This is a genomic window from Pedobacter nyackensis, assembly GCF_032678475.1.
GTDB lineage: Bacteria > Bacteroidota > Bacteroidia > Sphingobacteriales > Sphingobacteriaceae > Pedobacter > Pedobacter nyackensis_A.
In genome coordinates, this window is record NZ_JAVTSF010000001.1 from 403,701 (window position 1) to 461,371 (window position 57,671).

Here is a 57,671-nt window from a genome sequence, read left to right on the forward strand (position 1 = left end):
TTCATACTTCACTTTTGCCAATGGCGGATACATCATCAGAATTAACCCGATTGCTAATGGAATATTAGTTGTACCGCTGGAAAAAGAATTTATAAAACCTGATGACGAGGGGATAAAAAACCCGATAGATACGCCAATGGCCATTGCCAGAAAAATCCATAAGGTTAAGTAACGGTCGAGAAAGCCTAATTTTTTACGTTCTACCGCAGGGGCACAAGTATTTGCAGACATATTTATTTGATTTGTGAAAAGACATAAAACATTTCAGTTGCAATCTGCAAACTTCTTTCCTGATACTTTTCTGCTTGTTCTGGCGTATTGTCAAATGCCTTTGGGTCATCAAAGGTTATTGGAATGCGCTTTTCAGCCCCGGAAATGAATGGACAGCCGCCATCGGCCTGCGAACAGGTCATTATTGCCGCAAATGCGCCTGAAGGGTTAAATTCATTATCATAGGTCTTTGAAAAGCCGATAACAGGATGTTCATTATCACTGTATTTTATGGCATATATTGGATTTTTCCCTTCAGCGATAACCTGAATTTTAAATCCCGATTGTCTCAACGTTTCGGCAACTACAGGAAACAACGCAGTGGCTTCAGTTCCCCCTGAATAACAAAATACATTTTTAATGCCATAATATGCGGCTGCTGTCTGCGCCCAAACTTGTGAAAGATGACTTCTACGTGAATTGTGTGTGCAGATCAGATTGAGACGTACATCGCTTTGAGTATGGTGTTTGTCTTGAATGAAATCAATTAAGGGCTGCAATATCGCTTTGCGATCTGATGTGATGCTATCAAACTTGAAAGTGCTCACCACACTTTCAAGTTCCTGAAAAAGTTTCGTGTTCATGTTATATTTATCGGTCTTAAAATTAGCAGCACCCACCACCCGGAGTACAAGTTGAACCCGAAGCCAGATTTACCATTTCAATTTTTTGCTTTTCGGCTGGGACACCACATTTGTCCATAGCTAAACAAGCGGTTTTCTTAGCAAGTAAAAGAAAGTCCTCCCCGTCATAACCCAAATCATACTTACCAATAGTTTCTGCCTGATATTCCACTTCAATTTCCAAATCTTCCATTCCCAAAACCTTTTCTGAAAGCGAGATGATATGGAGTAATTTTCCCGCCTTTAAACGGTGTTCATAATCATCAGCATCCCATAACTGGAAATTGGCTACTTTTTCATGGCGTACAGTTCCCCCGCAGTCAATAAAGTCTTTTGTAATAATTCCGACCTCGGTTACATGAAAATGTTCCGGTACCGAATTGCCATTTTCCAATTTAAAATTTACTCCTTCAGCCGTAGCAAGGATTTCTTTTATTTCTGATAGTTTCATAATTTATGTATTTATAGTATTATTGCAATTTAACGATTGATATAAGCAAAAAAAGGTTAACAACAGGTTGTTTCGCCTTTGTATTCAGCAAGAAAAGCACCCAATTGCTGCTCTAACAACTTCCATGTTTTCGGATTGATACAGTAGCAGATACTAACTCCCTCTATTGTTCCTTGTATTATTCCTGCATTCTTTAATTCTTTCAAATGCTGCGAAATTGTCGCCTGTGCTAACCCTAATTCCCCAACAAGATCACCGCAAATGCAAGTATTGGAAATCAATATCCTTTGCAGGATAGCAATTCGAGCAGGATGAGCCATCGCCTTTAACAAGGTTGCAAGCTGGTTTTGCTTATTTGTAAATATTTCTGTTTTTGTAAGTCCCATAATTATATATCGCAATATTACGATAACAATATCTTTATTCCAAATTTTTTATGTGTTTTTTATTCCTATCCTTCTAAATCCGGCTTCTTTATAGTAACAAAGGAGCCGGATATTTGCGGAAATTAGTTATTTTAGATAAAAATGAACTATACCTAACGCTTATGTTCTTTCCTCATCTTAAAAATTTCAGTCCCTATTCTGGTCACATTTATAATGAAATGCGGTCGGGTATTATAAGAAAGAATGGTGAACTGATAAGCAAGAATGATAACCGTTTTAAGCTGATTGAACGTATTGGTTATTTCCCATTTAGGGAATTGCGCAGAAACAACCATGTTTATTTTATCAGTGATCTGGAACTATTTGATTTCTTTCAAGCCACAGAACAGACATTAAAAGATTACGATGTTGAATCTTACCCCAATTGGGGTTATCCAGCTAAAGAACAACTGTTAAAAGTATTTCTTGATGGCTATCAAAATGGACTGAATACATTTACTCAAAATATCGGGATATCTTATAACACTCTATCCCATGAGCATAAAATAGAGCATCTACGCAATTTCTGTTTATACTGTCTGGACTTTCTTTATTTTGACGGTGAACTAGATGATGCCCTGTTTTATAATTTGGGCTATATTCAGGCAAGCTTATACCTGGCATTTGTAGAGGTCAATAATTTAATGGATTTGTCTAGTACCGACCATACAAGTGCAAAAACAAACTATTTTCCAGAAAATTTGACTACCCAAGAGCAGAAACAAGTTGTAGAGGTATCACCAGATACCAGTCAGAAAGATGACCTTCAGTGTATTCAAATCTATTGTGAGGCTTCCAATATTAAAAAAATGTGGCAAGTGTTGACTGAACCACTTACCACTCGAAAAGGTATTGAAGCACCGGTTTTTGAAAAAGAAGAACTTGAAAAATACTTAGGGGCAATGTTCTTTTCGGGAGCATTCCCCAATGACTTCAAATCTTCACAAATACTCCCCCAAAAGGTAACCTCTCGGGGCGATATGCGTAATGTACTTATTGCACTAATGTACTGCTGTTATAACCTGAATAGGAACTATTACCGGGGCACAAATCAAATTACCTATGTGGCGATGCTAAAACGCTACTTTTCGGTATTTAGCACTTCTGAAATCGAAAGTACCAAAAGTGTAATGGCTACTTATGCCCCAAAAGGACTAGAAGTTTTAAAAAATAATCGGGACAAAAACCCGCATATTGAAGAAATGTTAAGCATCCTTAAAATTCATAAATTAATACATTAATGTCATTGCTATTCTAAGCAATTTTGTGTTATTCCTTTGTATTCATAACCGAAATATTATGAATACACAAAAAATCTTATTTACTGCTTTATCTACAGAAGAACTTTCCCAGATCATGGAAACCTCTGTAAGAAATGCCATCGGGGATTACGAAATCAATAAGCCCGGTGAAGATCAATTGCTCAATGCAAGGCAGGCCGCAAAGCTGATCAATTACCGAAGGCCAACACTTTACGGACTGGTAAGACAGAACAAAATCCCCTATTCCAAAACTGCTGGAAAGTTGCTCTTCTCTCGGAACAAACTGCTCGAATGGGTTGGTCAGTACAAAGACGAACCAAAGAACGAAAGTCCACCGATCAAATGAGCTGTATATACAACAATGAGAATATATAGCTATGTAAGTATGTACCTGCTTATATATCAGGATATACAGTTACATCAGAGAACAAGAGCCTGTAATACCTAGTTTTTGTTATCCAAAAACTAGGTGTGCAGAACCTCGGGCAGTGATCTTGAACGCCCTTGCAGAGCGATAGAACGGCGCTCCCTGTAGTCTGCCCCCTTTTCGGGGCAGAGCAAGCTGAAGTTGGGCAGTGGCCCTACTTACTTGCCCTAGGCTATCGCCAGCGGGGTTTACTGTATACTCCGGGTATACAGTGAAGCAGGCAAAGCCCTGCCAGTATCGTTTTGCGTATACATCGCTGTATATTACAAAACGGGAATTAACACAACTATTTTTTAACGCATTTTAAACGAGAAAGGAACAACTATGAGATTAGAGATTATCACCAAAGAGGATTTACAACAGTTCAAGAGCGAACTGTTCACAGAACTGAAAGAGATCTTCGGCCATAAAAAAGAAACTGGCGATAGACAATGGCTCAAAAGTGCAGAGGTCAGGAAAATGCTAAACATATCCGCAGGGACTTTGCAGAACCTGCGGATCAATGGAACCCTGCCGTTCCGCAAAATTGGGGGCAGTATGTATTATAATAGATTGGTGATCGAAAAGATAATGAAAGGAGAAGAACATGAGCAATAGCCAGAATTTACAGAGCCATCCGTTAAACAATTATTTTGAACGTTTGGCAACAGACCCACGTCTGTTTTCATCACATATCGCCCTGTTTGCTGCATTGTTCTTCTTTAGCAATGATGAGAATCCCTACTTACCTTTTCAGGTAAGTAGGCCAAAACTCATGCGTTTCTCTCGCATTAAATCTATTGCCACCTATCACAAGAACATCAGCGACCTGACACGTTACGGGTATATTGAATATACCCCGTCATGGCATCCGCTAAATGGAACCCGCGTAAGGCTAATTATAGAAAACAATCAAAATATCTAAGTTATGGAGGACAACGGTATCAAATCTATACGCTATCCTTTAGAAGCGGATGAAAAACTGACGAAACTTGCGCTCGGGCTTGGAAGAAGTAAGAAACTGTTATTCATGCAGATGATTGACTATTTCGATAAGAGTAAAAAAGACCCCAAAGACCTGAATGATGAAGCATTGAAAAAAGAATTGGTGAATGGTGTAAACCGTATTATCCGTTTTATCCGTACACAGGAGAAAGAATTTCTGTTGCCAATAACTACTGATAGTAGCAAATTACACCAGATTGCCGAAAATAGTATTAAATACCTGGACAGTTTAAACCAATATGCTGATCAGGATGTAAAAAAGACCAACGATATACTGAAAGCACTAGGGTCGCTGGATAAGGCTATTGGTAAAACACAGCTGTATCACGAAGAAAAAATACAACTAAAAGCACGGTTTAAAAAGATACTGGACTATTACATTGCCCAGCGGGAGACATTAGGCTGGTCTGCTTCTGCTGCCAAAAAAGATGAACTACAAAAACATACAAGGCAATCACTGGAAAATCTATAAAATCATGTTTATTAATATCACACCATCAGAAACAGGAGGCAATAAAGGAAGCAGCGGGGCACTAGTTAACTATTTAGAAAAGGAAAATCAACTGCAAATAGAAAAAGGACAAGGATTAGGGCAAGAAAATTGGTTCAATGGTTCTGGTGGGGAAATCCCAAGGCAGGAAGTCAGGGTAAGGATTGATAATAACATTTCCAAGCTCGGTCGTAATGAAAGTAAATTCTTTCTTATAAACATCAGCCCCAGCCAAAAGGAACTTGCCCATCTAATCGGCAGATATGGCAAACAGGGCGCAAAGGAAAAATTAAAGGAATTTGCCATAAAGGTCATGGACGAATACGCCCGTAATTTTAAAAGACCAGGGATTGGCAGCCATAAAGACCTGCTATGGTATGGCAAACATGAAAACTATCGTTATTATAAACACAATGATAAGGAGGTAAAAGATGGCACAAAACAAAAAGGCGAACGCAAAGAGGGCGAACAAATGCATATTCAGATCATTGTAAGCCGTAAGGACATTAATAATCGCTTAAAATTGAGCCCTGAAAATAATTCAAGAGGTAAGAATAAGGAACATTCCGCTAAATTGGGACAGTTTAACAGAAATGCATTTAAACAGTCGGGTGAAACGCTATTCGACCGTTACTTTGATTTTAACAGGGGCTTAAAAGATACATTGGTTTATGCCAATACTATGAAAAACGGAACAGCGGAACAAAAGGTACAAATGCAGATTTTGAGCGAACTGCTAAAACAAAATACAGCATTCGGTAATATCATTACAAGTTTAAGCACTAAGGTTGCGGGGGATTTTTTTGGCAGCACCGGGCAGATGTTAGATGCGGTCGGTAAGGCAAGCACTGATCTGCTGGAAATATTACTTAGTCCAGAACCTAACATCGCTCCGGATATTAATCCAATGGAAGAAGCCGAAAAACGAAGGATTAGAAGAATGAACAAACAGCAAAGTCAAGGACTACAGCGTTAAACCTCGCTTACTGCTATTTTTGCGGTAAAAAATCTCTAGGAGATAGTCCGAAATGATCTGCTAACTTAGCAATATGTATTAAATTGTATTTCGCACGATTTTTAGCACTCTCCACATTTGTAATAAATGTTCTCTTCACATTAAGAATTGTAGCTATATCTTCCTGATTAAGATTATTTTGCTTTCTTAACTTAATTACAAAATCAATGACAAATTGTTCAATTGGAGCTATGTTAATGGGTTCGTTCATTGCATCGTAAAGAGATATAAAAAAAATAACACAAAAGACATACAGGTGTGACATATTTATACTATATTTACATAAACGTAATTTAAGTAGATGATGTAAGTAACAATATTTTAATTCTTTAACCCTAACGAGCCTCGTAACCGAAAAACTGGTAATTTATCGTACGAGCGTAAGTGTGGCGCCAAATCCCTACATTCGTAGGTCAAAGCCTCTTTGGTGGGGGTTGGCGCTTGCTTATATTTTTGTACGATAGCCATTTCGAAAGAAATGGTCAAGCTAAAAACTTCAATTAATTTTGAAGTCAAGGCGGGCTTACCAGTGCCTCGGTTGCAATTATAGAATGCAGGTGTCCCAACCCCCACTAAGGAGGTTTGCATTTCATAAGGCTCATTTTAACTTATAATGAGATCAATATGGAAATGCAACCTTTGTCAATCGCCAGCCAGCACTCAAAATCTTTTAAGAGACTGATCAGACTATTAATCTGGAAATTTAAGCCACAGCAACTTTTCTGTTTTGCTCAAAGCACGTCATTTAAAGACCGTAGCGGTGTATTTATGGATAATGAGGCTAATAGCGAGTGTCGTTATTGTTTGTTGATGATCACCGAATCTCAATTACCTACCGAATATCAGGTACAGAGGTTTATCAATTCCCGTTTTAAAACAGGTGAAGTTACCGTCTTATGTCACCAACAAAAAGAAGTTTCAGATGCTATAACTGCCAACAATAGATTTTTCAAAACCATCTATGGCAATTCCATACTACTTCATAGCGACAATAACCTTATACAATCTGAATATCAAACCAGACCTAGCCTGTCAAATATTTTAAGAAAAGCTGAAAAGAAATACCAGCACTATATTCCCTTAATTGACGGTTTCCTTGCTGGTGCAACACATTGTATCAAAAATCAGCAGTACTCCATGTGTACAATGATGCTGTATCATATCGTACAACAATGTACTGAATTACTAATCGGTGTACATCTTTCCTGTCCGTTACAAATACGAAGTTTATATACACTTATAAACTTATGTTACAGTTTCTCGGGCGAACCACATAGGGTTTGGCTGACAAATGAAGAAGATAAAAGGTTATTTGATCTTTTGATTAACATCCATTCTGAAGCCGGATTTGGAATTACTTATCCTATTTCAGAAGATGACCTCACCAAATTATTTATAAAGGCTACAGCCTACATACACCTTACCAAGCAAATGTGCAGGAACAAAATTGAGCAATTAGATAAAGAAGTTCTGCTTGTAATACCTATTCACCAACAATAAAATTCCTAATAAAATATAAACTCAAATCTAATTAATTATGGAAAATGTTATGCAAAAGCTGGACTACCAGCCTTCCAGTTTATCCGAATATGAACTGGAACACCCTTTACAAGTGATTACCGATTTTTTTGATAATTACCCAATACATGAAATCAGGGATAAAATTTGGCAACTCTATAAGGGTTGGGTAAATAACTCGGCCGACTTTGCCGAGGGAGAAGAAAATGCAGGGATGTTGTTTCTCTATACCCAGCTTATAGATTTTTTAAATGCCAGTTACGTATATGCCGAAAAGAAAAAAGTAGAAGCCTAAAACACAAATCCAATGTACAAAGCAAAAGGCCATAAGGTCTGTAAATAGAAGCCACTACAGCAATGCAGTGGCTTTTTAATTATGTGTTTTCTTTTCCCCCGCACATTGCGGCCTGCGAAACCCCACCGCTCAAACCAGCCCGCTGTTCTCGCTTTAGGCATTTACGGAGTAGTTGACATCAGTTCCCTGCACAATGGGTTCAGCCTCTGCAAATCACAAGGTTCTTTTCATATCAAAATGAAAAGCCTGAAACACTGACCGGATTTCAGGCTCACAAACTGCTTTATATCGCCTGTTGGTATTTCTCTCTCAATAACGCCATATCTGCGCTAACCTTAATATCTAATACCTTCGCATAAATTTGAGTAGTCCTGATGCTGGTATGCCCCAGCATTTTCGATACACTCTCTATCGGCACACCGTTTAAAAGTGTTACCGTAGTTGCAAAGGTATGGCGGGCAATATGCGAACTTAGTGGTTTATCAATTTCGCAAAGTGCAGCGATTTCTTTTAGATATTCGTTCATTTTTTGATTACTGGATACTGGCATAGTCCTGTCGTTTTTAATACAATAAGGGTTATCGCTATATCGGTCTAAAATCATAGCCGCAGAAGGTAAAAGCGGAATAGCAGAGCGGGTGCCTGTTTTCTTTCTGTTTGTAAATATCCACCTGTTCCCATCAATGCCTTTGGTGATGTCGGACAATTTTAGTTTTTGAACATCAGCATAAGCCAGTCCGGTAAAACAGCAGAACAGAAATACGTCCCTAACCTGTAAAAGTCTTTCGGTACTGAACTGCTTCTCCGCTATACGCTGTAGTTCATCTTCGGATAGAAAAGGCCGTTCCACTGCTTTTGATTTAAGCTTATAACCAAACATAGGGTCTTTATCAATCCATTTGAGGCTCATGCTAATGCGGATGATCTTGCCTAAGTTTTTAAGATATCGGATAGCGGTATTATTGGCGCAGTTATTTTCTGTTCTTAGATAAAATTCAAAATCACTGATAAAGGCGTTGTCGACTTTTTTGATATTGACATCACTGATATTATATTTTTCCTGTATAAAGGCACTTAAATGCCTTTCCAGTACTTCAAATCTCTTTAACGTTCCACCTGCATATTCTTTACCCACCAATGCTTTCATTTTTTTATTATGATCTTTAACAGCTTCTAGTAGAGTATGTATTTTTTCGTCTTTACCTAAAAACACATGCTTAATGCCATCGGCAGTAATTATACTGCCGGCTTCAGTTAATGTTTGGTGTGCCTGGTAAACCATTGCCTGTAAATTATCCAGATAGGCATTAAAGCTTTTTACCTCTTCTTTAGTTCCGATTAGCCGTCCGGTTTTGGAGTTCCAGCGTTCCGGTTCACATTCCCTGCCAGTAGTGGTTTCGGCTCGTTTTCCTGCTACTGTAATCCTCAAATAGATCGGAGCATTACCACTAGTGTAGTTTTTTTGTTTCTTCATGTAGAAGAGCAGGCTGAAATTAGTTTTCATAATCAACTGATTTAAGGTTAACAAAGTTAGCCTTGCAGTCTAAACGCATCAAGTCGTTCAATGATTGAAGTTTCTGTATAACAACTAGTTACACTTTATTCGGTGAGTATCACAAACCTTCAAATTACTCACCGAATCACTCACTTTTTATATGTGATTTATTGAATATTTTGCGGTTTGTGCTAAAATAAAAAAGCTTGCAATCATTTGATTTGCAAGCTTTTACGCAGTTTTGATACTATTGTTTGTGATCCCGCTGGGATTCGAACCCAGGACCACTACATTAAAAGTGTAATGCTCTACCAGCTGAGCTACGGAATCATCGTTCTATTTGAACTTTTTACCCAAATCGTTTCCTTTTTGAGTGGCACAAATATAGCGCTACCATGTTTATTGTGCAAACAATTCACGAACAAATGATCTACCGTGCTGATTTTAAGCTGATCTTTTTACAACTTAACGTTTTTCCAACCTAATTTTCGTGCTAACGAACAGTCAAAAAACAAACTAAATTAGAGCGACGAGCTCCAGGTACTGACTATTTTCAGAAACTAAGCTCTCGGTTTCTACCAGATTCATGTCACCGGAACAACTCACTAATGCCAACGAGGGGGTAATACAAGCACCAACATCATCAAACACTAACTCCACGAACTATATCCCGATCCATCAGTTTAGAACCAACAACAGCCTCTACATTCCCGGTAAAATATTCCAAAATCCCATTCTTAATAATGGCAATTTAAGTTAAAAAAATAAGCAGTTTTGCCGTCAGTCGATAATTGTCTTTAAGTTACAGTAATTTCACCAGGATTAACCAAGGATTCCACAGGGATTTGCCCCTGTTAAGTCCCTGTTAACCCCCTGTTTTATCCCTGTTGGGTCCCTGTTATAGATACCCAAATACAGTGCTGTAACCGAGCCATAAACACACTTAAACGAAATTAATTAATTTTAAATAAATAACGAATAGACTACGGAGTATAATTAAACTAGTTTATCACTGTGGCCAAGCCTTTTTTCCGGACTAACTATATCACGCACCAATTGCTTCAGTTCTTTAATTTCCGGAAATCTACCTTTTTCTTTTCGATCGAAAATAACGACTCCGTCAATACAAATTACATATGCTCCCCCCACTTCCGCGGGCATCAGTAATACTCCCGTTATTTCATCAGTAAAGGTACTCAATAGCTCCTGGGCCATATAAGCTGCTCTAAGCATCCAGCCGCACTTAGGACAATATTCAATACTAACAGTGGGTTTTAAAGCTTTCATCTACATCAAAACTAAACATTATCATCATAGCATACTAACATATAATTGATTAGTAAACCTTTTATTAGCATAATTTTTATAAATTAAAGCCATGCTATCTAAAAAAGACATTTTCGGTTACGAGCCAGATCCGCAGTATAGTACTGCTGTGGCTTATTTTTCAATGGAGTTTGCGGTACACCAGGCACTAAAAATTTACAGCGGAGGACTGGGCTTTCTGGCCGGTTCACATTTAAGAAGTGCTTACCAAAAAAAACAAAACCTAATCGGTGTTGGTATACTATGGAAATATGGGTATTACGACCAACAACGAGATAAAGACGGCTTAATGAAGCCATCTTATGTAGAAAAACAATACACGTATTTGCAGGATACCGGTATTCTTTTTACCGTTCCCGTTCACAGTTCGCCCGTACACGTACGTGCGTACCTCTTAAAGCCAGAAACTTTTGGTTCAGCACCTTTGTTCCTGCTCAGCACAGATGTGCCTGAAAACGACTATTTATCGCGTACCATTACACATAGATTGTACGATCCGCATGAAACTACCCGTATTGCCCAATCTATTGTATTGGGAATTGGTGGCGCAATGTTGCTTGATATTTTAAAAATGGCCCCTGATGTATATCACATGAATGAAGGTCACTCCGTTTCGCTTAACTTTTACCTGTATGCCCAACACAAGAGCCTGGAGGAAGTTCGGAAACGTGTTGTTTTCACTACGCATACACCAGAAATGGCCGGAAATGAAGAACATAAATATAGTCTGTTAAAGGAAATGTCTTTTTTCTACCACTTACAGGAACATGAAGTAAAATCGTTGTTGGGCATGGATGGCAATAGTTTTAGCTATACACTTGCTGCGCTCAAATTTGCCAGGAAAGCCAATGGCGTATCGGCCTTACATGGAAAAGTAGCGAGAGATATGTGGATTCATTATCCCGGAATATGTGAAATCACATCTATTACAAATGCCCAAAATGAAAGATATTGGAAGGATGAAACCATAGGCAACGCGATAGCCACCGGCAAGGATGCCGAAATAGCTCAGCGTAAAAAGGAAATGAAAGCTGAACTATTTAAAGTTGTTGCCGATCAATGCGGAAAGCTCTTTAATCCTGATGTGCTGACTATAGTATGGGCCAGAAGATTTGCAGGTTACAAAAGAGCCGATCTGGTAATGCAGGATTGGGATAGATTCCTTAACCTGATCAACAACTCCGATTTCCCTGTACAGTTTATCTGGGCCGGAAAGCCCTATCCGGAAGATTTCGGTGCAATTGGCTTATTTAACCAGATCATCAGTCGCACGATGCCTTTAAAAAACTGTGCTGTGTTAACAGGCTATGAGCTTGAGCTTTCTGCTTTGTTAAAAAAAGGATCTGATGTATGGTTAAACAATCCCAGAATGTATAGAGAAGCATCTGGAACAAGCGGTATGAGTGCTGCAATGAATGGTAGTATCAACCTGTCTTTACCCGACGGCTGGGTACCTGAGTTTGCTAAGGACAAGAGCAACTGTTTCCTGATACAACCTGCTCCGGATGGTCTGTCAGATCAGGAACAGGACAAACTCGAAAACATAAACCTGATGAATACTCTGGAACAAACTGTCGTTTCTACTTATTACAACAACAACCAGCAATGGTTAAACATAGTTAAACAAGCTGTAGCGGATGTAGTTCCTGCGTTTGAATCAGGCCGAATGGCAGATGAGTACTACAACAAAATGTACAAATAACTGCCATAAAAAAAGAGCTGCCCTTAAAAAGGGCAGCATCTTCCAAAACACTAAACGGAAAAACTATCTTTATTTTGCTTTTAGCAGCTTGATCTCCTGCTTTAAAAGCTCTATTTCAGCTTGTTGCTCTTTAATCGCCGCAACCAGTACCGGAATCAGGTTTTCTGTCTGCACTTCATTGTATTTGGCAACTTTTGAATTATTCTTACCTGATTCGTAAACTTTTGAAGCTTCATAAACCATTGCCGGAAATTCTGGCTGAACATTACTGGCCAGGAAGCCATATTGTTCGCCCGCAGGCAACTTAAGGTGCTTGTACTTGTTTACATCGTATTTAAAGGTAACCGGCTCCAGATTTTTCAGGTGTTGTGTTGAATTGGAAATCTTACCTACGTTAACTTTTAGTTCCTGCTCATTGATTTTTTGTGCTGAAGCAGTTATAGCACATGCGCTTAATAAAAGGCCCACCATGGCACTTTTAAACAATGGAAAGTTCATAAAATAGAATTATAAATGAAATAATTGAAATCTGTTGTAACCTAAATTACAACTTTACTAAGAAAGGGGCAATCCCCTGCTTACCTGACGTTAGGAGGCGGATATGGTAATGAAATATATGGCGTATTGATACGCGGATCATTAAAAGGAGTAGTCGTTTTTAAAAGCATCAGAAAACCCGGAACAACAACATAATCACCTGTAAAGTCTTCGTCTGTAATTTCCAGCTGCTGACTTCCCTTCTCGGTATCTGGTGTATCATCCGTCCCCTGTTCTGAGCAACAGGCAATTAAATCATACGTATGGTTATCCATAGCAAACAACGGGGTGCTTTTTACAAGTAAAAAGGAAAGTAATATAATTATGCCCGTTAGTTTTTTAAACATTTTGCTGTTAAATCGCTTAATTTAATATTGACGAATTTTACAAATATAAGCCCTCAGCACGTAAATTCAAATTCAACTTCTGCCCAACTTACAAAAAAAATATTATTTTTTTCTTTAAAATAAATTTATATTTTTGATTATTGCTAAATTCTAACCAAACGCTAAATGAAGAAGCTCCGCAAACCATTAATTTACATTTTACTGATATTATTTATTGTCGTTGGCTCATTGAGCTATGTGAAATTTGCTTTGCCGAACGTTGGCGATGCACCCGACATAAAAATTGACGCCACGGCCGAACGTATTGAACGCGGCAGGTACCTGGCCAATAATGTTACGCTTTGTATAGATTGTCACTCGCAAAGAGATTGGACAAAATTTGCAGGCCCACCCCTTGCACATTCTATAGGTAAAGGAGGAGAAAAATTTGACGAAAGCATTGGTTTTCCAGGTGCCGTATACTCTGCAAACATCACTCCTTTTAACTTAAAAAACTGGACAGATGGTGAACTTTTCAGATTAATTACCACGGGGGTTACTAAAGATGGCCGTGCTTTAATGAATATAATGCCTTATCCTGCTTATGGTAGAATGGATAAGGAAGACATTTATGATATTATTGCCTATATCCGCACCTTGCCGGAGCAAGCCTCAGACATCCCGGAAAGAAGATTGAATGTACCACTTAATCTTATCGTAAATACCATACCGGTTCCTGCTGCACTAACAACTAAACCTTCACCTTCCGACACTATAAAATATGGTGGTTATTTGGTTAATGCCGCTGCTTGCGTGGATTGTCACACCAAACAGGACAAAGGCAGTAACGTTAAAGGGATGGAATTTGCCGGTGGCAGAGACTTCTTAATGCCTACGGGAACAGTTTACTCCCTCAACATCACCGCTGATAAAGCTACGGGAATAGGCAACTGGACGCGTGAGCAATTTATCAATAAGTTTAAGATGCATGCACAGCCCGACAGTGGCAGTGAACTGGCTAAAAATCAGTTTCAAACGGTTATGCCATGGACAATGTATGGAAAAATGAAAGAAACTGATTTAGCAGCGATGTACGCCTATCTTCAAACCATCAATCCAATAAAAAATCAGGTTGAACGTTTTGTAGCTAAAAAATAGCAGGCGCTTTTATTTCAGTACGGCAGGTTTCATTGAGCCGGTTTCTCTTAAACAGGTGTGCCAGCTCAATGCTTCTTCTAATATGTGAGGTGTTTGTCCGCCACGTTCACAGGCTCTTTCAAAGTAATCCTGTAACCCGGCCTTGTAATCTGGATGAACACAGTTGTCGATAATTACACGTGCCCGTTGTCTTGGTGCTAATCCTCTCAAATCGGCCAGCCCCTGCTCAGTAACAATGATGTCTACGTCATGCTCAGTATGATCCACATGTGAAACCATAGGTACGATACAAGATATAGCATCCGCTTTTGCGGAAGATGTGGTAACAAAAACGCTTAAATAAGCATTCCTGGCAAAATCTCCGGAACCACCTATTCCATTCATCATGTTTATACCTGCAACGTGTGTTGAATTGACATTTCCATAAAGATCACATTCAAGAGCAGTATTTATGGTGATCACGCCCAGTCGCCTAATCACTTCAGCTGCGTTGCTAATGTCCTGAGGCCTCAACAGCACTTTCCCCTTATATCCATCTAGGTTACTCATGATTTTATCATAGTAAGCTTCTGAAACAGTAATAGACGACCCTGAAGCGAAGGTCATTTTTCCAGAGTCCAGTAAATCAAAGGTACTGTCCTGCAATACTTCCGAGTACATGGTTAGGTTTTCGAATTCACCATCCATAAAACCATGTAATACTGCATTGGCTACTTTACCTATACCAGCCTGTAACGGAAGTAAAGATTTACTTAGATGGCCAATTTTAACCTCATTATCAAAAAATGAGACCAGGTGCCTGGCAATCGCTTTTGTTGCCTCATCTGGTGGAACAATCTCGGCCGGACTATCGGTTTTAGAAGTAATTACGATTCCAACTATTTTCGCTGGGTTCACAGGAATGGCATCGCGGCCAATTCTTGTGTCTGCCGCAACAATAGGCATTACAGGTCTGTTCGGATAAGTTCCGGTTGAAAATATATCGTGCAAACCACGGATGGAAAGTGGTATAGTAGTATTAATCTCAATGATAATTTTATCGGCCAATGCTGCAAAAGAAGCAGTGTTCCCTACTGATGTTGTAGGTATAATGCTTCCATCTTCCAATATACATGCTGCCTCAAGTATCGCTATATCTATCGTTGGAAAATTATTGGCTTTCAAAAGATTGGCCGTCTCGCCCAGGTGCTGATCGATAAAGAGCACTTCGCCATTATTGATAGCTTTGCGCAAAATGGGATCTACCTGAAAGGGTAAACGCAGAGAAAGTGCGTCGGCCGCAGCCAGCGCACCATCTGTACCATGCCCCAATGAGGCACCTGTCATGAGTGTTATTTTTAAGGGATCAGTTTTAGCCCGTTCCGCCAGGGCTATTAAAACCGCTTTGCTATCGCCAGCCTTTGTAAAACCACTGGACGCTACTACCATCTTATCTTTAAATAAGGCCGCAGCTTGTTCGGAAGAGATGATCTTGTTAGTAAGTTCGCTCCTCAATATTCTGTCTTCGTACATATATTCGGTTTAATCTTCAAAACTAACTGCATTAATCATGATAAAGTTATCATAAAATGCCAAATACATATCATTTTAAGCCAGAAAAAGAAGCAAGCCCTGCTATTTAGCAGCCGGGCTTATACCTTTATAAATAAAATTGTGAACAGAATTGGTTGTTACCTTTAAGTCGGTAGTAAGATACCAGATGTTGTTGATTCTTTTACCCACACTTTGCCCATCCAGTGGAAATCGTGCCTGATCAACTACCTTGTTTTTTGAGTTCAAAACACTGCCTGCAAAGGTCATCAATGCCATAGGGGCCATACTTGTTTCCAGGTTCGGCAATACTTGTGAAGCGAAAACAGGAAACACCTCGGGTCCTGAATTTTTCATTTTACTGAACAATGCAACCAGCACCGACCTTTGTCTTTCGGTTCTTTCGTAATCGCCATTACCCACTCCTCTGATACGGGTATACGCTACAGACTGACGACCGCTCAATTTTTGAAGTCCTGCGCTTTTAACATGGATGGCAGGTATTTTTTCATAAACAGCGATTTCATCGAGGTAAGTATTCAGGAATGAAATCTCAGGTTCTTTTACATTTACTTCTACCCCACCCAATGCATCAACAATTTTTGCAGCAGTGTAGAAATCCACGTTGATATAATCTTTAATGTCCATTCCAAAGTTCTGGTTGATAGTTTTTATAGCAAGCTGAGGTCCCCCAAGTGCATAAGCTGCATTAATTTTATCCATACCATGACCATCAATTTTCACATAAGTATCTCTCATAATAGATGACAATTTAACTTTTCCAGTTTGCTGATCAATCGAGACGATCATGATCACATCAGAATTCGCTTTGTCGCCATCTTGCCGTCTGTCGACCGCAAAAAGTGCCATGTTTACCGGAGGATTAGCGATTGCTTTTACCCTGTCTCTTGTTTGTTGTGAAATGCCCAGGGCCTCAGGTGTCTTGTCCAATTGTACAGCTACTGGTTTTTTATTAGCAGAACCTGTAGTGCTTTCCTGGGCATAGCTTTGATAGGTTGCTACAATCGACAAAACCACTATCATCAATTTCTTCATCATTCAATTTTTGTGTTAACAGTTTAAAATATAGTAGTTATTTAGCAATATCCCTGCCGATTTTTTAAAAAATAGCTTAAAATGAATTTGGAAATTTCTCTGAAATTTAATCATCTTTATATAAGCAAAACCTAAATACTATATATAAAAGAATTTCATTTATAGGCACAGATAAAGCTAGATAATTAAGCAACAAAACCATCACTAAACCATATCAATATGAAAATTTTAAAAGGACTATTACTAACTGTTGTCGGAATTGTGGTTCTGGCACTAATTGTTGCATTATTTGTCAAAAAGGATTACGCTGTTGAGCGAAAGGTTACGATTAACAAGCCCGAGTCGGAAGTTTTTGACTTTATTAAACATATTAAGAACCAGGATCAGTATAGCGTTTGGAACAATATTGATCCGGCGATGAAAAAAACATATACCGGTACTGACGGAACTGTTGGTTTTATTTCTGCCTGGGAAAGTACCAATAAAAATGTAGGCAAGGGTGAGCAGGAGATCACAAACATTAAAGAAAGTGATAGGATTGATATGAAACTACGCTTTAAGGAACCTTTTGAGGCTGAAGATGACGCCTATATGGAAACCGAAGGTATGGGCGCAAACCAAACTCATGTAAAATGGGGCTTTAAAGGCAGAATGGCTTATCCAATGAACTTAATGCTGTTGTTTATGGATATGGAGAGTATGCTGGGTAAAGATTTGCAAGGAGGCCTGGACAAGTTAAAAGTAGTAATGGAGAAATAAAACAAGGAAGGCCGGTTAAACCGGCCTTCCTTGTTTTATCATCAACTGTTTATCGACTATTTAATTAATCTTTCCAGTTCTTTTTCTAGTGCCGCACCTCTTAAGTTTGAAGCGATGATTTTTCCTTCAGGATTAATCAGATAGTTCTGCGGAATTGCACTTACACCATAAAGTACAGCTGCTTCGTTTTTCCAGCCTTTAAGATCAGATACCTGCGTCCAGGGCATACCATCTTTCTCTATTGCTTGCAACCATGCATCTTTCTTACCTGCATCATCCAATGAAACACCTAATACGGTGAAGTTTTTATCTTTAAAGGCATTGTAAGCTTTTAATACATGGGGATTCTCTGCTCTACACGGGCCACACCATGAAGCCCAAAAGTCTACCAATACATATTTACCTTTGTAATCAGATAATTTAACAGCTTTTCCGTTCACATCATTCTGTGAGAAATCCGGAGCCTTCATACCAACTGCCGTTTTCTTAGCTTTATTGATAGCAGTAGTAAACTCTTTACCAAGTTCACTGTTCCGTACGTTTGCAGACAATTTTAAAAATAGCGGCTCAATTTTAGCTGCATCAATTGCATAACCTGCAACCTCCTTTAACGCAATTAAGCTGATCTGAGACCCTGGGTTTTCTGCGATAAACTGCATTGTTTTTTCATTTTTCAACTTTGTTAATGCAGTTCTTTCCTCGGCACTGGCAGCTTTGCGTTCTTTGCTTCCATCACCTACCATTGCTATAAATTTCTGATTGTCGCTATTGATCTTTGAGCCTACAATAACAGCTTTTTTGATAGAATCTGCTGAATTTATAATCATTTCCCCGCTTTCAAGGTAAAAATTCAACAAGTCGCCTCTACTTCTCACATCCCTTAGCCCAAGTCCTTTGTGATCTAAAATTAAGCGGGAATAAATCTGCCCTTTCACCGTTCCTTTAAACTCGAACTTTCCATTATTAACTACGGTAGAATCAATATTGGTCCGACCACCACCGAAAGACATTAAGTAAACTTTAGCTGGAGCATTTACATTGGCTACATTACCTTTTAAAGTAAATGCAGAATCTTGTGCAGCTGCAAATAATGGTGCCGCAGCCAGCACAGAAAAGATTATTTTTTTCATCTGTATATAGTTTGTTTTTCAGTTGTGATGAAGCTATCAGATTTATTCATCCCACTGTGTGGTTTGAAAAATCATGATGGTTTCATCTGTTATGTTTAATAAGTTGGTGTAAAGCTAAATTATTAACTTGTAATTGCAGAATTGCATTTGTAACTCCATCGTGACGGAGCTGCATAAAAAAGGCCATTGCTGGCCCTTTTTCTTTTGTTAACTCCAACAGTAAAAGAATTTTACTATTGTCATTTCATAGGTAGATAAAACTTAGAATTTTGTTAAAATTATTTGATCACTTCTGCAAGCTTCTTTTCCAATTCTTCCCCTCTTAAATTCTTAGCAAGGATTTTACCTTGCGGATCGATTAAAAAGTTCGAAGGAATCGCCTTAATGGCATATAAATTACTTGCAGATTTAGGATCGGTATGATCAGGATCTACGAGCTGTGTCCATGGTAATGCATCGTCTTTAACTGCCTTAAGCCATGCCGCTCTCATATCATTACGATCTATAGAAACGCCTACCACGGTAAAGTTCTTGTCTTTAAAAGCATTATAAGCCTTTAAAACCTTAGGGTTCTCGGCCCGACAAGGTCCACACCAGGAAGCCCAAAAATCAAGGAGGACATATTTACCTTTAAAATCAGATAAACGTACCGGTTTATCGTTCACGTCCTTTTGGGTGAAATCGGGAGCCATTTTACCTGGTTCAGTAGCAAGGGCGCCCTCAATGTTTACACCTATCATTTTACCTTCCTTTGAATTGCGTAAGCGGGCAGTAAGCTGCTTGTACAATGGGGCCGCTTTAGCTGCATCGAAATAAGAACCCGCTATTTTATTTATAGCCTCCAGGCTGAAATATGAATCAGGGTTATTTTTAATGTAACTAAGCATGGCTTCGTCCAGTTTTTTATCGGCAATGTCACTTTCCTTATTCAGCTTCTCCTGGTTAGCCTTGTCTTTACGTTGCTCGGGACTTAGCTTATAATAAGCAGATCGCTGCTTTTCTACGTTTCTCTCCGCAACTCCTACAACACCTTGATATACTTCATATTGGCTCATCACATCTGAGCCTGTAATTTTAGCTGTTTTAATGGAATCAACAACATTAATCATCATGGTGCTGTTATCCAAAAAAACAGATCTGCCATCATTTCCTCTTTGTTTGGCATTTCCGCTTTTTACCCCGGTATTGTAAAATGCAAGGTGCGCCTGCTGTATACCTTCTACCTGCCCCTTTAATTCAAAAGCGCCATTGTTAACTACAGCACTGTCTCTAACGTTTTTTTCACCTTTGTAATAATACAAATAGGCTTTTCCTTTCGTATTGGGATCTTTAAATTTTGCTTTAATATGGTAAGTATTTTGCTGCGCCATTGCTACAGCAGGAAATGCCAGACAGGCCGCAACGATTAAGTTTCTAGTGTTCATCACTGATTATTTCTTATGGATTATAATTTTAGAATTTAATTTACTACATGTTTGGATGACGGTAGCTGATTTGAGTGATGTCGCCAAACCCACCAAACTTCTTAGTATAGGTACCATTGGCAATGTCACCTATTGGCAATACATCCAGATAATAAAGTTCTCCTTCAGTGCCATTGTAAGTAGCTACCACCATTCGTTTGTTATACAATGGGTCTGTAGACGGCCCCCAGCCTTGCCACTTAAACATTTTTAAGTCTTTAATGCGGGTATTGGCTGGAAATGTATAAACAACACGTGCTGATTCAGCAAGAATATCATAAAGATAAATCTTATTACCTGCCGCATAATACAGGTGCCTGTTCAATTCGGAGGCAGCAAATGATTTAGCTAGCGCAATATCAGGAGCAGCGATCATTTCATGTGTAACTCCTGCCATCTGACTCTTGTCGGGTAATATGGTATACATGTAGTAGGCTGCATTATCTTTCATGACCAGGAAACATTCATTACTACCTCCTTTATCACCTCCAACCATAGTTTTCCCTACATCATTCATTTGAAATGGAACCTTCGGATCGGTACTGCTGGCAAAAGTAGTAAATACCCTGCTGTTGTATCCCGCCTGTAAAAAACGCTTACCATTGTTATCGTAAAACAATGCCCAGGCATAGCTACCGCTCATAAAATATGGAAATACCGAATAGTCAGCAGGCCCATTAAACCGTTCAGAATATCTGGCAGCTCCCATAGCTGGGGTTACAGAACCATACACACTTCCATTACTTACCACGTACTGATCAAAATCGATTGAATTGACTGCATAATACGGACTTGAAACAGGACTAATTGGAGTTTCAAATAAATCTGCTGATTTATCTTTAAATGCAAAGTCGTTGGCACTGAAGCGGTACATATCCTGATCAGTAAACACGCTTACCTCCTGCAAACTAGTTTGTATTCCGGCAAAAGCAGCCAAAGGTTTACCATTTATAACAAGATCTGGGTTAGAACTCTTAATTACATCAGGAAAAACAGTTTCATCTTTGCGGACAAACGAAAGCAAAGGTTTACCTGCTTTCTCTGACATCACCATCCAGCCTTCATAGTATTTACCATTTACAGTAACAGGAAAACGTACGGATTGCCTTAAATTTGTTTTTGTATCTGTAATGGTATACTGAATAATGTAATTTCCCGGAGCTTGCAAAGCCTCTACTTCCAAATCTTTCTTTGTTGAAAGGGTTGTTGAAGTATTCGCCGGATTAAGTGGTGTAATTTCCCAGCTAGCTAAATCTTCTGGTTTGTAAATCTCCCATTTATAGATATATGGACCACTCCCCGATTTAGATTCACTGATTACAGGAGCAATCCGGAGCATATCCCGTTGCACAACCGTAAGCACTCCTTCCGGGCCTTTTATGTTAAGCTCATTAAGTTCCTTATATTTAAAGTTATTGTTGTCTTTTTTACAGGCAAACAACAGCGTGCAGCAAATTGCTGCAGTTAATGTAATGTGTTTAATTTGCATATCTTTTCATTTAAAATGCCGGAAAAACTACTTCTTCCTCATTCTCGTCAATCAATGGACCATGTTGGCTGATATATTTATCGAGCGCGTTATTGAGTCTTGCCTGAATGTTTAACCATTGAGGGTATCCAATACTCCCACCTTTGCTATCCGGTCTGAAATTGGGAGTACCAAAAACATCAATCATAAACTGATATCTCACATCACTGTATTCACCTATATAACCTGCGATGTAACCCCAGTAGTCCGGCTTAATAAGCTTATTGCTAAAGTTGACCTTAAATTGAATGGTATTGGCACTAGATGGGTCGGCCTGACCAGTTGTACCAGCAACGAGATCTTTGCTGTCGGCAACCCTCATAACCAACCGTACAGACTTATTGTCCAGATCGGGAGTACTGAGTAACACCACAGGGTATTTCACAGTAAAAGAGCCTGCAGGCAATACATAATCAGGAAGTATATAATGTGTACCCGCTATGGCGGTGGAACCTGGTCCTGCAATTACTTTTATTTCCCTGGGTTTATCAGACAACTTCCCCACGAGACGCATTTTTACCCAAACCGTATCTTTTGACTTAGGAATTTTATTAAGCACGAAAGAGTAACTAACACTGTCCTGCTCAGCGCCGGACATATAGTAAAAGGTTATTCCATTTTGTCCTGAATAGCTAGATTCGGGATCTTTCTTGCAAGCTGAAAAAATCATCAGCATCACAAATATGATTGATAGTTGCTTCATGTTTTTTGCTTTAATTATAGTTTGGATTAAATTCAAGTTCATTTTCCGGAACAGGAACAATGTAATTCGCTTCAGTAAGGTTCTTTGTACTAAAAAGCATGCGTGTGCTTAGTTTTCTTTTATAATAATAAAATAACTGCCCTTCCGCATAAAAATCTTTTTGGTACTCTTTCATTATTTCATCTGACAGTCGTTGACTAGCAATGCCTGCAGGAATAATTGGAATTACACGCGCATCACGAACCAGATTTAAAAATATCAGTCCCTGATCTGCAGTAGCCGCTGTCTCAGCTAAAATGTAGTACATTTCCGATAAACGCATTAAAGGCACAGTCTGATCCAGACGGTCGGCTTCAGTCTCAAGTTTACCGTCGACATTAGCTGCGATCCATGTTTGCCAGTATTTGGTACAAAAATAAGTTTGCGCCTCTGCCTCAATTAATTTTGTATAACGCACATCTGTACTTGAATTCTCATACAATCTTAGAAAATCGGCATTTGTCCGGGTAAGATAATTTCTATTGCTATTTGAAAGTTTAAAATAAGGTTCCCGATTATCTATGGCCCAATCTTTTATATCTCTAACGCGGATTGCAAATACCTGTTCGGTTGAGAAAGTCCGGTCACGACGACCTGAAGCCGCATTTAACTGGTCGGATTTTGCGAGTGTGAATACCCCTGAATTCACAACCTCCGTTGCTGCAGCAGCTGCATTTTCTTTGTCCCCTCTAAAAAGGTATACCCTGGCTTGTAAGGCTTTAATGGCATAATAATTCATTTTAAAGCGTCGGCTTTTATTATTTCTGATTGGATCTTTACCTTTCATTAGCGCCTCGGCAATCTTCAGATCAGCCAAAATCATGGCAGACACCTCATCCACGGTTGATGGCACCTTAGATAATGCATTCAGCTCGTCACGATAAGGAATTGATTTTTTGCCAGGGTTGGTTGCAAAATTGGCACCAAATAAACGAAGCAAATCAAAATGCAGATAGGCACGTAGACCTATCGTTTCTCCTTTAACCAGTGCGTAGTTATCACCGGTAAAAACCCCTTGTTTTTGCTCTATTTTTTCAAGAATATTGTTTGCTCCGGCGATAGTGGTATATGCTTGTGTCCATATCCCTGAAATCAATGGGATTGCATCTGTTCCTTTGAAATTCAAGGCAACAGTTTGTTTAAAAGAAAATACACTACTTATTGTTGGGCTATAATTCTGCGCGATCATACTGGTAAAGCCCATAGTCAAGTTGTCGCCATATAATTGCCGACTCGCCATTTGCGAGTACAGGCCGATCAAAGCTTGCTGAAAACCCACTTCAGAGCTGAAAATCTGATCTTCCCCCATAGTTGATTTAGGATCAACTTCCAGGAATTTCTTGCAGCCAACCCCTGAAAACACCAGGAACAAAGCGAGCATTGCAAATATTTTTGTTTTCATTTTCATATAAATGATCATTAATGTTAAAAACCTGCTCTTATGGACAGTGAATAAGTACGTGCAAATGGATTGCTGGTACCTCTTTCCAGTTGAATAGAACTTAGAGTAAACAAATCGTTTGTGATGCCGGTTACTGTTAAACTTTTCAGTCCCAATTTCTTTATAAAGGCATGTTTATAAAAGTTGTAACCAACAGAAGCTGAGTTTAGATTGAATATGTTTTCTTCCTGCACAAAACGGCTGCTCAAAAATGTCGTTACCGGTGTTGTTCCAAATCTGGTAAACATCGATTCATCTCCAGGCTTAGTCCAGCCCAAATCATAAGCTCTGCGATCTACATTGTACTCGGTATCAGCAGCCTGAACTTTATCTACCAACGTTTGATTGTAGATGTGTGCACCTAGCTTATAGCTAAAAATCAGCCCCACCTCTAAACCTTTATAGTTTAAATTTGAACCGAACGTACCGTTCCATTTTGGTGTGGTAACACCAACAGCTACTTTATCAGCAGGATCCCATGTGAAAGTTGTTCTTCCATCTTTTTTCACAAAAACCTCTCTGCCTGTTATCGGATCTACTCCCAAAGATGGTACTACAAACAAAGTATTGATTGCTTGTCCTTCCTGCAATATGATATTCGGGACTTTATTGCCGCTTTTTTTATTTTCACGATCGTTACTTGCCTTGAGTTTATTAGAAAGCTCTTTCAGGATATTTTTATTGGTTACACCAGCTACGTTTACCGACCAGATGATACCTTCTTTTTTATTGTCAATTATCTTATACCTGGCACTCAATTCATATCCGGTATTCTGAATTTTACCTAGATTTTCAGCATAATCAGCAAAACCATTTGATGGCGCCAGTGAAACACTGGTGATTGTATTGTTTGTTGTACTACGATAAAAATCAAATCGCATATCCAGTCTTTCTTTAAACATTGTTACATCGGCACCAAGATTCAATGTCCTAACATCCTGCCAACCCAGCTCCTGGTTACCCAAGCCCATAATAGCGGCACCAAGTTCACCATCATAAATGTTATCTACACCGAAAGCATAGCGTGTCTGCGCGCGATAAGCTGGAATATTCAGGGAGCCTGAAGAACCATAACTCGCCCTTAATTTCAGTCTGTTGATATTAGAATTCTCTCTGAAAAACTGTTCGTTGTGTATGTTCCAGCCTAAACCTGCTGACCAAAATACGCCATAACGCTTATCCGCCCCGAATTGTGATGAACCATCTCTTCTGACCGAGAAATCTGCCAGGTAACGGTTATCATAAGCATAATTGGCATTCGCCAACAAGCCTAATCTTCGTACTGTACTTTCGTCGCCACCTGGACGGGCATCAGGTTTATACTGAGTAGCAAAAAGTAAATTATCTAATCTATCAAACGGAAACCCGACTGTAGATATGTTGTAATAATTGCTGGCAGTACTGGCTATATTGAAACCTAACGTGGAATAAATCAAATGTTTTCCAATTGATTTGTTATAGTTAGCAGTAGTTAAACTTTCATAACCCAATGATGAATTGTTTCCCACATCATACGAACCTTTACGTTTCAGGTCGGACTGACCTTCAAACCTGCTATGTTGAGCCGGATAGAAAGCATCGCTAGAACCAGTTTGTTTATTTAAACTGAAAGCCGTTTCAACAAACAAAGAAGGTACGATGTTCCATCTTACCTGCAGGTTATTTGAAATACCCAGATATTGTGATTTGTTGATGGTATTTAACCTGGCATCATACAAAGGGTTAAAATAGGCACCAAACTCATTGTCTTCCACAATTTTTAACGGGACACCATTTTCATCAAAGGGTTTCCAGTAAGGATTCATCCGAACATAATCAGAAAACGAACCGTAATTCGATTCATTCGCTATATTTTGAAACACCCTTATTGAGTTTCTAAATTGCAGCTTTTTTACGTTATAACTCAAATCAAACTGTCCGGTATAGTTATTACGGTTCTGCCCTTTCATGACCCCACTTTGAAAATCACCAGACATTTGCAAACCATATCTGATGAATTCATCACCACCTTCCATATAAACTGACGTTCTGTTACTTACGCCTGTTTGAACCGGAAAAGACAACCAGTCAGTATTCACGCCGCTGGCTACTGCTCTGGCTCTATTGTTATAAATTTCATCCACTATAAATTGTCGATTGGCCTGATCTGAGGTATAAAAGCCTACCCGCTTTTCAAAGTCTAATTTCTCGGCCGCATTAAGTACACTATATACGGAGAGATCTGGTGTACTTAATCTGAAATCGTTGTTAACGGTTACCTGTATTTTACCAGCCTTAGGTGCTACAGTAGTGATTACCAAAACACCGTTCGCCCCTCTTGACCCATAAATTGAAGTCGCAGAAGCATCTTTTAAGATGGTTACAGACTTGATCATGTTCATATCCAGATCAAAAATTCTCTGTGCACCAACCTGAAAGCCGTCAAGTATAAATAAAGGTGCGTTCGGATTATCTGCAAATTCTCCGGTTAAATTTGGAATTGAATTCGCTCCTCTTAGCTGAATTTCTGGCAACTGGTTAATGTTTCCTCCCATTACATTATTTGGAACAAGACGTAATGCAGGATCCATTGCCGCAATTGCCGCGAATATGCTGTTAGAATTAACTTTTTTGAGGTCTTCGCCTTTAATGGTTTTTGCAGCACCGGTAAAATTCTCTACCGGACGTTCAAATACCCCTGTCACCACCACATTATCAAGCGACTGCTGATCTTCTACCAAGGTAATCTTAAAAACAAGAAAGGTACTGATTGCGATTTCCTGCGTCTTATAGCCTAGGAAACGTACTACAAGGGTCTGAGCACCATCGGGAGCATTTAATACAAAAGCACCTTTAGCATCTGTCTGGGTTACAATTTTAGTTCCTTTCACCATGACGGTGACCCCGGGTATCGGTTGACCACCAGCCTGGTCAACAACTGTCCCCCTAAGCATCTTTGCACTTGCAATGCTTTCCGTACGTTCTTTTATGACAATGGTTTTATTCTGTATTTCATAGGTGAATGGCTGGTTAGCAAAGCACTTCTCCAATACTTCCATCAAAGATGCGTTACGAGCAAATACATCTACTTTTCTGGCGAGCCTGATTTGTGGTGTCGCATACACAAAGTCATATCCACTTTGTTTTCTGACTTCTTTAAATACTTCCGCAAGAGAAACATTAGTCTTGCTTAGGTTGATTTTCTGTGCATAGCCACTTGCAGTTACCTGAAGCAGACAAGTGGTGAGCAGGATTACGGTTAAGTTGATTCGCATAATCAGTTTTCTTTTATCTGTATGACGAACCAGGTTTAACGCCGAATCCATAATACAGAAAATAGTTTGAGCTATACAGGCAAAATACCTGCGTTTAATTAGCGCATAAAATTTCATACATTTGAATTTTAGGCCCCTGATTAGGTTTGGGGGTCTTTGGTTTGGTTTTAGTTAATTAAAATGTGCAACATTGCGATGATCGAAACAAGCCTTTTATAACCAGGGGTGGGTCCAAGCACTCCTGGTTTTTTATAAATTCATTGGCTGCCGGTCAATAGTGTAGAATTTACTGCATAACTGTCACCCTCCTTCCTTCTATCTTAAAATGTACAGCATTGGTGATTTCTAATACTTTTAATACTTCCGATAGCTTTTTACCACGGGAGATCTCTCCTGCAAAACCGGTTTCGGGTATATTGCCCTGGTAAACGACTTCTATATCATACCAACGTTCCAGCTTACGCATAATACTATGGATTCCTTCGTCTGCGAAAATAAAATCCCCGTTTTTCCAGTCTATCGCCTGATTGGCATCAACCTGTTGTACACTGAACTTACCTCTATCCAATACCGACTGCTGGCCTGGCTGCAACACTTTTACTGCTGTCTTAGCCGAAACCTGGACACTCCCCTCAAGTAATGTTGTTTTTATATCACTTTCGTTCTCATAACTATTGATGTTAAAATGAGTACCAAGAACTTTTACTTCCTGTACGTTTTTTGACGAGACGCTGGAAACAATAAACGGTTTACCGATATGTTTAGCTACTTCAAAATAAGCCTCACCTTTAAGTTCAACTTTCCGTTCGTTGCCATTAAAATTGGCAGGAAATGTTAGGGAAGATGCTGCATTCAACCAAACCTTAGTTCCATCAGGAAGATTAAGCTGATATTGTCCACCCACAGGTGTTTTAATGGTGTTATAAGCCATCTGCGTACTTGCTTTACCTTCTGAAAGCTCGTATACCAACTGCCCATCTGCTGTTTTACTTACCTTAATCCCCGCCTGACTGGCCAGTTCACCGTTATCGGCATCGGTTAACGATAATTCAGAACCATCAGCAAGGACAAGAATTGCTTTGTTCCCACCGGGAGCAACATCCTTACCCCGGTTATCTGCAACGTGAGCTGACTTATCAGGGGTATTATTTTGGTTGATATAAAAATACATCCCAACAGACACTGCCAGTAAGACAACCGCAGCTGCAACATAACGCAGATAGCTGCTGAAAATTCGGATTGTATTTTTTTCAACAGGCCTTTCATCAAGCTTTATTTTTAAGCGATCGTAGATATGCAACATATGGGCGTCTAATATTTCATCATCGGCTTCAGCATCCTTTTTGATCTCAGCATTGATGAGCTCCTTTAGTTCCGCTTCATGTGTTGCTTCACTAAAATACAACATCAAATGCTTGATTTCGGCTGTTGTACAACCGTTATTCATGTATTTTAAGAAAAGTACTTTTAATTCATCCATGTTTCGGGGCTTTTATTGTTAAGCCTATATAAACAAATACGTAGCTAAAGCCTGATACATTGAGCTATTTATAAAATTATTTAAAAAAACTTTTCAAAACCCTAACAATCAGTTCATTTAATTTTAATAACACATGTATTTATATGTTGTAATGGAATAATAAAAAATATTAGTTATCATTGACATCAGCAAATTTCTATTCAAGAATTTAGAGGAACCAACAAGCAGATATTTTAATGAAATTTTTAGAGGAGGACGAATTAAAGCTGTTGTTGCTACAATTAAAACAAGGTTACGAACCAGCTTTTAATAATCTGTACCTTGCCTATAGCAAACCTTTATATCGAAAAATTAACGCGATTGTAAAAGATGAGTCTATTGCGGATGAACTATTGCAGGATCTGTTTCTTAAGGTTTGGGAGAAAAGAAATAGCATAAAGTCTGAACACTCTTTTACGGCTTTTCTATATACCATAGCAAATAATCTGGTTTTCGATTACTTCCGTAGGGTTTCTAAGGATAAGCGTTTGCACGCCCGTTTGCTGATTAATGCTGTTGACTATTATATGCAAACGGAAGAAAACCTGATTGGAAAAGAAACTGCCGCTATTATTCAGCAAGCGATAGATAAACTATCTGAACAGCGGCGAAAAGTTTTTACGCTTTGTAAAATTGAAGGCAAATCTTATCAGGAAGTGGCAAATATCCTGGGAATTTCGGTTGCCACTGTAAATACCCATATGGTAAATTCTATACGCTTTATTAAAGAGTACTTATACAAAAATCAGGAAATTGGTATGGCTATTATTATTGTAAGTTTACTTGGACGTAATTAGTCCACGGTTACTAAGCCAAATTATTTTATCTCACAAACAAAACAAACTCCTCAGCGTTCTTCAATTAAAACAATTCGTTAGCATGAACATACAATCTATTAATCCTATTGATGGAAAAATTATTCAATCCTACAAAGAAGATTCGGAAGACACTGTTATATATAAAATAGCCGATACTCATAGAGCCTGGCTAAACTGGCGGGAAAGTGATTTTACTCAAAGAGCTGCCTTGCTCAACAACCTAGCAGATCAGCTATATAAGGAGCGGGACAATCTGGCACAATTGATGGCTTTTGAGATGGGAAAACCTCTTAAGGATGGTGCTGCCGAAATCGATAAGTGTGCATCGGTTTGTAAATATTATGCAGATCAGGGTACCGACTTTCTTAAGGACCAATTAATTGCAACTGAAGCTTCAAAAAGTTATGTCAGCTATCAACCCTTAGGCATTGTACTCGCAATAATGCCCTGGAATTTCCCATTCTGGCAGGTTTTCAGGTTCCTTGCTCCTGCTTTAATGGCGGGAAATGCTGGTTTGCTGAAGCATGCATCAAATGTTCCGGGTTGCGCACTATCTATTGAAAAATTAGTCCTTGAGGCCGGTTTCCCAAAACATCTTTTTCAAACTTTAATGATTGGCAGTAAGGCTGTAAACCACGTAATAGCAGATCCATTAGTTAAAGCCGTTACTTTAACGGGCAGCACAGAGGCTGGGAAAAAGGTTGCGGCACAGGCGGCAGGGCTTTTGAAAAAGACAGTTCTCGAATTGGGCGGTAGTGACGCCTACCTTGTTCTGGAAGATGCTGATCTGGAAACCGCCGCGGATATCTGTGCCAGCAGCAGACTAATTAACAATGGACAAAGCTGTATTTCTGCAAAAAGATTTATCCTGGTAAAAGAGATTGAGAAAGAGTTTACTACTCTTTTTATGGAAAAGATGAAACAACGCGTTACCGGCGATCCTTTTGAAGCGACAACAAACCTGGGGCCAATGGCACGGGCAGATTTAAGAGATGAGCTTCATCAACAGGTACAAAGAAATATAGACATGGGTGCTAAATGCATACTTGGTGGCCAGGTCCCTTCTTTGAATGGCAATCATGCTTTTTATAAACCAACAATATTAACCGGGATAAAAAAAGGGATGCCAGCTTATAGTGAAGAAATGTTTGGCCCAGTGGCAGCTATACTCAGTGCTAAAGATACCAGTGAAGCTATAAATTTAGCCAACGACACTGTATTTGGCCTTGGCGCCGCCGTTTTTACTAAAGATGATGCTCTTGCTGAGGAAATAGCAAAAACGAAATTACAGGCAGGATCGTGTTTTGTAAATTCATTGGTAAAATCTGACCCAAGATTACCTTTCGGTGGAATCAATCAATCGGGATATGGCCGTGAACTGGGATTATTCGGGATTCACGAGTTTGTAAACATCAAAACTGTTTATATTCAGTAATTCGACATCTTAATTAACGCGAATATATAACATAAGAAAAGGGGTTAATAAACCCCTTTTCTTATGTTATATCATTGTATGTCATATTTAATGCGAACCACTTGGGATCAAAATGTTAACGCCAGCTTGTACCGCTGTGCCTGCAAATCTATTTTTTGCTGCAAAATTTTGCGTCACCCTAGCCATCAGCCCGATTTTCTTTGGGGTAACCCAGTAGGAAACAAATCCGCCCAAACCAGCTATACGATCTGAAACAAAACCGCCATTTGTACCTTTATCATCACTGATCTGACTGGTATAGTGACTAAACAACCCAACCATATCTCCCCTGTTGTTTAACAGATAGGTACTTCCTAAATCAAAAGTCAAATGACTCCCTTCTTTAAAATCTGTATCTTTTTGCCAGCTGTTCATTTCCATTGTAGCAGCTAAAGTAATACCTACTTTAGTATCTGTATTAAGTCTTCCTGCAACTCTAATATTATGAGACCAATAGCCATGTCCTCCATTATCAAGACTACCAACTTCATATTTGCCTGTAGGCGCCCAAACACCATAATTCAATGCATAGTTAAATTTACCTTTAGTCCAGGAAAGCCAAACAGGCTGGATATACATATCACCAAAACCTAAACTTTTATTGGTAAAAACATAAGTACCAGAACCCGTCTGACTGGAATAATAGTCAAGTGCGATATTGGCGGTCGGACTATTTAAAGTCGGAATGATCATCATCCCCCAGTCGGCACCTAATACTTTGCCTTTCCCCCCATAAATAGCCATAAGGATAAAGGAATGTGTTTTTACATTTTGTTTGATATTAAGCGAAGTTGGGTTATCTGGAGCCGGATTAATCAATACATCTGATTTATCACCCGCACCATTGTAATAATCCATATTTGCAAATCCGTACCAAACTGGTATAATCCAACCAGGATGTGGTGCAAAATAATCACCGGGATTAAATGACGAGCCCGAGTAATGCCCTTGAGAAAAGGCAGTCATACAAGAGCAGCAAATGAGTAATAGGGTAGCAAATCTTTTCATAGAAACTGATTTTAAGCATTTAATTAAAAACACTTAACCAGGAGTTTAGTTTCTGCTATTTTAAATCCGTCTTATTCAGTGAATTCGAAGGAATTGTCGATGTCTGCAGGAATCATTTCCTGCACCCCTGCGGAGAGAAATATTTTGTTATGTCCATAGCCCTTGTCCTCTCTATACCTAATAGCCCTGTCACTATAAAGAGATGCATAACATTGTTTAATACTGTATAACAATGCATAATTTCCTTTAACATTTAAATAGGATTCGTGAAGACCTGCAAAATCTATTTCAGGATAGTCTTCCGCAATTGCACTGCTGCGAACAACAACCAGTTGGTTGCGATGTTCAAAAACTGATTCGTAAGTAGAGATAATGGCCATACCTATAGCATTGGTTAGCCGTCCGGACATAATTAATGTCCGGGCCTGTTTTCCAATTTCAGACAAATTATTGTAATCACTTCTGTTTAATTCTTTCATCAATTGGGAAAGTGGCCAGGTTAATTCATTGAAATGAAGAAAATGTCGGTATGCGGAAGCCGTAACTGCGAAACCCCTTGGTATGACCATTCCTTCCGGATTGAGTTGTTTAAACATTTCTCCCAGGGAGGCATTTTTTGCTCCAACCTCATTTATATCATTAATGCCCATTTCATTAAGTCTCTTGATATAGTCCATTAAGCAGAATTTGTTTTTAAAGCAAAAATCCTCAATTACAACACCTTAAACAATGATAACGGTCATTATTTGAAATGATACATCACACAAATAGCATCAGCTTAATGATAATAGTGCTAAAGAGGTTTTATTAAGACAGCATATGTGCAAGTATAGGTGCACATTTTTCGCGACATGGTGCATAAAACTCTCCATGTTTCCAATAGGCCGACTTAGGAGATAGTCCCCACCAAAACTCGGCCATTGCCAGAGGCTCCATTTTGTTCAAAAAAGCATATTGAAGCAGTTTTGGAGCGGCACACTCACCGGCACCTGCCGGCGGTTTCTGAGCGGCAGTGTGCCTAAATGCTTCCATCAGATTTTTTGATTGGCCTGCCTTGTTCAAAAAGTTATATTGCTCAAATATTTGATCTTGTAATGCCGTAGAGTGATTTTTCCTTAATGTCTTTAAACATTGAATTTCCTGAAGCAGAACAGGAGTTTCTATCGACTCTTCCAGTTTTCTGATTTTTTCGTTAATACGACTCAGCTCTTCCATTCCAGCATTTACAAAACCTCCGGCTTCCAATCCATCAAAAATTGGCGGAACAAATTTAGCGTGATGATTTCTACCCGCCAGTTTGCCAGAAAATGCGGCGATATATCCGAGTTTTCCTTCTTTATTGCGAACGACCAGTACACCAAACATTTTTCCGATCACAGCTCCCTCCACTCCTGCTAACAAACCAAAATTATGTTCCCAGTCTTGCTGATGCTTCAAATGAAACTGTAGTTGGGTTGCTGCCAGTTGACAAAGTGGATGAAGCTCGGTTTCGAGGGAAAAACTTAGGTTGGCAGCCAGTTCAGTAATTTCGGTTGACTCGCTAAATGGGGAGAATACTGAATTTTCGTGAACCTGACCGTACATTATTGAGTTTCAATTAATAAAAAAGCCCCACATTTCTGTGAGGCTTATATTCTGGTGATCCCGCTGGGATTCGAACCCAGGACCACTACATTAAAAGTGTAATGCTCTACCAGCTGAGCTACGGAATCATCTTCTGTTTGAAGAGGGTGCAAAGATAGAATTATTAATTTATTCTTCTAAATAAATTTTCAAAAAAAACACAACGTAAGTATAAGTTATTTATTACCAGCCTATTTATTTTGTTTTTACATATAAAAAACTAACGCAGCACCTGCTTAAACTGAATTAACAAAATTAGCTGGAAATATTCATGTAAAGAATAATAAACAGGTTGTAAAAAATTGTAAAGGATATGGATCAAACATTGTAAACTTATGTACAACAATGTACTTCATTTAGTGAACTTTTCTGTAAACATTTACAATTTGAGATACAACCTAGTTGAGCTCACATTTCTTGGTGTATAATTTCTATAACTTTATTCTACAAAAAAAAGAATAATCATTTAGTGAAATTTTAGTCTCAATCAAAATGAAAAATCTGTGTCTTTTTTTATCCATCTCAACGATTCTCCTGGCCTGCTCGCCTCAACGGGACCTTGTTTACTTTAGTAATCTCTCTGAAGTTGCAAATAGCCGAGTCAAAAGTGATACTGAGCTAAGACTTCAAAAGAATGATCAGCTAAGTATAGCTGTTAACAGCTTGAATACAGAGTATAATGTATTATTCGCCAATTCGAGTAGTGGCAGTACAAGCAACACCAATGTATCGACTGGAAAGGCCTCTATTAAGATCAACAGTAACGGAGCGATCAACTTACCCTTGCTGGGAGAGATCCCTGTTGAAGGGCTAACAATAGACGAGGCACAACAATTAATCACCAAAGAATTAAAGAAACAAATAAAATCGCCCGTGGTAACTGTTGAATTGGTGAACTTCAAAATTACTGTAATCGGTGAGGTGAACAAACCAGCATCACTTAATGTTCCGGGTAACCAGGTTAACTTACTGGAAGCCTTAGGGATGGCGGGAGACATGACCGTATATGGAAAAAGAAATAATGTTCTGGTAATTCGCGAGACCAATGGTGTTCGCAATATGACCAGGCTCAACCTAAATGATAAAAACGTTTATGACTCTCCTTATTTTCAATTGAAACAGAACGACATCGTTTATGTTGAACCTGACAAATCGAAAGAAAAAGAATTTAGTCCGAACAACCGCGCGCTCCCAATCATCACCGCATGCATATCGGCTGTTGCGGTATTAGCCACCGCTTTAATTAGATAAAGTGTTATTTATAGTATAGAACCATGAAAGCACCTGTTCAAACCACATCTGAAATGATAAAAAACCTAAAGGAAACCGTACAGAAGTATGCCAAATACTGGTATATCTTTATCCTCTCTATTGGTTTATGTTTTTTAGGTGCCTATCTCTATCTGCAAAGCACACCGCCGGTCTATAAAATCAGTAGTACTTTATTGATGGAGGATGATAAAAAAGGCGATGGTGAGGTAAAAGGAACAGCGTTCAGTGATCTGAATATGTTTAAAACTGATAAAAAAGTTGATAATGAAATGGAGGTTCTTCGTTCAAAAGATCTCATTCGACCGATCTTAAAAACATTATCCTTAGAAACTTCATATTTTCAAAAAAATGGTTTAAAAAAAACAGAATTATATGGCAGTAATTTACCGATAAATGTGAAACTATTGGGTATAAATCAGCTGGGGTATAGCAAAAAACTAACTATAAAACCAGCAACAGCAAGCACCTTTCTACTGGAAGACAAAGATGAGCATTGGGAATTACCTTACGGACAAACTATACAAAAACCAGGCTACAAAATAATAGTAAATAAAGGTCCGAATTTTGCTAAAAACACTAATCCTGTCGACATACGATTTAAAGACCTAAACCTGATGGCTGAGTTTTATAGTTTAAAAGGACTAACGATCCAGCCTATCGTAAAAGAAGGAAATACAATCACCGTCAGCCTAAATGACAATGTCCCTCAAAGAGGTTTAGACATTCTAACTTTATTGATTAATACATATAATGAAGAGAATGTAGTTAAGAAAAATATCATTGCAGTAAACACCATACGCTTTATAGACAATAGGTTGAAATATCTAAGCAAAGATTTATCAGTTGTTGAACAGGACGTAGAAAACTATAAACAGAACAACATGATATCTGACGTTGGTGTAGAAGCGGAAATGAATATATTGAAATCAGGCGAATACAGTCAGCTTCTCTCTTCTACTGATGCACAATTACGCGTTTTAGGATCACTGGAAAGGTATATGCAAAAGGGTAATCTTAACCTTGTGCCGAGTTCGTTAAACATCAATAACAATACCCTAAATGACCTAACCAATAAATTCAACGCTGTACAGCAGGAAAGGACACGAATGCTTCGTACTGCTGAAGAGGCCAGTCCGCTTGTACAAAATCTCACAGCTCAACTGGTAAGTTTAAAATCAGACATCCAGGAGAATCTTCAGAATATAAAAAGAGGTTTGCAGATTGAACGTAGTAACCTACAAGCCATGTCATCCAGGTTCAACTCCAAAATCCGTTCGGTTCCGGCAGTAGAGCGTGGGATTCTGGAAAGAAGTAGAGAACAAAGTGTTAAAGCCGGTTTGTACAAATATCTGCTTCAAAAAAGAGAGGAAACAACACTTTCACTTTCAGGCACTATGCCTACTTCCCAGATTGTTGATAAACCGGCTTACAACAGTGTTCCGGTTAGTCCCAAAAAACAGTTGGTCTATTTATTTGCCGGACTTGTAGGTTGCTGTGCTCCTGCCATGTTCTTTTATGGTAAGTCGGTGTTGAACAGCAAGGTAATGGATGTAAAAGATATTGAATTGTACACTGGCGTTCCCGTTTTAGGGGTGGTAAATCATTTGAAAAAGAATGAATCGGCTGTGATTGAACAAAACAGCAGATCAACCATTTCCGAATTGTTCAGGTACATTAGAAGCAACCTTCATTTTATGAATGGCGGTTTACCGGACCAGGTATTACTGATTACTTCCTGCATGAAGTCAGAGGGAAAAACATTTTTCTCGATTAACCTTGGAATGACGCTTGCATCTGTCAATAAAAAAGTTGTAATGCTGGAGTTTGATCTGCGTGCACCACAACTGTTACAGAAAATGCAGCTACAATCCAAAATTGGGATTACCGATTATTTGTTAGATGATGATCTCACTATCGATGATTTGCTTTTGCAATCAAGACAATACAAAGACGTAGTACTGATTGATTGTGGTACCATACCTGATAACCCTGCAGAACTTATGATGCACCCAAAAATTGGTCATTTGATTGAAGAACTGAAATCAAGATTTGATTATGTGATTATTGATACTGCTCCTGTTGGACAAGTTGCTGATGCTTTTAGCTTATCGCCCTATACCGACGTAAGTATATACCTTGTCCGCTATAATTACACAAACAAATTGCAACTGAATGTTTTAAAAGATATAATTTACTATAAAAAACTGACCAATCCTATGGTGGTTTTTAATGATGCAAAATTAGAAAATACGAATACCTATGGATACGGTGGATACGGATATGGACTAGAATTGTCAAAAAAATATTGAGTTATCCCTAAATATCGAGCTTTAAAGAGAAGAGATTACGTGAGTGATGTAGCGAAGCTCTGCGCTTTTAGTATTGGCCATCCCTAATTGCCATTGCACTCTAAATATTCTTGATATGGAAAATTCGTTCGGTAGCCGGACCGCCTGGAACAGACGCTGGCTAGTTGTTTACACTCGTCCCCGTTGGGAAAAAAAAGTAGACAGACTACTAAAATTGCAGGACATAAAATCGTATTGTCCGCTTAAAAGGGTTACAAGTCAATGGTCGGACAGAAAAAAGTCAGTCGACTTTCCCTTGTTTAGCGGATATGTGTTTGTTTGGGTCAGTGAGCGCGAGGAGTATAAAGTAAGACAAACTTTAGGTGTATTAAATTTCATTTACTACATGGCCAAACCAGCTGTAATAAAGGACAGTGTAATTGAAAAAATAGAACACCTGTTAAGGACGGAGGGCGATTTTGAGGTCATCGATTCTCAGGAGCTTAATCCTGGTGATCGGATCCGTATTAAAAGTGGCATCTTCTATAACCAGGAAGGTACGGTCATTAAAGTACAGGGAAAAAATGTACTGATGGTTTTTGACCATTTGAATTGTGCTCTGGTTAGCAGTACACCTATAAACAATGTAATGCTGAGCACGGCAATTTAAAATTGAGTGTAGCCGTCTGACTGCTGGCGGCCTTTACGCTACCTCAAAGAAGCAGTGATCCAACCACCTTATTCTAAAAAAATGATTCCGGTAACCAAACCTTTTCTTCCTAGAGAAGATGAATTTAAAGAATACCTGGACAGTATCTGGGAACGTCAATGGCTGACTAATAATGGTCCATTATTAAACGACTTTGAATTAAAACTTAAAGAGTATTTAGGTATTAGACACTTACTTTATGTATGTAATGGTACTTTTGCGCTACAGCTTGCTATAAAAGCTCTGGAACTTAAGGGAGAAATCATTACTACGCCATTTTCCTATGTAGCTACTACCAGCAGTATTGTATGGGAAGGCTGCGAGCCTGTGTATGTAGACATTGACCCTGAGACGTTTAACATTGATCCAACTAAAATAGAAGCTGCCATAACACCTAAAACGTCTGCAATACTCGCTACGCATGTTTATGGCAACCCCTGCGACATAGATGCCATACAGCAAATTGCAAACAGATATGGCTTAAAAGTTATTTATGACGCTGCACATTGCTTTGGTACAATGTATAAAAACAAATCTGTGTTTGAATACGGAGACATCAGTGCAACCAGTTTTCATTCGACTAAATTGTTCCATACCATTGAAGGTGGTGCTGTTTTTACCCGGGACCCGGATTTACTTAAAAAGATGTTATATCTCAGAAACTTTGGACACAATGGTCCGGAGGAATTCGCCAGCCTGGGTGTAAATGGCAAAAATTGTGAATTCCATGCTGCTATGGGTTTGTGTAACCTAAAACATGTAGATGAAATTCTGGCACAACGAAAACTACTTTCTGAACACTATTTCACAAGGCTAAAAAATATCAATGCCAGATTCCCGAAATTGAATCAGAACAAGGATTATAACTATGCCTACTTCCCGGTGTTGTTTGATACAGAAGAGTTAAGAATTAAATGTATGGAACAACTGGAACTTGCAAAGATATACTGCCGCAGGTACTTTTCGCCGGCCCTTTCCACCCTTCCCTATGTTAAACAGGTAAAAATGCCTGTATGTGACGATGTGGTAAAAAGGATATCGTGCCTCCCACTTTATCATAGTTTAACGTTCCCGGATTTAGATATGATTTGTCGTATCATTGAAAGAACCCAAAATTATAACATTACAATACCTACTGAACAGAAAAACTTTGGTGTAATCATTGCAGATAAAATTGAAACCGAAATCAATGACCTAAAATCACTGAAATAAATTGGTATAGAAAACCATATAGCAAACCCTACATTTCCCTTATTAATTTCAAAAAAAAAGGAAGCTATCTCAAATCGAGATAGCTTCCTTTTTTTTTGAAATTGGCAGGTATTTCTTTTAGTACTCGTGACTACTTGAATGTGAGTTACGGCTCAAGAGCTCATTGTATTTTTCGAGTAATCTGATGTATTTATTCATCCAGTAACTAACTGAATTAGAAAAGGCTTCTTCTCCTTTGGTATCAGCCCCCATAAAAAGACGGTCATTATAAATACTCTCACCGTTTAACCTGGCAAAGTCGTCGGGAAATTCTTTAGAAAAATCGTGTTTAATTGCACTCCCTATCTTACAAATGATGTCAAGACTGAGTGTCTCCTGATGAAACCAATTGTATATGGTTCGTCTACTTACCTGTAATTTTCTAGAAAGCTCACTTACGCCTACATGATCCGCCCTCACAGCGCGCTCAATTACCTGACCTACATTTAAACTCATCGCAATTAATTTAAATTTACTAATAGATTGATAAAAGACTTACCCCAGATGATTACTTATCTAAGATAAGAAAATTTTAGTTACAAAGCAAACCTAAAGAAGCCAACTTTTCCTTAAATTATACTTTCTATCCCCTCCGATTTTCCCTTCTGGAGTTGGTATTTATTTGATATCGGCTATACTCATAGCGTTTGCTACAGACCGATATAATGGGAAAAAATCAACATTTGTATTCCTGTCAATTCCAAGTTTATCAACTAAAGAATCATAGACTGACTGGTTAACTATATATCGCAAACTTTTGTAATCCATATGAAGATCTGAAAAGGATGATTTCCATCTGAATAAAGTATCTTCTTTAAAGCCAACCCCACCTCCGAGATGCAGATATTTCATCCCTTCTTTTCTGCCCAGTAACGAAATCTCATCGACTAAAAACTTAGCAGGTGATTCATTTAAATAAGCACTTTTGGTAGCAATCAAATGACCTTGAATGACACCATGGGTAAAAGTAATAAGTGTCGCACACATGACTTCTTCTTCGAAACAAACCAACAATAAACGACAATCAAATTCATCGGAATTTATCAGATCAACGAAGTATTGCCGATTAAACAAATAATAATCAGTAGAATGAATACGTTGCATATTCTCTGTATATATTTCCATAAAAACCTCGATATCTTCTATCCCCTTACTTTCTTTAATATAAAGCCCCTTTTTCCAACTTCTTTTTATCGCCCGATATGTATCTGAGCTATATTTTTTACGCTGATCATCAATAGGCAGTCCCAAATCAAGTGCCACGGTTTTACCATTTTCATGAGTTCCATTAAAATCATTTATCAACCTATCCTGACTAAAAAATGGATGAAGTCTTGAAAAAACCGAAACAATCTGTTCACGTTTAAGAAAATCTAAAAATGCTTCTTTAAAACTGCTGATCAGCTCACAATTGATATTTTGATTTTCTTTATTGGATATGGGTCCAACATAACCATAAACAGAACTTAAATCAAAAAAATGTGTCTCAGGAATTTCTCTTTTCAAGAATGGAAATGCGATGTAATCATTCCCCTCTTCGTAAACAAAGAGCATTGCAATGCCACTCTGATCTAATGCATGATAATACCAGGTGTGGTAAAAGTCATAAACAAAGGCATTTTTAACATAAAAATTCCATTCGTTTTTTTGGGCCAAGGTGATAACTTTAATCATGATCGCTATGTTTTAATTTAAATGGTATTGTTTTAATAGTTCTTCTTCTCGAGATTCTTTAAACTTACTGGCTGATCTGATGATCACCCTGGTCTTACGCCAACCTATGTTTTTCATCTTATAGACTTCCTGGTATAACCACAATGAAGTAAACAACACCAGGTAATCATCAAAATACTTATGACTGGTTAACATATAAAAGATCAATGCAAATGACACATAAAAAATAGAAGGATTTTGTTCAAAAAAATGGAGACTACTCATGGTAACATATCCATATATCCACAAAAAATAGAACAACGCAAAGATGCCTGCTTCTCCCATAATCATCAAAAATGTATTGTGTACATCAACCTGAATTGTAAAATGAATATCCTCTCCTTCCGCAATCTGACCATATCCATTACCCCATATCGGGTTCTTCAAAATTTTATCATAATAAAGTGTCCATGTTTCAGTTCCTGCTCCTTCATTTAGTTTACCCTCTATCGTTGCACCAGAAACACCCGAAAAAGCATTCATTCGTTGTGTGTTAAGGTGTAATTTATCGCCAAACGAAATAAATGCAGCCAGAAAAACCAGACATACAGCAAGCTTAACTATGTTCCTGGTGTTTGCAAATACGGACAAAAGATTAATTAACAGCCAAACTACCAGGAATGTTATAGAGAAGGTAACCAGGCCTGCAACTGTAAACAAGATCTGTCCGATGATTTTTAGATTTTTGTTGTTAACGGTTAAGCCCATCGAGTAACCTAAAACACAGACATAGGCGGCAAAATTTGCATTTAGATATAATCCGCTACTTATATCTCCAGCTTTTGTTACAAAAATAGCTTCGTAAATTATGCTTAGACACCCAATTAGTAATATGCCATATATTTCCTCATTTTTAACATCTCTGAGTACTGTTGACATCATGATTATAAAAATGAAGTACTTTATAAATGTGCTTAGAAGTGTCTCGGAAAATTGAGCATTGACAATTATAGAGATTAAAAAAAATAAGATTCCGAAGATAATAAAGTGGGCATTGGGCTTTTCCTTTTTAGATAAAAAGTAATAAACAATGATAGAAAGAAAGATGCAGTAGTTTAAAATAGTACCAAGACTGACACTATAATGTACCAATGAATAACCAGGAATATTACATAAGATCAATAGCAGAATGACGAATTTCAAATATTTCATACACCTATTATTTAGACACAAAATGAAGCTGTTTCTATAAACCGAATGATGGGTTTTTGCTGCTAAATGCAGCTTTGGTAATCGTCATTTCTCTAAAACCACTTTTTTCGTTTTTACCAGTATACGTAAAGCCGATCTTCTCATAAAGTTTCCATGCAGGAATATTTAATGAATTAACCTCCAGCAATACTTTTTTTAATTTGAGTTCTGAAAAAGCATAGTACAATACGATCGTTGTTGCCTTCTGTGAGATTCCCCTTCCCCAATACTTTTTTTCTCCAATGAATATATGAAACCAGGCTTTTTCATGATCAATATCTATCAATTGTACATTTCCGATGTATTGTTTGTTGGTCAACAGACAAATCGCAAATCTCTTCTCATTCGTTTTCTTCAACTTACTGCTCAACCATTTTGTTTCTATCTCACGTGAAATATGCCGATCAGGTTTAAACTCAGTGTATTTCCAAATTTCAGGATTATTTCTCCATTTGTATGAGACCCTGGCGTCGGCCAGTTCGAGCGGCCTTAAATAGATCAATACATTCATATTATCTTTTTTAAAACATCGACCATATATGCCATATCATCTAAACCATACCGCTGATCTACAGGCAAATAAACAGTACGTTTGGTTAGCTTATACTCGTACATATCATCTGTTGTCCATTTGAGTACATTTGGCCAAAAGGTAGGAACGAATATCTTTTTTTCTATCAATTTTGCTTTTATACCTTTTTTTGAGACCAATAGCGGGTATACCATTGCAGGTACCTCATCCGGAAAATCTACAGCTAATTCATTAGCCAAAAACAGGTTATCATTTAAAAACTTAAAATTTTCAATTCGTTTATTTTTACTTTCCTTGTAATTGACATTACAAAGCAGCGCCTGCGTTAAGTACGACATAGATTTAATGTCATTGTCTTTTAACTTTGCCTCGTTTTCCAGAAAATCGGCATAACTATGCTCAATGCCATGATCTATACTACTGGTTAAATGCCCCACTCTATTGGCAGAGCTATCTTTTTCGAGCACCAAGCGTTCGTCGGTATCGATTTGGAGATATGCCCCATCTGGAACGCCAAAGAATTTACGACAAGAATAAAAAGTATCTATACCGGGTAAAGGTTTTGAAAAGAACGCCTGCGCATTGTCTATAATCAGGTTATCGACATTTTCTCTAAGCCACTTAACCGTATCTTGTTTCAGTCCGAAATAGTTGGTATATAACAAACATTCTGTAGGCCCAATTTCAAAATCAAATATTGGTTCCAACTCTTTGTTAATACTATAAAACTGGTATTGGATATTTAGCCTAACAATAGGCTCCAGCATTACTTCACAAGTATAATATGGAAGATATACTTTGGTGTAACCTCTGATGATGAGCACATATTCCAATGCATTTCTGGATGTGTTCAGTTTAATCAGATCCGGATAATATTCCTTCCCCTGCTCCAGGGTCAGTTGAAAATACCCGCCGATAGTTTTAGCTGTCTGGCTTTCCATAATCTATTACCCTTGTCCTGGTTGATACATCCTTAAATGCACCGGTTGATAAAATTCAGATAAGTTTGCAGGAATACGCGCATTGTAACCTATCACCTGTCGTAGGTTATCATTTAAAGATTCTCCGAATTCGTACCCTAAAAAACGTGGAAAATCAAACTGTGGCTTAAAATAGGGCTTAGTGAAGCTTAAGGTAAGTACCCTCCTTGGATTGTCTGTATAGTTTTTCCCTGCAGCGTGCCATAAATTAGAGTCAAACAAAATAATACTCCCTTTTTTAGCTATTGCCCTATCTGCGTTTCTATAAAAATATTCATCATCTGGTTTGTTATCTGTTTTATGAGAACCGGACAGCAAATAGGTAGCCCCATTGTCGACGGTAAAATCATCCAAAAGTACGATCATTTGAATCATCATTTTTAGATCACCAGTAAAGGTTCTCAAATCCCTATGTACATTTTGCACGTATGGCCGATCATTTTTCATATTAATAACACCACTTATCCCATTCAAAATGTAATTACCTTCCAGAAAATGTCGCATTTCCTTATTACAGAACATCTGGTTCAGAAAATATAATCCAAAATTCTCCTGCTCTAATATATGATGAAGTGTCCCCTCCATATTGGTCTCTATTCCATTTTCTATCTGAACCTGTCGTCTGACGTGGTATGCGTCTACTAAGTCGTCTTGAATTTTATTTACCAATTCAAGAGTCAGGGCATTTTCATAAACTACCCAACCATATTGGCTAATTGCATTTTGGAAATCAGCCAGTGTAGCTTCTGCGTAATTAAATCTATTATTCATCGCTATATCGTTTTATACTAAACATTTCTGTACAATGGGAAGTATTCTTTATTGTCTTTGACATTTTTTTGAATGATTAGCTGATTATAGGTATGTTCATCAGCTACATAACACCAGATATTATCTTCCAGAATAAGATTGGAAAAAGAGCGTTTAAACCTAAAGAGCGTGTCTTCACGCCCCCCTACTCCTCCTCCGAGATGAAAAAACTTCATCCCAAGTTCTCTTCCTATTAGGCTAATTTCATCAGTTAACAATTTGCTTGGTGAAAAGTGAATATGAGATTCATTGGTGGCTGATAAATGATTTCTGATTACCCCTTCTAACCACATGACTGTGGCTCCACAAATCATTTCACGACCATCATACATCAACAGCAACCTACAATTAAACTCCTCACTTTCAATAAGATTAGTAAAATAATCTTCATCAAAAAAGTAACTCTGATCGGCATGTACCCTGAGCATATTATTGTTATACATCTTGGTAAATAAGCGAACCTCTTCTTGTGTATCGGCATATTTAATTAGAAAATTTCTTTTTCTGAGTTGCCTGATTTGCCTATATAACCTTTTATCGTACTTACCGCGTTGTTCCTCTAGCGTTTGAACGAGATCAATATATACGGTCTTCCCGTTATTGCGAATTTCCCCCATCTTTTTCAACACCAAACGTTGATCAATAAATGGGTTTAGCCTGGAAAATACACTAACCGCCCGATTATGTTGCATAAAATCAGCAAATGAATATCTGAAACGTTCTATAACCTTATCATTAAGAGAATTAAATTGTTTGTTAGAAATTGGACCTGTATATCCATAACTTGAGGTAAAATCGCAGAAATCAGCATCCTCAATTTCTCTTTTTAAAAGTGGTAGTGCAATAAACATATCATCTTCTTCATATACAAAAAGTATTGGCTCGCCTCTTTTATCGAGGTTATGATAATGGAGCGTGTGATAGATGTCGTGATCGGCTGACTTTTTCAGATAGCCAGCCCATTTTTCGGGTTCGGTGATGATCTTGTATTTGGTGTTAACCAAAGCATCTTGCGTATTAGCCATTTTTTTTATGTTTGTTAGCTCAGCTCCATAATTTTAAGCATTGCTGCATTAACTAAATTGACGTCAAACTTCTGTTTGGCAAATCTTCTTCCGTTAAGCCCATAGACAAGAATATCTCTGGAATGATTAATATAATGTTCCATCTTTGCTGCAAGAGCTGAAATATTTTTTATTGGAATTAAAAAGCCATTGGGCTGCTTTGCAGAAGGATTGATGGTTTCCCGGCACCCAACGGAATCGCAGGTAATAACCGCTCTTCCCATCGCCATGCCTTCCAGTATGCATCTCGGAACACCTTCACCGTAATAGGAAGGTAAGACTACAATAGAAGCGTTTCTGATGTAAGGCTTAACGTCATCAACCTGTCCAATGTATTGGATCACTTCTCCTGATCGGATATTGGCATACAATTCAGGATCAATGGCGTCGATATTACCATCGTAAGCGCCTATGAGCTTAAATTTTATCCCAGGAAATTTTTCCCTGACCAGTTTTGCAGCTTCGTAGAACTCTTTAACGCCTTTTGCATTGATTAAACGAGATATCATCAGAAAACTGATAACTTTAGTCTCGGGAACTGAATAGGTATAATCAGTGAGATCTACCCCCGAACCATTTACGACAAAAGCCTGGTGCTTTATACCAATTATCCCTGATGCTACCAATCTAAGATAGTCATCCCTGTTTTGAAAAATGATACGGATTCTTTTGTTTGCACTTAAACTAAACTTTAGCATTACTTTAGTAATTGTGCTTACCCATCGTTTCTTTGTGTTCTTATCTGTAAAATTATAACCCAGACCGGTTAACATGGGGGTAATGCAATCTATTTTGCATAGGTTCGCGACAACGGTTCCATATATTACTGGCTTAAATGTATATGGGAAAAATATATCTGGCTTAATTTCTTTAATGAGATGATACAGCTGAACGATGTACTTAAGATCAGAAAAAATAGAAATATTGTTCCCTTTTAACTCATTTTCATATACCGTAACATTCAGACTTTTTAGCTTTTCCTTAACATGCTCTTGTGAAATCTTGGGTGTAAAAACGTAAACATCGTTTTTAGCCACTAGTTCTTCAATGAGCTTACCCCGGAATTGCAATAAAGTTCTGGATGAATTACAAGCAATTAGTACTTTCTTTCTGTTAGCTGTCATGACATTAAATTTAAAAATTGGGTTAAACCACAAAGCCACCTGACTTACAGTCAGATGGCTTTGATTCTAGCTATTTAAATTAGTTTTTACATATTATAATGTTGCTCCTGATCCTTTGGTTACAACACCTGGAACATTTGCAGCTGAATTGAATCCAGTTTTATAGTCGTAAGTTGGTACCCAACTTGAAGCTGCAGTAGTAATGATATTTTTACCACAGTTATCGAATACATTGGTATTTAAACCACTAATAACACCAGCTTGCGGACTAAGCTCAGTTCTGATTGGAAGCTTTGTATTTTTGAAGTAATTGTTATCTACTCTTACAGTTGCCCCCATTAAAGAACTCACAAATCCAGCATTATCGTAGTAGTTGTTGAATGCGTGAACAGTTCCATATCTTACATTTGGACAACGTTCTGAAACATTATAGAAATAGTTATTGTGTACAGTAACATGAAGTTTACCAACAGATTCTGGTTCGTTGTAACTAAATCCAATTAACATTGCTTTATGATTGTCATGTAGTTTATTCCATGATAAAGTAACATAATCAGCACCAGTACCTACATCCAGTAATCCATCGTAGTAATCCCAGTCACTTACGCGCTCAGACCAAAGCTCATTGTGATCCACCCAAACGTGGTGTGATCCTGCTTTGATGATGATATTTGAATAGGTCTTAACCTTACTGATCTTCATATTTCTGATGATGATATTGTTCTTTCCAAAAATAAACAAACTAGCACCAACCAATTCAGATCCTGGAAGTCCCAATATTGTCTTATTTGATTCTACTCTAAGTAAACCTGAACCTGTAATTTTTCCAGAAACCTGAATGATTGCAGGGCCGGTTGCAGTTACAGCACTTTGTAAAGCTGCAAAAGTTGTTACAGTTACAGTTTTACCACCTTTACCACCAGTTGTTTTACCATTAACAGATGCATAACCAATTGGCTCATCTCCATTAACCGGAGGAACAGTAGGTGAAGTCGGCTCTTCCGGCTTTACCGGCGGCGGAGTTGTTACTCCTTGTCCATTAACTGTATAAGTATATTTTCTACCATTTGTTTTTGGATTTGAATTATCCGAAGCAGAAAGATACAAGAAACCTGATTTGTGACTAAAACGACCTTTACCTTTGGTACGGATATCAACATGAGCACTGTGTGCCGGGCCAATTTCTACACCATTTTCAAATACTTTCAAGGTAGAAGCAGTAGGTTGTGTGTTTGAATCACTGGTAAGTTTAGCATCCATTGGAATCCTAAACGCATAACCTTCATTGGGAACTGCACTTGCAACATTAACATTGAATACGCTTGAATTTACGGGAGCTGCGCTTTGTGTATCTACAGAAGTAGGAACGTCGGTAATTAAATTATCTACACCATCCTTTTTACATTGGCTAAATGTTAAAGCTGTAGATAGTAGTAAACCCAGGATACACACTCTTTTTAATTTTTCTTTAAATCTTTCCATTAATAACTTTGTTTTTTAAAATTAATCTTCTAACGCGACTCGCGAAAAAAGATTGTATCCTAAAAGTTACAAAGCAAATTAAGAAATGGATATCAATTTTTTCAATAAAATAGCTCTACGTGCTCTCAGCACTGTTTATTTTACTTCACAATATTGTAAAGGCGGTTTACAGTTTTCAAAATATAATTTTTTAATGAGATCAATCAGACACAACTTAACCAATGGTTAAAATCAGAGCCGCCACATTGCATGTTGAAACTGTGTTTCCATCATAGCTGGGCTTATAGAATATTCTGGAGCACAATAATGCATTTTATACCAGTTAACAAAATTACGCACACCTTCTTTTACCGATACTTTAGGCTGATAATTTAATTCGGTTTCCAAACCTGAAACATCTGCCCATGTATCTGCAACGTCACCATCCTGCATAGGTAAATATTTCTTATTGGCAACTACACCGATATTATTTTCTATTTCTTGAATAAATTCTAAAAGACTAACAGGAGCCCCCCTGCCAATATTAAATATACTATAAGGTGCTTTTGAACTTGATGGATCAGGACGAAGTGCGTCCCAATTGGAATTTCTTTTTGCAGGTTTATCTATTAAACGCACTATCCCTTCAACAATATCATCTATATAGGTAAAATCTCTGCTCATATTTCCATTGTTAAAAATTTCTATTGGCTTACCTTCTAGTATTGATTTGGTAAAAATAAATAAAGCCATATCTGGTCTGCCCCAGGGGCCATATACTGTGAAAAAGCGTAAAGCAGTTGTAGGCAAATTAAACAGATGGCTATAAGCGTGTGCCATTAACTCATTACTTTTTTTAGATGCTGCATATAAAGACACAGGATGGTCGACGTTATTTTTGACAGAAAAAGGCATTTTTTTATTTAAACCATAAACGCTTGAAGAACTGGCATATAATAAATGGTTAATTTTTGCATATCTACAGCATTCTAAGATATTTAAAAATCCATTAATATTTGATTCTATATAGGCCTCGGGGTTGGTTAGACTATAACGAACCCCTGCCTGAGCGGCCAGATTACAAACCGCATCTAATTTATGTTCGTCGAATATATTTTGCAGTGCAGCTCTATCCGTCAGATCTGCCTTGATAAACTTATAACCAGAATATTTTTCACTTTTTACTTCTTCGCCATAGCGAATTTGTTTTTGCAATACTCCGTGTTCTTTTAATCTGGCATATTTTAAATTCACATCGTAGTAGTCATTAATATTATCGACGCCAACAACCTCATCTCCCCTTTCTAATAAACGTTTTGCCAAATGAAAACCGATAAAACCGGCTGTACCTGTTACTAAAACTTTCATAATTCTTTGGTTTTAAATAATGTTTGAAATATTCGTAGTGTCAAGCCGAAGAGAATTAAGGCTCTTTTTTACAATCAATAAGAATCAACTACCGTTAAGGTGGCGTCAGTACATTTAGGACGGAGCCTATTGGCTTCCCTTAAAATTGAATTTATATAATTTTTTGGTGTACGATCTTTAAAGTAATCTTCTATAACATTGTTTTTGGAATTGTCGCATAGAACAGAATTAATTGCCTCCGTTAACGCATGAACATTATTAGCTTTAACTTTAATGATATCGGGTATAGCTTCAATACCTCCTGCACATAATGTTGAAACTACAGAGGAAGCACTTACAGCCATCATTTCTAGTAAAACATTTGGGAATCCCTCTCTAACTGAGGAAACGACACATAATTTTGCCTTTTTGAAATATGGTATAGGATTATCAATATGCCCCATAAGAATTACGCGTTCCTCAAGACCAATATCTTTTATTAAATTGTTAAGATTTCTCCTTTCGGTGCCTTCTCCTAGTATTAACAATTTTAAATTACTATGTTGCAATGCAATATTTGCAAATGCATTTATCAATATTGAAAAGCCCTTTTCAGTTATTAATCTTCCAGCTGAACAAATAAAATCGGAATTAACAATCTTTTCATTTAAAGGCTCCTCTGCTTTTTTCAATATATGATTTAAGTTCACTGGGTTTCCTTTTGTTAAGACTTTATATTCTGGAATGAATTTATTCTGTTCCAACAGCTGGTTCTTCATTATATCTGTTTGACAGATAATTAGATTGACAGCTGGATAACCTAATTTATATGCTATTTGATAGGTCCATTTTTTAACTCCTTTGTAGCGGGTAAATACGGAGGTGCACTCGCGGACAAGCAAATCCGATTTTATATACCCAATTCGCTTAAGCATACCTAAATACGAGTTAAGATAAGGATGTGTGCTAATAATGGTGTAATCCTTTCTATAATGATAAAGAGCCTTAATAAGCTTTAGAAAACCTATCAACATAAGCCCGTTAGTCAGGTAGCTAACTTTCAACCATCCGGGCACAAATAATCTGGATTTTTTTATGTGTTTCAGAAAAATTATGGGACTACCAGTTTCCGCTGCAACCATACATAAAATATTTTCTGCGCCTCCAACGGTATCCGACATTGACACGAATAGTAATTTGTCTGAATTTGATTCCATTTTTTTAAAATAATAGCTTCTATTCCTGACCTATTTTGGTTGAAAATAGTTTCCGGTTGGTGATCTTTTTTAACAATCTGTGTACGGGAGTAATTACCGAGTGTCTTCTTCTTTTCCCATCTACAACAATCAGATTACTTCCAAAACTTATATTGTGCATACCTTCTAAATAAGGTCCCTCCGGTAATAATTCAAAATCTATCTCGGATTTAAATGATCGCTCAGAAAGTTCTGAAATCTTGTTGATTATGATAGATCCTCCATAACGTAATTCAAGGTTTTGAGTAGGCCGATAAAGTTGCCCTCCAACTGTAAACAAGTTACCAGCACCCCGACAGCTTTTGGTATCAACCTGAATGGGATTTAACACATGTGGTTTGAACTCTCCCTCTAAGGAGTCTGAGTGATATATATAGATATCATTTAATTTACCATCTATATTTGTAAACAACCAATATCTCCCGTTGTAATGAACTATAGAGGTGTCAACATATCGAGATCCTTCCAACAAAACCCGTTTTTTATTAAGCTGAGTATAATTCTCTTGACTAAATTGGTATAAACTTACTTCACCGGCATCGGCAGTTTCGGGAATACAATAAAAATTTGATTTTTCTTCAAAAACGTATGGATACGAAAAGTGAATATCATCTGGACTAAAGCCTGTTACGTTTTGCTTGGTATCAAAATTAAAGTTGTTAATTCTCGAAATCTTACCTTTAACTTTCCAAAAATTAAGTTCTTCATAATAAATGAAAAGGTTTGAATTTATATTTACTACAAATGGATCAGCTGAATAATCGGCCTTATCCTCCTCCAACCAAATGACTTTCCCATTGAATTTTTTTTTGCAGATTAAATCTTCAATAGATTGCTCTACAAAACCAATATTCCACTTATCTGCGCCAAAATATCTATCTATTACCTTGTTCATTTTTGATTCAAGATTAAATAACGAGATTTCCATGATACAAATCTGATGATGTAAACTCTATGGGATACTTATTGTATAAGACCTAGATTGTATGCCTGGAAATGTTTCTGCCCTGAAGCTCCTATGTGATAGTTCAATTTGAATGAATTAAAGCTATTTTCTTTAATTCGTTGTTTATCGGGATAAAAGACTGCTTTTTTTATCGTTTGATAATATGAATCTACACTGTTATCAGTACTTAAAAAGCCATTAATTTCATTTTCGATCATATCTTTAATGCCACCTGCCTTAGTACAAATAGATATACAACCGGCCGACAGTGCCTCTATTAAAGAGATAGGCATTCCCTCGTAAACACTGGAAAGACAGAAAAAATCAGCAATATTTAAATAATCAGCAATGTTATCTTTTCCCCCTAAAAATTCAATAAACCCGTCATTTCCAGTCGCCTCATACAATTGTTGATACAACGATTGATCGCGGATGTCTCCAATTAGTAGTAGTTTGCATTTCTTTTCTTCTATTGCATTAAACTTCTGTACAGCTTTAATCATTAACAGCTGATTTTTCACCTTCATAATTCTTCCTACATGAACCAAAAGGAACGAGTTCTTATCTTGTTTATATTCTTTAATCAGTAATGGCGCTTTATCGGTTAGCATTAAAAATGGACGACCATTTTCAATTACGGTTACTTTTTTCATCCCGTAATATTTTCTAAATGACTCACTACCATCTGCTGAAACTACAATAGGTGTTACTTTATTGCTTCTATATAGCAATTCTCTAAATGCCTTGATTAGAAAATTCGGGCACTCTGCTTCGGCTATTGAATGAACGGTATGAAAAAACCTGCAATTACGACTTATGAATCTATAAAGCACCAGATATTCAAAAGTATGTAAATGGGTATGAACAATAGCTGGTTTTTGTTCAACTAACCAGGAGGTCAATCTGAAAAGAACCTTTAAACTTAAACCTCTTTTCTTATGGAAAGACAGGTAGTTTACTTTACTACTGACCTCACTAATAAAGGTCGATTTCTCAACGTTCTCACCTAGAGAAACCAGATATATTTCATATTGTTCATTTTGCGCTAGCTCATTACATAAGTCTACCACAAAGCGTTCCGCTCCACCTCTTCTAAGGTCGCCGAGAATATGAACAATTTTCATCCTAGCCATGAGTCCTGCTATTTTACCTTACCACAATCTTCCTTATTGTCAGGAGTATAATTTTCAAATCAATCCATATATCATTTTTATGGATATATTCAAGATTCTGGCTTATTTTCAGATGAATCAATTCGTTTACATAAAATCGCTCTGGGTCATCTGCTTTCGCCAAAAGTTCACTTTCATTAGAAAATTGAATCGAAACCCAGTCAGTAATTCCAGGTTTAACTGAAAGTACCATTAGCTGGTCATCGCTATAGAGATTTACATATTTACGTACCTGAGGCCGGGGACCAACCAGACTCATGTTACCTCTTAAAACATTCAATAGCTGAGGTAATTCATCCAATTTATACTTTCTCAGCCAATACCCAACTCTGGTAATCCGGGCATCGTGATCGCCAATTGTAAGTAACTGCTGGTCAGTTTCGTGTACATACATTGTTCTGAATTTATAAAGCGGAAAATCCTGAACATTCTTTCCAACACGAATCTGTCGATAGAATACCCCTCCTTTTGAATCCATAACGATGAGCAAACCAACTATTACAAAAATAGGGCTGAGTATTGTTAATCCTATTGCAGACAATAAGATATCAAATGTACGTTTTGTGTTCATAGCTATTTTTTTTAGTGTTTATGTATTAGATAAGATTAAGTCTTTCCACTTTATAAAAACATCTTCAAGAGAATTCGTTTGATGTATTAATTGAGCTTTTCTAGCAATTCTTTCTTTTAATTCAGCGTTACTAAGTAAATTTTGAATGGCAGAAGTTAGTTCTAAAATATTATCGGCCTCAACCAACATTCCATTCTTTTCATTTTCAATTAATTCAGATGGCCCAAACTCACAATCCATAGCAATACATGCACAGCCAAAACTCATGGCTTCTATCAAAGCGTTTGGCGATCCTTCATTTCTAGATGGTAAAACGAATAATTCAGCCTGGCTATAGTAGTCTTGTAAATTATCTTTTGTACCGATCAGTTTAACTCTACTTTTCAGACCTAATTTTTCAATCTGTAGATTTAAATTTTCATATTCACTGCCGTCGCCTACAATTATTAGATCAATATCATCTGATCCAACCTTACTAAATGCTTCTATCAACTGATCGAAGCCCTTAATGTAGGAAAGCCTCCCTACGCCCAGGATAAACTTTCTTTTAGAAACTTTTTTATTGGATGGAGATTGAAATTTATTTATTGGATTGCAAATAATTTTAGTGTTTTTTAACTTCCTAAAAGTTTGGTTTTTTTTGATACAATCTTCAATTCCTTTTGCCGGAATAACAACAGTCTTAGACTTTTTATAGATTAAAAATGTGAGTTTTCTCAAAAAATAATTAAACGAATTAATCGTATTTTCCGGCGTTGTTCTTTCTGATACGATGTAGGGAACTTTAATCATGTTACAAGCTAATCCCGTCCACAAATTAGAAGTAGTCATAAAAGATACAACGCAAATTGGCCTTTCCCTGAGTAGTAATCTGAATAACCTTAAATAGATCAATGATGCATATTTCAACCTGTTAAAAACACTTTCTCCAGTCCTCTTTTTTAAGAGGTTTATGATAGTGATTTCAGGGGAAATTCGGTATCCCACCTCAGCCTCATTTAGACAAACAATAAAAACATTAAAGCCTTGCCTGTTAAATTCATTAGCCAGTGTCGATACTACCCTTTCTGCCCCACCACTATAAAGGTTATTAATGACAAAAAATAACTTTTTCTCCATTTTTTTAGCATTAACATGTGGTTGATTATTAAACTTTAAGCGTGTAATTGAACTTGTACACTTTTTTTGATGGTTTTTTCAATCGTTTTTCTTTTGTAAAATCCAAATTCCTGATACCATCTCGACAACACATATAACCGCCATATGTAAGATGAATAGTCGTGATCACCATTTAAATGCTGCTGAAACATAGATTTAAATCTACTTACGTCTAAATTGGGAACCTTGTATAAAAAATCATCTGTTAAATTTTCTTCAAAGTCTTTACGCAGTTCGTTTCTAATCCAACCATCTAATGGTACTGCAAATCCTTTTTTAGGCTGATCAAATACTTCTTCTGGAATATACTCTTTAAGAATATCTTTTAATATTCTTTTCCTATTTCCGTCTTCATAGCGAAATGCTACAGGAAGCGTTCTTGCAAATTCTATGATATTGTAGTCTAAAAAAGGGCTCCTTACTTCTACCGAATATGCCATACTTGCTCTGTCAACTTTGGCATTACTATCGTTTTCTAACCATAGTTTAATGTTCAAATCAGCTGTTGCTTGTAGTAAATTATTAGACGAGTTTTTGTAAGTATTGTAATGAGATAGCCAACTAAAATCTCGCTTTTTTAAAAGCGAATCATATCCTACAAATATTCCTGCAATAAAGTCATACTTTGAGCCAACATTTAACATCCCTTTATAGGGCTGGCTTCTACGTCCTAAGATATTTAAATTCAATACTTTTGAAGCTAACTTCCTTAAGAAACGTGGCACGAGCGTAATTTTATTAGCGTAAGTGACCAGTCTGAAATGATTATACCCAAAGAAACTTTCATCTCCACCATCGCCTGATAATGCCATGGTAACAGATTGTTTGGTCACCTTATTTAAAAGTAATGAAGGTAAAGCTGAACTATCTGCAAAGGGCTCATCATAAACCTCTATAAGCTTGGGTATCATTTCTAATATATCATCGGGCTTACAAATTGTTTCTGTATGCTGAGAACCTATTATCTTAGCGTAGCTGGCTGCGATTTTACTCTCATCATATTTAAGATCTTCAAATCCGATTGAAAATGTACGGATAGGAGCATTTGAAACTTTAGCTGCTATGCTGGATACCAAGGCAGAATCTATCCCTCCGGAAAGAAATGTTCCAAAAGGGACATCCGATTGTAATCGTATTTTTACGGCCTCCTTTAACAAGCCATGGAGCTTTTCCTTGGCCTCTTTATAAGATATATTTGTTTCGGCTACTCTCTTTAAATTCCAATACTCTATAATTTCGTATTTTTGTGTGCTCAAATCAATTTCGAAGTTGTTCCCTGGAGGTAATTTGTAAACGTTTTGATATATAGTATAAGGGCTGGGAATGTAACCACAATCTAAATACATAGAAATGGCTTCTTCGTTTATTTGTTTGTTTTCGCTTATAGGGCGTAGTTGACTGCAAATTTCAAATTGTCCATCTTTCCAGGAATAATAAAACGGTTTTACGCCCAATCGATCCCTTGAACAAAATATTTTTCCTGATGTCGAATTGTATATTGCAAAAGCGAACATCCCATTTAGCTTGGTTACCAAAGATGCCCCCCATGCTTTATATCCTTTTAAAAGCACTTCTGTGTCACCGGTTGTGCTAAAAGTATAGCCCAGGCTTATCAAATCGTTTCTTAGCTCATGGAAATTATAAATCTCCCCGTTAAATACTATCATCAAGTCTTCAAAAGCCATCGGTTGATGGGAACGGACATTTAGGTCTAAAATAGATAATCGTAAATGCCCGAAAATTAAATCGGCTTGTTTATGAATACCCAAATAATCAGGTCCCCTGAATTGTATGGTTTTAAGCTTCGATTTCACCTCCTCTTCTGAAAAAGGGATATTTGTTAAATAAATTCCACACATATTCTAAATGTTTTGATTTGATAAGGCTGGTCTGAAAGTGCGTATTTCATCAACAGAAGTCTCTTCATTTTTCCACCTATCTATTTGAATATATAACCATAGGGAAACAAACAGTACCAGATTATTTTCAAAATAATTATGATTTGTGAGCATGTACATGATTAGAGAAAATGATACAAAAAAAATCAATGGATTATAGCTAAACATTCTCATGCCATTGACTAGTAAGACTCCATAAATCCATAAAAAATACAGCAGAACAAAAAAACCGGCCTCACCTAATATCATTAAAAATGTGTTATGTACGCCATTTCGAATGGTAAACCCATCACTTTCCGAGCCCGAAATTTTTCCGCTAAAGGAATGATATCCATTGCCAAGGATCGGATTGTTTAAAATTTCACCGTAATAATTTGACCAGGTTTCTTCCCGGGAATCTTCCTTTAAATCCTCATTTGCTTTTCCCTCGAGTATTCCGGAAAATGCATTCATTCTTTTAGAATTTAAATTTAACTCACTACCAAAAGAAAGAAACAACGTAAACAACACTGCTCCAATAACAATTTTATAAGCATTTTTATAACTAATTAGTAGTGAGCAAAGATTAATTAGTACCCAAATCAGCAAAAAAGTTCTGGAGAAAGTCATAAAACCTGCAATCGAAAACAATATTTGTCCAATAATTTTTAACTTTTTGTTGTCGATTGCGAAGCTTAAACAGTAGCCAAGTATACATGCGTATCCTGCTGCATTAGGATTTAAATAAAATCCCCTAAATCTTCCTCCTATACCTTCTACAAAAATCGATTCGTGAATGATACTTAAACACCCCAGTAAAAGGACTACATACATTTCTTCTTTAGAGGTATCATTTACTACAGCAGCCCCCATAATAATAATGAGGAAGTATTTAATAAGCGTAACCAAATAAGTTTGAGCATTTTCAGCACTTACCAGTATTGATATCAAAAAGAATAAAATTCCCAAAACAATAAATGGTGTGATTAGCTTCTTCTTTTCGCTAAAAAAATAGTAGGTCATAATAAGCAAAAAGGTGCCATAGCTCAAAATCTGGCCTGAAGAGGCACTAACCTTAGCTAAAAAATAACTTGGCAGATTACAGAAAATTAGAAATAAAATAACTATTCTAATATATTTCATCTTTAGTAACTGTTTTAATTATATACTACTTTAACAACCTGATATAAATTACAGTATCATCTTTATTGTGCTAAAGGCATTCTGAATGCTATGATCTTTGACTTCAAACAAGAAATAGTTCTTTAGATAATATAGCAGCAGTTTAATTCTCTGAATT

General features: G+C 37.5%; 56 protein-coding genes and 2 tRNA genes (2 of these 58 cut by a window edge). 17 read left to right on the forward strand and 41 right to left on the reverse strand.

Features of this window, described 5'->3' with window-relative positions; translation table 11 throughout:
- The 4 genes in view from arsB to R2Q84_RS01625 are tightly spaced (at most 56 nt apart) and all read right to left on the reverse strand, a layout consistent with a single transcriptional unit that may run on beyond the window.
- A protein-coding gene (arsB, locus tag R2Q84_RS01610) for an ACR3 family arsenite efflux transporter (protein ID WP_316814771.1) crosses the window boundary here: on the reverse strand, positions 1-231 show its 5' portion. Its footprint begins 846 nt before the window's first position; only the first 231 of its 1,077 coding nucleotides appear in the window; its start codon is at positions 229-231; its stop codon lies beyond the left edge, outside the window.
- A 2-nt stretch (positions 232-233) separates the two neighbouring features.
- The gene (locus R2Q84_RS01615; RefSeq protein ID WP_316814772.1) at positions 234-854 is read right to left on the reverse strand and encodes a protein-tyrosine-phosphatase; all 621 of its coding nucleotides are present in this window, start codon (positions 852-854) and stop codon (positions 234-236) included.
- A gap of 22 nt (positions 855-876) precedes the next feature.
- The gene (locus tag R2Q84_RS01620) at positions 877-1,344 is read right to left on the reverse strand and encodes a DUF6428 family protein (protein ID WP_316814773.1); all 468 of its coding nucleotides are present in this window, start codon (positions 1,342-1,344) and stop codon (positions 877-879) included.
- A gap of 56 nt (positions 1,345-1,400) precedes the next feature.
- A complete protein-coding gene (locus R2Q84_RS01625; RefSeq protein WP_316814774.1) occupies positions 1,401-1,730 on the reverse strand; it encodes a metalloregulator ArsR/SmtB family transcription factor in 330 nt (109 codons plus the stop codon).
- Between the two features lie 161 nt (positions 1,731-1,891).
- Here R2Q84_RS01625 and R2Q84_RS01630 point away from each other — a divergent pair, with 161 nt between their 5' ends.
- The 6 genes from R2Q84_RS01630 (at position 1,892) to R2Q84_RS01655 (ending at position 5,908) form a co-directional block, all read left to right on the forward strand.
- A complete protein-coding gene (locus tag R2Q84_RS01630; RefSeq protein WP_316814775.1) occupies positions 1,892-3,010 on the forward strand; it encodes a hypothetical protein in 1,119 nt (372 codons plus the stop codon).
- 58 nt (positions 3,011-3,068) lie between these two features.
- Positions 3,069-3,377, forward strand: a complete 309-nt coding sequence (locus R2Q84_RS01635; protein ID WP_316814776.1) for a helix-turn-helix domain-containing protein — start codon at positions 3,069-3,071, stop codon at positions 3,375-3,377.
- A 405-nt stretch (positions 3,378-3,782) separates the two neighbouring features.
- A complete protein-coding gene (locus R2Q84_RS01640) occupies positions 3,783-4,055 on the forward strand; it encodes a helix-turn-helix domain-containing protein (RefSeq protein WP_316814777.1) in 273 nt (90 codons plus the stop codon).
- Entirely contained in the window at positions 4,045-4,362 is a 318-nt protein-coding gene (locus R2Q84_RS01645) for a hypothetical protein (protein ID WP_316814778.1), read from the forward strand. Before R2Q84_RS01640 ends, R2Q84_RS01645 begins: the two co-directional genes overlap by 11 nt.
- 3 nt (positions 4,363-4,365) lie before the next feature.
- Positions 4,366-4,914 (forward strand): BfmA/BtgA family mobilization protein, encoded by a 549-nt coding sequence (locus R2Q84_RS01650; protein WP_316814779.1) that lies wholly within the window; start codon positions 4,366-4,368, stop codon positions 4,912-4,914.
- A 4-nt stretch (positions 4,915-4,918) separates the two neighbouring features.
- Entirely contained in the window at positions 4,919-5,908 is a 990-nt protein-coding gene (locus R2Q84_RS01655) for a DUF5712 family protein (protein ID WP_316814780.1), read from the forward strand.
- 13 nt (positions 5,909-5,921) lie between these two features.
- Here the strand turns inward: R2Q84_RS01655 and R2Q84_RS01660 are convergent, their stop codons facing one another.
- The gene (locus tag R2Q84_RS01660; RefSeq protein ID WP_316814781.1) at positions 5,922-6,158 is read right to left on the reverse strand and encodes a helix-turn-helix transcriptional regulator; all 237 of its coding nucleotides are present in this window, start codon (positions 6,156-6,158) and stop codon (positions 5,922-5,924) included.
- 413 nt (positions 6,159-6,571) lie between these two features.
- Here R2Q84_RS01660 and R2Q84_RS01665 point away from each other — a divergent pair, with 413 nt between their 5' ends.
- Together R2Q84_RS01665 and R2Q84_RS01670 are read left to right on the forward strand one after the other, a co-directional pair.
- Entirely contained in the window at positions 6,572-7,447 is an 876-nt protein-coding gene (locus tag R2Q84_RS01665; RefSeq protein ID WP_316814782.1) for a hypothetical protein, read from the forward strand.
- A 37-nt stretch (positions 7,448-7,484) separates the two neighbouring features.
- A complete protein-coding gene (locus R2Q84_RS01670) occupies positions 7,485-7,760 on the forward strand; it encodes a hypothetical protein (protein WP_316814783.1) in 276 nt (91 codons plus the stop codon).
- A gap of 283 nt (positions 7,761-8,043) precedes the next feature.
- On the opposite strand, the gene R2Q84_RS01675 is transcribed toward R2Q84_RS01670, so the two are convergent.
- From R2Q84_RS01675 to R2Q84_RS01685, 3 genes are all read right to left on the reverse strand, one after another.
- Positions 8,044-9,264 carry a site-specific integrase gene (locus tag R2Q84_RS01675; protein WP_316814784.1) on the reverse strand — a complete coding sequence of 407 codons (1,221 nt, stop codon included), beginning with the start codon at positions 9,262-9,264 and terminating at the stop codon, positions 8,044-8,046.
- 248 nt (positions 9,265-9,512) lie between these two features.
- Positions 9,513-9,585, reverse strand: a tRNA-Lys gene (locus R2Q84_RS01680).
- A gap of 666 nt (positions 9,586-10,251) precedes the next feature.
- Complete coding sequence (locus tag R2Q84_RS01685) at positions 10,252-10,542, reverse strand: SelT/SelW/SelH family protein (protein ID WP_316814785.1); 291 nt, start codon at positions 10,540-10,542, stop codon at positions 10,252-10,254.
- A gap of 91 nt (positions 10,543-10,633) precedes the next feature.
- On the opposite strand from R2Q84_RS01685, the gene glgP reads away from it, so the two are divergent.
- Complete coding sequence (gene glgP / locus R2Q84_RS01690) at positions 10,634-12,283, forward strand: alpha-glucan family phosphorylase (protein ID WP_316814786.1); 1,650 nt, start codon at positions 10,634-10,636, stop codon at positions 12,281-12,283.
- 69 nt (positions 12,284-12,352) lie between these two features.
- Here glgP and R2Q84_RS01695 read toward each other — a convergent pair whose 3' ends face one another.
- On the reverse strand, positions 12,353-12,781 hold the full coding sequence (locus R2Q84_RS01695; protein WP_316814787.1) for a tail fiber domain-containing protein: 429 nt from the start codon (positions 12,779-12,781) through the stop codon (positions 12,353-12,355).
- 80 nt (positions 12,782-12,861) lie between these two features.
- On the reverse strand, positions 12,862-13,167 hold the full coding sequence (locus R2Q84_RS01700; RefSeq protein WP_316814788.1) for a hypothetical protein: 306 nt from the start codon (positions 13,165-13,167) through the stop codon (positions 12,862-12,864).
- A gap of 165 nt (positions 13,168-13,332) precedes the next feature.
- Between R2Q84_RS01700 and R2Q84_RS01705 the strand changes: the two genes are divergently transcribed.
- Positions 13,333-14,304 (forward strand): c-type cytochrome, encoded by a 972-nt coding sequence (locus R2Q84_RS01705; protein ID WP_316814789.1) that lies wholly within the window; start codon positions 13,333-13,335, stop codon positions 14,302-14,304.
- A 9-nt stretch (positions 14,305-14,313) separates the two neighbouring features.
- On the opposite strand, the gene R2Q84_RS01710 is transcribed toward R2Q84_RS01705, so the two are convergent.
- Both R2Q84_RS01710 and R2Q84_RS01715 read right to left on the reverse strand, forming a co-directional pair.
- A complete protein-coding gene (locus R2Q84_RS01710) occupies positions 14,314-15,816 on the reverse strand; it encodes a succinate CoA transferase (protein WP_316814790.1) in 1,503 nt (500 codons plus the stop codon).
- A gap of 102 nt (positions 15,817-15,918) precedes the next feature.
- On the reverse strand, positions 15,919-16,893 hold the full coding sequence (locus R2Q84_RS01715; RefSeq protein WP_316814791.1) for an LCP family protein: 975 nt from the start codon (positions 16,891-16,893) through the stop codon (positions 15,919-15,921).
- A gap of 216 nt (positions 16,894-17,109) precedes the next feature.
- Between R2Q84_RS01715 and R2Q84_RS01720 the strand changes: the two genes are divergently transcribed.
- The gene (locus R2Q84_RS01720) at positions 17,110-17,649 is read left to right on the forward strand and encodes an SRPBCC family protein (RefSeq protein ID WP_316814792.1); all 540 of its coding nucleotides are present in this window, start codon (positions 17,110-17,112) and stop codon (positions 17,647-17,649) included.
- 56 nt (positions 17,650-17,705) lie between these two features.
- Here R2Q84_RS01720 and R2Q84_RS01725 read toward each other — a convergent pair whose 3' ends face one another.
- The 7 genes from R2Q84_RS01725 to R2Q84_RS01755 form a co-directional block, all read right to left on the reverse strand.
- The gene (locus R2Q84_RS01725; RefSeq protein ID WP_316814793.1) at positions 17,706-18,779 is read right to left on the reverse strand and encodes a TlpA disulfide reductase family protein; all 1,074 of its coding nucleotides are present in this window, start codon (positions 18,777-18,779) and stop codon (positions 17,706-17,708) included.
- A gap of 278 nt (positions 18,780-19,057) precedes the next feature.
- Positions 19,058-20,203 (reverse strand): TlpA disulfide reductase family protein, encoded by a 1,146-nt coding sequence (locus R2Q84_RS01730; protein ID WP_316814794.1) that lies wholly within the window; start codon positions 20,201-20,203, stop codon positions 19,058-19,060.
- A 43-nt stretch (positions 20,204-20,246) separates the two neighbouring features.
- Complete coding sequence (locus R2Q84_RS01735; protein WP_316814795.1) at positions 20,247-21,731, reverse strand: PKD-like family lipoprotein; 1,485 nt, start codon at positions 21,729-21,731, stop codon at positions 20,247-20,249.
- A 10-nt stretch (positions 21,732-21,741) separates the two neighbouring features.
- A complete protein-coding gene (locus R2Q84_RS01740) occupies positions 21,742-22,473 on the reverse strand; it encodes a DUF4843 domain-containing protein (RefSeq protein ID WP_316814796.1) in 732 nt (243 codons plus the stop codon).
- Positions 22,474-22,483: 10 nt separating this feature from the next.
- Positions 22,484-23,914: a RagB/SusD family nutrient uptake outer membrane protein gene (locus R2Q84_RS01745; RefSeq protein WP_316814797.1), complete on the reverse strand. Its 1,431-nt coding sequence runs from the start codon at positions 23,912-23,914 to the stop codon at positions 22,484-22,486.
- A gap of 23 nt (positions 23,915-23,937) precedes the next feature.
- On the reverse strand, positions 23,938-27,324 hold the full coding sequence (locus R2Q84_RS01750; RefSeq protein ID WP_316814798.1) for a SusC/RagA family TonB-linked outer membrane protein: 3,387 nt from the start codon (positions 27,322-27,324) through the stop codon (positions 23,938-23,940).
- Positions 27,325-27,493: 169 nt separating this feature from the next.
- Positions 27,494-28,687 carry a FecR family protein gene (locus R2Q84_RS01755; protein WP_316814799.1) on the reverse strand — a complete coding sequence of 398 codons (1,194 nt, stop codon included), beginning with the start codon at positions 28,685-28,687 and terminating at the stop codon, positions 27,494-27,496.
- Positions 28,688-28,923: 236 nt separating this feature from the next.
- Between R2Q84_RS01755 and R2Q84_RS01760 the strand changes: the two genes are divergently transcribed.
- Positions 28,924-29,523: an RNA polymerase sigma-70 factor gene (locus tag R2Q84_RS01760; protein WP_316814800.1), complete on the forward strand. Its 600-nt coding sequence runs from the start codon at positions 28,924-28,926 to the stop codon at positions 29,521-29,523.
- A gap of 82 nt (positions 29,524-29,605) precedes the next feature.
- On the forward strand, positions 29,606-30,979 hold the full coding sequence (locus R2Q84_RS01765) for an NAD-dependent succinate-semialdehyde dehydrogenase (RefSeq protein ID WP_316814801.1): 1,374 nt from the start codon (positions 29,606-29,608) through the stop codon (positions 30,977-30,979).
- 87 nt (positions 30,980-31,066) lie between these two features.
- Here the strand turns inward: R2Q84_RS01765 and R2Q84_RS01770 are convergent, their stop codons facing one another.
- The 4 genes from R2Q84_RS01770 to R2Q84_RS01785 form a co-directional block, all read right to left on the reverse strand.
- Positions 31,067-32,026: a transporter gene (locus R2Q84_RS01770; RefSeq protein ID WP_316814802.1), complete on the reverse strand. Its 960-nt coding sequence runs from the start codon at positions 32,024-32,026 to the stop codon at positions 31,067-31,069.
- A gap of 71 nt (positions 32,027-32,097) precedes the next feature.
- A complete protein-coding gene (locus R2Q84_RS01775) occupies positions 32,098-32,703 on the reverse strand; it encodes a PEP/pyruvate-binding domain-containing protein (protein WP_316814803.1) in 606 nt (201 codons plus the stop codon).
- 130 nt (positions 32,704-32,833) lie between these two features.
- Positions 32,834-33,610: a hypothetical protein gene (locus tag R2Q84_RS01780; protein WP_316814804.1), complete on the reverse strand. Its 777-nt coding sequence runs from the start codon at positions 33,608-33,610 to the stop codon at positions 32,834-32,836.
- Between the two features lie 52 nt (positions 33,611-33,662).
- Positions 33,663-33,738: transfer RNA gene (locus tag R2Q84_RS01785), tRNA-Lys, on the reverse strand.
- Between the two features lie 403 nt (positions 33,739-34,141).
- On the opposite strand from R2Q84_RS01785, the gene R2Q84_RS01790 reads away from it, so the two are divergent.
- The 4 genes from R2Q84_RS01790 to R2Q84_RS01805 all read left to right on the forward strand — a co-directional run bounded on the left by R2Q84_RS01790 (position 34,142) and on the right by R2Q84_RS01805 (position 39,130).
- The gene (locus R2Q84_RS01790) at positions 34,142-34,900 is read left to right on the forward strand and encodes a polysaccharide biosynthesis/export family protein (protein WP_316814805.1); all 759 of its coding nucleotides are present in this window, start codon (positions 34,142-34,144) and stop codon (positions 34,898-34,900) included.
- 53 nt (positions 34,901-34,953) lie between these two features.
- Entirely contained in the window at positions 34,954-37,230 is a 2,277-nt protein-coding gene (locus R2Q84_RS01795) for a GumC family protein (protein WP_316814806.1), read from the forward strand.
- A gap of 115 nt (positions 37,231-37,345) precedes the next feature.
- Positions 37,346-37,879 carry a UpxY family transcription antiterminator gene (locus R2Q84_RS01800; protein WP_316814807.1) on the forward strand — a complete coding sequence of 178 codons (534 nt, stop codon included), beginning with the start codon at positions 37,346-37,348 and terminating at the stop codon, positions 37,877-37,879.
- A gap of 81 nt (positions 37,880-37,960) precedes the next feature.
- Entirely contained in the window at positions 37,961-39,130 is a 1,170-nt protein-coding gene (locus R2Q84_RS01805) for a DegT/DnrJ/EryC1/StrS family aminotransferase (RefSeq protein WP_316814808.1), read from the forward strand.
- Positions 39,131-39,247: 117 nt separating this feature from the next.
- Here the strand turns inward: R2Q84_RS01805 and R2Q84_RS01810 are convergent, their stop codons facing one another.
- The 18 genes from R2Q84_RS01810 to R2Q84_RS01895 form a co-directional block, all read right to left on the reverse strand.
- Positions 39,248-39,625 carry a helix-turn-helix domain-containing protein gene (locus R2Q84_RS01810; RefSeq protein ID WP_316814809.1) on the reverse strand — a complete coding sequence of 126 codons (378 nt, stop codon included), beginning with the start codon at positions 39,623-39,625 and terminating at the stop codon, positions 39,248-39,250.
- A gap of 162 nt (positions 39,626-39,787) precedes the next feature.
- Complete coding sequence (locus R2Q84_RS01815; protein WP_316814810.1) at positions 39,788-40,843, reverse strand: GNAT family N-acetyltransferase; 1,056 nt, start codon at positions 40,841-40,843, stop codon at positions 39,788-39,790.
- Between the two features lie 12 nt (positions 40,844-40,855).
- On the reverse strand, positions 40,856-41,764 hold the full coding sequence (locus R2Q84_RS01820) for a hypothetical protein (protein WP_316814811.1): 909 nt from the start codon (positions 41,762-41,764) through the stop codon (positions 40,856-40,858).
- Between the two features lie 304 nt (positions 41,765-42,068).
- Positions 42,069-42,584 carry a GNAT family protein gene (locus R2Q84_RS01825; RefSeq protein WP_316814812.1) on the reverse strand — a complete coding sequence of 172 codons (516 nt, stop codon included), beginning with the start codon at positions 42,582-42,584 and terminating at the stop codon, positions 42,069-42,071.
- Positions 42,581-43,546 carry a hypothetical protein gene (locus R2Q84_RS01830; protein WP_316814813.1) on the reverse strand — a complete coding sequence of 322 codons (966 nt, stop codon included), beginning with the start codon at positions 43,544-43,546 and terminating at the stop codon, positions 42,581-42,583. Before R2Q84_RS01830 ends, R2Q84_RS01825 begins: the two co-directional genes overlap by 4 nt.
- A gap of 6 nt (positions 43,547-43,552) precedes the next feature.
- On the reverse strand, positions 43,553-44,356 hold the full coding sequence (locus tag R2Q84_RS01835) for a phytanoyl-CoA dioxygenase family protein (protein ID WP_316814814.1): 804 nt from the start codon (positions 44,354-44,356) through the stop codon (positions 43,553-43,555).
- A gap of 17 nt (positions 44,357-44,373) precedes the next feature.
- Entirely contained in the window at positions 44,374-45,420 is a 1,047-nt protein-coding gene (locus tag R2Q84_RS01840; RefSeq protein WP_316814815.1) for a GNAT family N-acetyltransferase, read from the reverse strand.
- A gap of 14 nt (positions 45,421-45,434) precedes the next feature.
- Positions 45,435-46,583 (reverse strand): glycosyltransferase family 4 protein, encoded by a 1,149-nt coding sequence (locus R2Q84_RS01845; protein WP_316814816.1) that lies wholly within the window; start codon positions 46,581-46,583, stop codon positions 45,435-45,437.
- A 93-nt stretch (positions 46,584-46,676) separates the two neighbouring features.
- Entirely contained in the window at positions 46,677-48,065 is a 1,389-nt protein-coding gene (locus R2Q84_RS01850) for a pectate lyase (RefSeq protein ID WP_316814817.1), read from the reverse strand.
- Between the two features lie 231 nt (positions 48,066-48,296).
- Positions 48,297-49,412 (reverse strand): NAD-dependent epimerase, encoded by a 1,116-nt coding sequence (locus R2Q84_RS01855; protein ID WP_316814818.1) that lies wholly within the window; start codon positions 49,410-49,412, stop codon positions 48,297-48,299.
- A 74-nt stretch (positions 49,413-49,486) separates the two neighbouring features.
- A complete protein-coding gene (locus tag R2Q84_RS01860; protein WP_316814819.1) occupies positions 49,487-50,608 on the reverse strand; it encodes a glycosyltransferase in 1,122 nt (373 codons plus the stop codon).
- A 19-nt stretch (positions 50,609-50,627) separates the two neighbouring features.
- Complete coding sequence (locus tag R2Q84_RS01865; RefSeq protein WP_316814820.1) at positions 50,628-51,542, reverse strand: hypothetical protein; 915 nt, start codon at positions 51,540-51,542, stop codon at positions 50,628-50,630.
- 68 nt (positions 51,543-51,610) lie between these two features.
- On the reverse strand, positions 51,611-52,726 hold the full coding sequence (locus R2Q84_RS01870) for a glycosyltransferase family 4 protein (RefSeq protein WP_316814821.1): 1,116 nt from the start codon (positions 52,724-52,726) through the stop codon (positions 51,611-51,613).
- Between the two features lie 13 nt (positions 52,727-52,739).
- Positions 52,740-53,336 carry a sugar transferase gene (locus R2Q84_RS01875; RefSeq protein ID WP_316814822.1) on the reverse strand — a complete coding sequence of 199 codons (597 nt, stop codon included), beginning with the start codon at positions 53,334-53,336 and terminating at the stop codon, positions 52,740-52,742.
- Positions 53,337-53,354: 18 nt separating this feature from the next.
- Positions 53,355-54,455: a glycosyltransferase gene (locus R2Q84_RS01880; RefSeq protein WP_316814823.1), complete on the reverse strand. Its 1,101-nt coding sequence runs from the start codon at positions 54,453-54,455 to the stop codon at positions 53,355-53,357.
- Between the two features lie 35 nt (positions 54,456-54,490).
- Positions 54,491-56,353 carry an asparagine synthase (glutamine-hydrolyzing) gene (gene asnB / locus R2Q84_RS01885; protein WP_316814824.1) on the reverse strand — a complete coding sequence of 621 codons (1,863 nt, stop codon included), beginning with the start codon at positions 56,351-56,353 and terminating at the stop codon, positions 54,491-54,493.
- A 3-nt stretch (positions 56,354-56,356) separates the two neighbouring features.
- Positions 56,357-57,514: an O-antigen ligase family protein gene (locus tag R2Q84_RS01890; protein ID WP_316814825.1), complete on the reverse strand. Its 1,158-nt coding sequence runs from the start codon at positions 57,512-57,514 to the stop codon at positions 56,357-56,359.
- 48 nt (positions 57,515-57,562) lie between these two features.
- A protein-coding gene (locus R2Q84_RS01895) for a glycosyltransferase family 2 protein (RefSeq protein ID WP_316814826.1) crosses the window boundary here: on the reverse strand, positions 57,563-57,671 show its final stretch. 755 nt of this gene lie beyond the right edge of the window; the window shows 109 of its 864 coding nt (coding positions 756-864); the start codon falls outside the window, past its right edge; it ends in the stop codon at positions 57,563-57,565.

What these genes read in the sequence shown, in the direction of transcription:
- R2Q84_RS01615 (WP_316814772.1), bottom strand. Translation starts at nt 854, where the DNA reads ATGAACACGAAACTTTTTCAGGAACTTGAAAGTGTGGTGAGCACTTTC.
- R2Q84_RS01620 (WP_316814773.1), bottom strand. Translation starts at nt 1,344, where the DNA reads ATGAAACTATCAGAAATAAAAGAAATCCTTGCTACGGCTGAAGGAGTA.
- R2Q84_RS01625 (WP_316814774.1), bottom strand. Translation starts at nt 1,730, where the DNA reads ATGGGACTTACAAAAACAGAAATATTTACAAATAAGCAAAACCAGCTT.
- R2Q84_RS01630 (WP_316814775.1), top strand. Translation starts at nt 1,892, where the DNA reads ATGTTCTTTCCTCATCTTAAAAATTTCAGTCCCTATTCTGGTCACATT.
- R2Q84_RS01635 (WP_316814776.1), top strand. Translation starts at nt 3,069, where the DNA reads ATGAATACACAAAAAATCTTATTTACTGCTTTATCTACAGAAGAACTT.
- R2Q84_RS01640 (WP_316814777.1), top strand. Translation starts at nt 3,783, where the DNA reads ATGAGATTAGAGATTATCACCAAAGAGGATTTACAACAGTTCAAGAGC.
- R2Q84_RS01645 (WP_316814778.1), top strand. Translation starts at nt 4,045, where the DNA reads ATGAGCAATAGCCAGAATTTACAGAGCCATCCGTTAAACAATTATTTT.
- R2Q84_RS01650 (WP_316814779.1), top strand. Translation starts at nt 4,366, where the DNA reads ATGGAGGACAACGGTATCAAATCTATACGCTATCCTTTAGAAGCGGAT.
- R2Q84_RS01655 (WP_316814780.1), top strand. Translation starts at nt 4,919, where the DNA reads ATGTTTATTAATATCACACCATCAGAAACAGGAGGCAATAAAGGAAGC.
- R2Q84_RS01660 (WP_316814781.1), bottom strand. Translation starts at nt 6,158, where the DNA reads ATGAACGAACCCATTAACATAGCTCCAATTGAACAATTTGTCATTGAT.
- R2Q84_RS01665 (WP_316814782.1), top strand. Translation starts at nt 6,572, where the DNA reads ATGGAAATGCAACCTTTGTCAATCGCCAGCCAGCACTCAAAATCTTTT.
- R2Q84_RS01670 (WP_316814783.1), top strand. Translation starts at nt 7,485, where the DNA reads ATGGAAAATGTTATGCAAAAGCTGGACTACCAGCCTTCCAGTTTATCC.
- R2Q84_RS01675 (WP_316814784.1), bottom strand. Translation starts at nt 9,264, where the DNA reads ATGAAAACTAATTTCAGCCTGCTCTTCTACATGAAGAAACAAAAAAAC.
- R2Q84_RS01685 (WP_316814785.1), bottom strand. Translation starts at nt 10,542, where the DNA reads ATGAAAGCTTTAAAACCCACTGTTAGTATTGAATATTGTCCTAAGTGC.
- glgP (WP_316814786.1), top strand. Translation starts at nt 10,634, where the DNA reads ATGCTATCTAAAAAAGACATTTTCGGTTACGAGCCAGATCCGCAGTAT.
- R2Q84_RS01695 (WP_316814787.1), bottom strand. Translation starts at nt 12,781, where the DNA reads ATGAACTTTCCATTGTTTAAAAGTGCCATGGTGGGCCTTTTATTAAGC.
- R2Q84_RS01700 (WP_316814788.1), bottom strand. Translation starts at nt 13,167, where the DNA reads ATGTTTAAAAAACTAACGGGCATAATTATATTACTTTCCTTTTTACTT.
- R2Q84_RS01705 (WP_316814789.1), top strand. Translation starts at nt 13,333, where the DNA reads ATGAAGAAGCTCCGCAAACCATTAATTTACATTTTACTGATATTATTT.
- R2Q84_RS01710 (WP_316814790.1), bottom strand. Translation starts at nt 15,816, where the DNA reads ATGTACGAAGACAGAATATTGAGGAGCGAACTTACTAACAAGATCATC.
- R2Q84_RS01715 (WP_316814791.1), bottom strand. Translation starts at nt 16,893, where the DNA reads ATGATGAAGAAATTGATGATAGTGGTTTTGTCGATTGTAGCAACCTAT.
- R2Q84_RS01720 (WP_316814792.1), top strand. Translation starts at nt 17,110, where the DNA reads ATGAAAATTTTAAAAGGACTATTACTAACTGTTGTCGGAATTGTGGTT.
- R2Q84_RS01725 (WP_316814793.1), bottom strand. Translation starts at nt 18,779, where the DNA reads ATGAAAAAAATAATCTTTTCTGTGCTGGCTGCGGCACCATTATTTGCA.
- R2Q84_RS01730 (WP_316814794.1), bottom strand. Translation starts at nt 20,203, where the DNA reads ATGAACACTAGAAACTTAATCGTTGCGGCCTGTCTGGCATTTCCTGCT.
- R2Q84_RS01735 (WP_316814795.1), bottom strand. Translation starts at nt 21,731, where the DNA reads ATGCAAATTAAACACATTACATTAACTGCAGCAATTTGCTGCACGCTG.
- R2Q84_RS01740 (WP_316814796.1), bottom strand. Translation starts at nt 22,473, where the DNA reads ATGAAGCAACTATCAATCATATTTGTGATGCTGATGATTTTTTCAGCT.
- R2Q84_RS01745 (WP_316814797.1), bottom strand. Translation starts at nt 23,914, where the DNA reads ATGAAAACAAAAATATTTGCAATGCTCGCTTTGTTCCTGGTGTTTTCA.
- R2Q84_RS01750 (WP_316814798.1), bottom strand. Translation starts at nt 27,324, where the DNA reads ATGAAATTTTATGCGCTAATTAAACGCAGGTATTTTGCCTGTATAGCT.
- R2Q84_RS01755 (WP_316814799.1), bottom strand. Translation starts at nt 28,687, where the DNA reads ATGGATGAATTAAAAGTACTTTTCTTAAAATACATGAATAACGGTTGT.
- R2Q84_RS01760 (WP_316814800.1), top strand. Translation starts at nt 28,924, where the DNA reads ATGAAATTTTTAGAGGAGGACGAATTAAAGCTGTTGTTGCTACAATTA.
- R2Q84_RS01765 (WP_316814801.1), top strand. Translation starts at nt 29,606, where the DNA reads ATGAACATACAATCTATTAATCCTATTGATGGAAAAATTATTCAATCC.
- R2Q84_RS01770 (WP_316814802.1), bottom strand. Translation starts at nt 32,026, where the DNA reads ATGAAAAGATTTGCTACCCTATTACTCATTTGCTGCTCTTGTATGACT.
- R2Q84_RS01775 (WP_316814803.1), bottom strand. Translation starts at nt 32,703, where the DNA reads ATGGACTATATCAAGAGACTTAATGAAATGGGCATTAATGATATAAAT.
- R2Q84_RS01780 (WP_316814804.1), bottom strand. Translation starts at nt 33,610, where the DNA reads ATGTACGGTCAGGTTCACGAAAATTCAGTATTCTCCCCATTTAGCGAG.
- R2Q84_RS01790 (WP_316814805.1), top strand. Translation starts at nt 34,142, where the DNA reads ATGAAAAATCTGTGTCTTTTTTTATCCATCTCAACGATTCTCCTGGCC.
- R2Q84_RS01795 (WP_316814806.1), top strand. Translation starts at nt 34,954, where the DNA reads ATGATAAAAAACCTAAAGGAAACCGTACAGAAGTATGCCAAATACTGG.
- R2Q84_RS01800 (WP_316814807.1), top strand. Translation starts at nt 37,346, where the DNA reads ATGGAAAATTCGTTCGGTAGCCGGACCGCCTGGAACAGACGCTGGCTA.
- R2Q84_RS01805 (WP_316814808.1), top strand. Translation starts at nt 37,961, where the DNA reads ATGATTCCGGTAACCAAACCTTTTCTTCCTAGAGAAGATGAATTTAAA.
- R2Q84_RS01810 (WP_316814809.1), bottom strand. Translation starts at nt 39,625, where the DNA reads ATGAGTTTAAATGTAGGTCAGGTAATTGAGCGCGCTGTGAGGGCGGAT.
- R2Q84_RS01815 (WP_316814810.1), bottom strand. Translation starts at nt 40,843, where the DNA reads ATGATTAAAGTTATCACCTTGGCCCAAAAAAACGAATGGAATTTTTAT.
- R2Q84_RS01820 (WP_316814811.1), bottom strand. Translation starts at nt 41,764, where the DNA reads ATGATGTCAACAGTACTCAGAGATGTTAAAAATGAGGAAATATATGGC.
- R2Q84_RS01825 (WP_316814812.1), bottom strand. Translation starts at nt 42,584, where the DNA reads ATGAATGTATTGATCTATTTAAGGCCGCTCGAACTGGCCGACGCCAGG.
- R2Q84_RS01830 (WP_316814813.1), bottom strand. Translation starts at nt 43,546, where the DNA reads ATGGAAAGCCAGACAGCTAAAACTATCGGCGGGTATTTTCAACTGACC.
- R2Q84_RS01835 (WP_316814814.1), bottom strand. Translation starts at nt 44,356, where the DNA reads ATGAATAATAGATTTAATTACGCAGAAGCTACACTGGCTGATTTCCAA.
- R2Q84_RS01840 (WP_316814815.1), bottom strand. Translation starts at nt 45,420, where the DNA reads ATGGCTAATACGCAAGATGCTTTGGTTAACACCAAATACAAGATCATC.
- R2Q84_RS01845 (WP_316814816.1), bottom strand. Translation starts at nt 46,583, where the DNA reads ATGACAGCTAACAGAAAGAAAGTACTAATTGCTTGTAATTCATCCAGA.
- R2Q84_RS01850 (WP_316814817.1), bottom strand. Translation starts at nt 48,065, where the DNA reads ATGGAAAGATTTAAAGAAAAATTAAAAAGAGTGTGTATCCTGGGTTTA.
- R2Q84_RS01855 (WP_316814818.1), bottom strand. Translation starts at nt 49,412, where the DNA reads ATGAAAGTTTTAGTAACAGGTACAGCCGGTTTTATCGGTTTTCATTTG.
- R2Q84_RS01860 (WP_316814819.1), bottom strand. Translation starts at nt 50,608, where the DNA reads ATGGAATCAAATTCAGACAAATTACTATTCGTGTCAATGTCGGATACC.
- R2Q84_RS01865 (WP_316814820.1), bottom strand. Translation starts at nt 51,542, where the DNA reads ATGAACAAGGTAATAGATAGATATTTTGGCGCAGATAAGTGGAATATT.
- R2Q84_RS01870 (WP_316814821.1), bottom strand. Translation starts at nt 52,726, where the DNA reads ATGGCTAGGATGAAAATTGTTCATATTCTCGGCGACCTTAGAAGAGGT.
- R2Q84_RS01875 (WP_316814822.1), bottom strand. Translation starts at nt 53,336, where the DNA reads ATGAACACAAAACGTACATTTGATATCTTATTGTCTGCAATAGGATTA.
- R2Q84_RS01880 (WP_316814823.1), bottom strand. Translation starts at nt 54,455, where the DNA reads ATGGAGAAAAAGTTATTTTTTGTCATTAATAACCTTTATAGTGGTGGG.
- asnB (WP_316814824.1), bottom strand. Translation starts at nt 56,353, where the DNA reads ATGTGTGGAATTTATTTAACAAATATCCCTTTTTCAGAAGAGGAGGTG.
- R2Q84_RS01890 (WP_316814825.1), bottom strand. Translation starts at nt 57,514, where the DNA reads ATGAAATATATTAGAATAGTTATTTTATTTCTAATTTTCTGTAATCTG.